This is a genomic window from Providencia sp. PROV114 (assembly GCF_032704305.1).
GTDB classification, from domain to species: domain Bacteria; phylum Pseudomonadota; class Gammaproteobacteria; order Enterobacterales; family Enterobacteriaceae; genus Providencia; species Providencia rettgeri.
In genome coordinates this window covers 2,306,855-2,364,525 of record NZ_CP120528.1, presented here as the reverse complement: position 1 = coordinate 2,364,525, position 57,671 = coordinate 2,306,855, and the positions used below count along the sequence as shown (strand labels likewise).

General features: G+C 37.3%; 50 protein-coding genes and 1 pseudogene (1 of these 51 cut by a window edge). 37 read left to right on the top strand and 14 right to left on the bottom strand.

Translation table 11 applies throughout. The annotated features are described in order from the left end of the window. A protein-coding gene (gene ruvB, locus P3L37_RS10445) for a Holliday junction branch migration DNA helicase RuvB (protein ID WP_004255021.1) crosses the window boundary here: on the top strand, positions 1-193 show its final stretch. 818 nt of this gene lie to the left of the window's left edge; only the last 193 of its 1,011 coding nucleotides appear in the window; its start codon lies off the left edge, out of view; its stop codon occupies positions 191-193. Between the two features lie 105 nt (positions 194-298). On the opposite strand, the gene znuB is transcribed toward ruvB, so the two are convergent. Further along, on the bottom strand, positions 299-1,084 hold the full coding sequence (znuB, locus tag P3L37_RS10440; RefSeq protein WP_109911322.1) for a zinc ABC transporter permease subunit ZnuB: 786 nt from the start codon (positions 1,082-1,084) through the stop codon (positions 299-301). Beyond that, complete coding sequence (gene znuC, locus P3L37_RS10435) at positions 1,077-1,844, bottom strand: zinc ABC transporter ATP-binding protein ZnuC (RefSeq protein ID WP_004910688.1); 768 nt, start codon at positions 1,842-1,844, stop codon at positions 1,077-1,079. The genes znuB and znuC overlap by 8 nt, the downstream gene beginning before the upstream one ends. A 76-nt stretch (positions 1,845-1,920) precedes the next feature. Here znuC and znuA point away from each other — a divergent pair, with 76 nt between their 5' ends. From znuA to P3L37_RS10390, 9 genes are all read left to right on the top strand, one after another. Beyond that, positions 1,921-2,880: a zinc ABC transporter substrate-binding protein ZnuA gene (znuA, locus tag P3L37_RS10430; RefSeq protein WP_004910690.1), complete on the top strand. Its 960-nt coding sequence runs from the start codon at positions 1,921-1,923 to the stop codon at positions 2,878-2,880. Positions 2,881-2,900: 20 nt separating this feature from the next. After that, positions 2,901-4,241, top strand: a complete 1,341-nt coding sequence (mepM, locus tag P3L37_RS10425) for a murein DD-endopeptidase MepM (protein ID WP_004910692.1) — start codon at positions 2,901-2,903, stop codon at positions 4,239-4,241. Between the two features lie 118 nt (positions 4,242-4,359). After that, complete coding sequence (gene lpxM / locus P3L37_RS10420) at positions 4,360-5,334, top strand: lauroyl-Kdo(2)-lipid IV(A) myristoyltransferase (protein WP_004910694.1); 975 nt, start codon at positions 4,360-4,362, stop codon at positions 5,332-5,334. Positions 5,335-6,042: 708 nt separating this feature from the next. Continuing rightward, positions 6,043-6,930 carry a LysR family transcriptional regulator gene (locus P3L37_RS10415; RefSeq protein WP_110731909.1) on the top strand — a complete coding sequence of 296 codons (888 nt, stop codon included), beginning with the start codon at positions 6,043-6,045 and terminating at the stop codon, positions 6,928-6,930. A 158-nt stretch (positions 6,931-7,088) separates the two neighbouring features. After that, positions 7,089-7,610, top strand: coding sequence for a fimbrial protein (locus P3L37_RS10410; RefSeq protein WP_110731910.1), 522 nt, complete (start codon positions 7,089-7,091; stop codon positions 7,608-7,610). A gap of 56 nt (positions 7,611-7,666) precedes the next feature. Then, the gene (locus tag P3L37_RS10405) at positions 7,667-8,338 is read left to right on the top strand and encodes a molecular chaperone (RefSeq protein WP_109913286.1); all 672 of its coding nucleotides are present in this window, start codon (positions 7,667-7,669) and stop codon (positions 8,336-8,338) included. Between the two features lies 1 nt (position 8,339). Next, a complete protein-coding gene (locus P3L37_RS10400; RefSeq protein ID WP_109913285.1) occupies positions 8,340-10,826 on the top strand; it encodes a fimbria/pilus outer membrane usher protein in 2,487 nt (828 codons plus the stop codon). A gap of 8 nt (positions 10,827-10,834) precedes the next feature. Then, a complete protein-coding gene (locus tag P3L37_RS10395) occupies positions 10,835-11,851 on the top strand; it encodes a fimbrial protein (RefSeq protein ID WP_109913284.1) in 1,017 nt (338 codons plus the stop codon). A gap of 156 nt (positions 11,852-12,007) precedes the next feature. Continuing rightward, the gene (locus P3L37_RS10390; protein ID WP_004910701.1) at positions 12,008-12,436 is read left to right on the top strand and encodes a hypothetical protein; all 429 of its coding nucleotides are present in this window, start codon (positions 12,008-12,010) and stop codon (positions 12,434-12,436) included. A gap of 52 nt (positions 12,437-12,488) precedes the next feature. Here the strand turns inward: P3L37_RS10390 and pyk are convergent, their stop codons facing one another. Further along, a complete protein-coding gene (gene pyk, locus P3L37_RS10385; RefSeq protein ID WP_109913282.1) occupies positions 12,489-13,931 on the bottom strand; it encodes a pyruvate kinase in 1,443 nt (480 codons plus the stop codon). 200 nt (positions 13,932-14,131) lie between these two features. Next, positions 14,132-14,977 (bottom strand): MurR/RpiR family transcriptional regulator, encoded by an 846-nt coding sequence (locus P3L37_RS10380; protein ID WP_004910703.1) that lies wholly within the window; start codon positions 14,975-14,977, stop codon positions 14,132-14,134. A 472-nt stretch (positions 14,978-15,449) separates the two neighbouring features. Here P3L37_RS10380 and zwf point away from each other — a divergent pair, with 472 nt between their 5' ends. Continuing rightward, positions 15,450-16,925: a glucose-6-phosphate dehydrogenase gene (gene zwf, locus P3L37_RS10375; RefSeq protein ID WP_004910705.1), complete on the top strand. Its 1,476-nt coding sequence runs from the start codon at positions 15,450-15,452 to the stop codon at positions 16,923-16,925. Between the two features lie 97 nt (positions 16,926-17,022). On the opposite strand, the gene pdxK is transcribed toward zwf, so the two are convergent. After that, positions 17,023-17,871, bottom strand: coding sequence for a pyridoxine/pyridoxal/pyridoxamine kinase (pdxK, locus tag P3L37_RS10370; protein ID WP_004910707.1), 849 nt, complete (start codon positions 17,869-17,871; stop codon positions 17,023-17,025). 634 nt (positions 17,872-18,505) lie between these two features. Between pdxK and mdtJ the strand changes: the two genes are divergently transcribed. Together mdtJ and mdtI are read left to right on the top strand one after the other, a co-directional pair. Beyond that, entirely contained in the window at positions 18,506-18,934 is a 429-nt protein-coding gene (gene mdtJ / locus P3L37_RS10365) for a multidrug/spermidine efflux SMR transporter subunit MdtJ (protein ID WP_004910709.1), read from the top strand. Between the two features lies 1 nt (position 18,935). After that, the gene (gene mdtI, locus P3L37_RS10360; protein WP_004254980.1) at positions 18,936-19,268 is read left to right on the top strand and encodes a multidrug/spermidine efflux SMR transporter subunit MdtI; all 333 of its coding nucleotides are present in this window, start codon (positions 18,936-18,938) and stop codon (positions 19,266-19,268) included. Positions 19,269-19,445: 177 nt separating this feature from the next. Here the strand turns inward: mdtI and P3L37_RS10355 are convergent, their stop codons facing one another. Continuing rightward, positions 19,446-19,793 carry a RidA family protein gene (locus P3L37_RS10355; protein WP_004254978.1) on the bottom strand — a complete coding sequence of 116 codons (348 nt, stop codon included), beginning with the start codon at positions 19,791-19,793 and terminating at the stop codon, positions 19,446-19,448. 149 nt (positions 19,794-19,942) lie between these two features. Here P3L37_RS10355 and P3L37_RS10350 point away from each other — a divergent pair, with 149 nt between their 5' ends. The 9 genes from P3L37_RS10350 to P3L37_RS10310 all read left to right on the top strand — a co-directional run bounded on the left by P3L37_RS10350 (position 19,943) and on the right by P3L37_RS10310 (position 33,382). Continuing rightward, entirely contained in the window at positions 19,943-21,868 is a 1,926-nt protein-coding gene (locus P3L37_RS10350) for an ATP-dependent DNA helicase (RefSeq protein ID WP_109913281.1), read from the top strand. Positions 21,869-21,962: 94 nt separating this feature from the next. After that, positions 21,963-22,661, top strand: a complete 699-nt coding sequence (gene tsaB / locus P3L37_RS10345; RefSeq protein WP_109913280.1) for a tRNA (adenosine(37)-N6)-threonylcarbamoyltransferase complex dimerization subunit type 1 TsaB — start codon at positions 21,963-21,965, stop codon at positions 22,659-22,661. A gap of 244 nt (positions 22,662-22,905) precedes the next feature. After that, entirely contained in the window at positions 22,906-23,508 is a 603-nt protein-coding gene (locus P3L37_RS10340; protein ID WP_004910718.1) for a Slp family lipoprotein, read from the top strand. Between the two features lie 431 nt (positions 23,509-23,939). Next, positions 23,940-25,628 carry a long-chain-fatty-acid--CoA ligase FadD gene (gene fadD, locus P3L37_RS10335; RefSeq protein ID WP_004910720.1) on the top strand — a complete coding sequence of 563 codons (1,689 nt, stop codon included), beginning with the start codon at positions 23,940-23,942 and terminating at the stop codon, positions 25,626-25,628. Positions 25,629-25,712: 84 nt separating this feature from the next. Further along, positions 25,713-26,834, top strand: coding sequence for a ribonuclease D (gene rnd, locus P3L37_RS10330; RefSeq protein WP_004910722.1), 1,122 nt, complete (start codon positions 25,713-25,715; stop codon positions 26,832-26,834). A 436-nt stretch (positions 26,835-27,270) separates the two neighbouring features. Continuing rightward, positions 27,271-28,014 (top strand): Slam-dependent surface lipoprotein, encoded by a 744-nt coding sequence (locus tag P3L37_RS10325; RefSeq protein WP_109913293.1) that lies wholly within the window; start codon positions 27,271-27,273, stop codon positions 28,012-28,014. A gap of 87 nt (positions 28,015-28,101) precedes the next feature. Further along, complete coding sequence (locus tag P3L37_RS10320) at positions 28,102-29,514, top strand: surface lipoprotein assembly modifier (RefSeq protein ID WP_109913292.1); 1,413 nt, start codon at positions 28,102-28,104, stop codon at positions 29,512-29,514. An 18-nt stretch (positions 29,515-29,532) separates the two neighbouring features. After that, positions 29,533-32,544 carry a TonB-dependent receptor domain-containing protein gene (locus P3L37_RS10315; protein ID WP_109913291.1) on the top strand — a complete coding sequence of 1,004 codons (3,012 nt, stop codon included), beginning with the start codon at positions 29,533-29,535 and terminating at the stop codon, positions 32,542-32,544. Between the two features lie 67 nt (positions 32,545-32,611). After that, positions 32,612-33,382: a TonB family protein gene (locus tag P3L37_RS10310; RefSeq protein ID WP_110731912.1), complete on the top strand. Its 771-nt coding sequence runs from the start codon at positions 32,612-32,614 to the stop codon at positions 33,380-33,382. A 153-nt stretch (positions 33,383-33,535) separates the two neighbouring features. On the opposite strand, the gene minE is transcribed toward P3L37_RS10310, so the two are convergent. Genes minE through minC form a run of 3 tightly spaced genes read right to left on the bottom strand, consistent with a single transcriptional unit; the run spans position 33,536 to position 35,364 of the window. After that, positions 33,536-33,820 (bottom strand): cell division topological specificity factor MinE, encoded by a 285-nt coding sequence (gene minE / locus P3L37_RS10305; protein WP_004910733.1) that lies wholly within the window; start codon positions 33,818-33,820, stop codon positions 33,536-33,538. Positions 33,821-33,823: 3 nt separating this feature from the next. Then, complete coding sequence (minD, locus tag P3L37_RS10300) at positions 33,824-34,639, bottom strand: septum site-determining protein MinD (protein ID WP_004910734.1); 816 nt, start codon at positions 34,637-34,639, stop codon at positions 33,824-33,826. Positions 34,640-34,662: 23 nt separating this feature from the next. Next, on the bottom strand, positions 34,663-35,364 hold the full coding sequence (gene minC / locus P3L37_RS10295; protein WP_004910735.1) for a septum site-determining protein MinC: 702 nt from the start codon (positions 35,362-35,364) through the stop codon (positions 34,663-34,665). Positions 35,365-35,493: 129 nt separating this feature from the next. Here minC and P3L37_RS10290 point away from each other — a divergent pair, with 129 nt between their 5' ends. From P3L37_RS10290 to P3L37_RS10245, 10 genes are all read left to right on the top strand, one after another. Further along, entirely contained in the window at positions 35,494-35,763 is a 270-nt protein-coding gene (locus P3L37_RS10290) for a YcgL domain-containing protein (RefSeq protein WP_004910736.1), read from the top strand. Between the two features lie 48 nt (positions 35,764-35,811). Then, positions 35,812-36,900: a lytic transglycosylase domain-containing protein gene (locus P3L37_RS10285; RefSeq protein WP_004910737.1), complete on the top strand. Its 1,089-nt coding sequence runs from the start codon at positions 35,812-35,814 to the stop codon at positions 36,898-36,900. A 19-nt stretch (positions 36,901-36,919) separates the two neighbouring features. After that, positions 36,920-37,576: a fumarylacetoacetate hydrolase family protein gene (locus P3L37_RS10280; protein WP_004910738.1), complete on the top strand. Its 657-nt coding sequence runs from the start codon at positions 36,920-36,922 to the stop codon at positions 37,574-37,576. Positions 37,577-37,596: 20 nt separating this feature from the next. Next, on the top strand, positions 37,597-38,037 hold the full coding sequence (locus P3L37_RS10275; protein ID WP_004910740.1) for a YcgN family cysteine cluster protein: 441 nt from the start codon (positions 37,597-37,599) through the stop codon (positions 38,035-38,037). 467 nt (positions 38,038-38,504) lie between these two features. Beyond that, on the top strand, positions 38,505-38,714 hold the full coding sequence (locus tag P3L37_RS10270; RefSeq protein ID WP_004910742.1) for a hypothetical protein: 210 nt from the start codon (positions 38,505-38,507) through the stop codon (positions 38,712-38,714). Positions 38,715-38,805: 91 nt separating this feature from the next. Beyond that, positions 38,806-39,039 (top strand): DUF333 domain-containing protein, encoded by a 234-nt coding sequence (locus tag P3L37_RS10265; RefSeq protein WP_109913289.1) that lies wholly within the window; start codon positions 38,806-38,808, stop codon positions 39,037-39,039. 1,604 nt (positions 39,040-40,643) lie between these two features. Continuing rightward, positions 40,644-41,222 carry a fimbrial protein gene (locus P3L37_RS10260; protein ID WP_004910744.1) on the top strand — a complete coding sequence of 193 codons (579 nt, stop codon included), beginning with the start codon at positions 40,644-40,646 and terminating at the stop codon, positions 41,220-41,222. Positions 41,223-41,332: 110 nt separating this feature from the next. Then, positions 41,333-42,034, top strand: a complete 702-nt coding sequence (locus tag P3L37_RS10255; RefSeq protein WP_102140365.1) for a molecular chaperone — start codon at positions 41,333-41,335, stop codon at positions 42,032-42,034. Positions 42,035-42,043: 9 nt separating this feature from the next. Continuing rightward, positions 42,044-44,524: a fimbria/pilus outer membrane usher protein gene (locus P3L37_RS10250; protein WP_211888802.1), complete on the top strand. Its 2,481-nt coding sequence runs from the start codon at positions 42,044-42,046 to the stop codon at positions 44,522-44,524. After that, entirely contained in the window at positions 44,515-45,546 is a 1,032-nt protein-coding gene (locus P3L37_RS10245) for a fimbrial protein (RefSeq protein ID WP_164528882.1), read from the top strand. Before P3L37_RS10250 ends, P3L37_RS10245 begins: the two co-directional genes overlap by 10 nt. A gap of 100 nt (positions 45,547-45,646) precedes the next feature. Here the strand turns inward: P3L37_RS10245 and P3L37_RS10240 are convergent, their stop codons facing one another. Both P3L37_RS10240 and P3L37_RS10235 read right to left on the bottom strand, forming a co-directional pair. Further along, positions 45,647-45,949 carry a helix-turn-helix domain-containing protein gene (locus tag P3L37_RS10240; protein ID WP_004910749.1) on the bottom strand — a complete coding sequence of 101 codons (303 nt, stop codon included), beginning with the start codon at positions 45,947-45,949 and terminating at the stop codon, positions 45,647-45,649. A gap of 713 nt (positions 45,950-46,662) precedes the next feature. Beyond that, positions 46,663-47,007, bottom strand: a pseudogene (locus tag P3L37_RS10235) (DJ-1/PfpI family protein); the annotation flags it as partial. Between the two features lie 240 nt (positions 47,008-47,247). On the opposite strand from P3L37_RS10235, the gene grxB reads away from it, so the two are divergent. Beyond that, positions 47,248-47,886 (top strand): glutaredoxin 2, encoded by a 639-nt coding sequence (grxB, locus tag P3L37_RS10230; protein WP_109912176.1) that lies wholly within the window; start codon positions 47,248-47,250, stop codon positions 47,884-47,886. 78 nt (positions 47,887-47,964) lie between these two features. Here the strand turns inward: grxB and P3L37_RS10225 are convergent, their stop codons facing one another. Beyond that, a complete protein-coding gene (locus P3L37_RS10225) occupies positions 47,965-48,402 on the bottom strand; it encodes an META domain-containing protein (RefSeq protein WP_110731913.1) in 438 nt (145 codons plus the stop codon). A gap of 14 nt (positions 48,403-48,416) precedes the next feature. Further along, positions 48,417-49,415: a 2-hydroxyacid dehydrogenase gene (locus P3L37_RS10220; protein ID WP_109912280.1), complete on the bottom strand. Its 999-nt coding sequence runs from the start codon at positions 49,413-49,415 to the stop codon at positions 48,417-48,419. 234 nt (positions 49,416-49,649) lie between these two features. Here P3L37_RS10220 and P3L37_RS10215 point away from each other — a divergent pair, with 234 nt between their 5' ends. From P3L37_RS10215 to P3L37_RS10205, 3 genes are read left to right on the top strand one after another with little or no spacing between them, the layout of a single operon-like run. Further along, the gene (locus P3L37_RS10215; protein WP_231136485.1) at positions 49,650-52,247 is read left to right on the top strand and encodes a YdbH family protein; all 2,598 of its coding nucleotides are present in this window, start codon (positions 49,650-49,652) and stop codon (positions 52,245-52,247) included. 11 nt (positions 52,248-52,258) lie between these two features. Continuing rightward, complete coding sequence (locus tag P3L37_RS10210; RefSeq protein WP_102140371.1) at positions 52,259-52,471, top strand: YnbE family lipoprotein; 213 nt, start codon at positions 52,259-52,261, stop codon at positions 52,469-52,471. After that, positions 52,468-52,797 (top strand): YdbL family protein, encoded by a 330-nt coding sequence (locus tag P3L37_RS10205; protein WP_004910759.1) that lies wholly within the window; start codon positions 52,468-52,470, stop codon positions 52,795-52,797. The genes P3L37_RS10210 and P3L37_RS10205 overlap by 4 nt, the downstream gene beginning before the upstream one ends. 80 nt (positions 52,798-52,877) lie before the next feature. Here P3L37_RS10205 and P3L37_RS10200 read toward each other — a convergent pair whose 3' ends face one another. Continuing rightward, on the bottom strand, positions 52,878-53,477 hold the full coding sequence (locus P3L37_RS10200; RefSeq protein WP_004910760.1) for an FMN-dependent NADH-azoreductase: 600 nt from the start codon (positions 53,475-53,477) through the stop codon (positions 52,878-52,880). Between the two features lie 214 nt (positions 53,478-53,691). Between P3L37_RS10200 and hrpA the strand changes: the two genes are divergently transcribed. After that, on the top strand, positions 53,692-57,591 hold the full coding sequence (gene hrpA / locus P3L37_RS10195) for an ATP-dependent RNA helicase HrpA (protein WP_110731914.1): 3,900 nt from the start codon (positions 53,692-53,694) through the stop codon (positions 57,589-57,591). The last annotated feature ends 80 nt before the right edge of the window (positions 57,592-57,671 follow it).

The window sequence follows — 57,671 nt, the reverse complement described above, 5'->3', positions numbered from 1 at the left end:
CATTGATAAATTTATGGGTGGTCCTGTTGGTGTTGATAACCTCGCAGCAGCCATTGGGGAGGAGCGTGAAACCATAGAGGATGTTTTAGAGCCTTATCTTATCCAGCAAGGTTTTATTCAGCGTACCCCTAGAGGTCGAATGGCGACGGTTCATGCGTATAACCACTTTGGTTTAACGCCTAAAGAAATTTAATTATATTAAATGAATAAATATGGCCCCAACATTGTTTTCAATGTTGGGGCCATTTACATTAAAAATAGTATGTAATGACTGAAATTATGTAGCTTAAAGCTTAAATTAATTTTTCGCTTTTATTGCTAAGCTAAGAACAAATAGTATAGCCGATACCAACACAACTGACGGCCCAGCAGGAGTATCGTAGAAAGCAGAGAAAGTTAGCCCCCCGGTTACAGCAATCATACCAATTAAGACAGCGATGAAAGCCATTTGCTCAGGTGTTCGAGCAAAACGCCGAGCCGTTGCTGCAGGTATAATCAATAAAGACGTAATAATTAACGCCCCAACAAATTTCATAGCGATACCAATTGTTAGTGCGGTAACTAACATCAGTAATAAACGCAGTCTTTGAATATTAATCCCATCAACAAAAGCAAGCTCAGGGCTAACCGTTATGGACAAAAGTGCCCGCCAACGATAAAAAAGCAACCCACAAACGACAATAACGCCAATAAAAATCGTTATAATATCTTCATAGCTTACTGAGAGTAAGTCACCAAATAAGTAAGCCATTAGGTCAACGCGGACATTAGCCATTAAGCTAACAACGACTAAACCTAAAGACAGTGAACTGTGTGCCATAATACCCAGTAAAGTATCAACGGCAAGTTGTGGGCGTTTTTCTAGCCAAACCAAAATTAAGGCTAATAGTAAAGTGACAGCAATAACGGCATAGAATGGGTTGATATTTAATAGAAGCCCAAATGCGACCCCTAACAATGAAGCATGAGCTAGCGTATCGCCAAAATAGGACATTCGGCGCCATACAACAAAAGAGCCTAGAGGACCTGCCGCAATGGCAAGTAGCATGCCTGCTATCCAGCCAGGTAATAGTAACTCAATCATGTTTGCAGTCCTTGCTGTGCTGGTGACCAACAATAATATTGCCTTCTAAATCATGTTGATGATTATGTTGATGGCGGTATACACCAAGTTGTTGTGCACCGCGATAACCAAACATAGCGACAAATTCTGGGTGGTTTGAAACAACATCGGGCGCACCAGAACAGCAAATATGGCCGTTAATGCAAAGTACTTTATCTGTTTTTGCCATCACGAGATGCAAGTCATGGGAAACCATTAATACAGCGCAGTTAAGCTCAGTTCTTAATTGGTTGATTAAGTCATATAGTGCAACTTGACCTGTGATATCAACACCTTGAGCTGGCTCATCAAGTACGAGGAGATCCGGTTTATTGAGTAGGGCACGAGCCAGTAAAACACGTTGTGTTTCACCGCCTGATAACTTTTGCATCGGTTGTTCAAGTAAATGCGTTGCTTTGACTCTTTCGAGCGCAGGTAACAAATGCTCTTTACGAACACCAAGTTTTAATAACATAAAACGTTTAACAGTAAGGGGTAGCGTCGTATCCAAATGAAGTTTTTGTGGAACATAGCCAATAGCGAGAGAAGAAGGACGCGTAATAGTACCTGATGTAGGGGCAAGTAGCCCGAGTACAACACGTACAATTGTTGATTTTCCAGCTCCATTCGGGCCTAAAAGGGTTACGATATCACCTTTATTCAGTTCAAAGGTAACATCATTGAGAACCTGTTTTTCGCCAAATGAAACAGAAATCTTATTTAAAGTCAGTAATGGTTGCATGTGAAAAACATCTTGCAGAATTCATGTTGTGTTATATTATAACATTTCAAAATCAAAATCACGGAAAAAGACTGCTATGATACATAAATCGAAAAACATTGCCTGCAAATTTCTTTTTGGAGCAGTGGCGAGCTCCGTATTAAGTGCAACAATGGTATCAGCTGCGAATGCTGATGTTGTGGCCTCAATACGCCCACTGGCCTTTATTGCCGCGGGAATTGCAGATGGTGTCACTGAGACACAAGTTTTATTACCAGACGGTGCTTCGCCCCATGATTATGCACTTAAACCTTCTGATTTGAAAAAAATTAAACAGGCTGATTTATTCGTATGGGTTGGTCCTGATATGGAGATGTTTTTACAGAAGCCAATCAATACATTACCACAGAATAAACGCCTAGCATTGGCTGAACAGAAAAACATTAAGCCACTTCTTATGGCAGAGTCCCATGAAGATGAACACGACCATGAACATGGAGATGAAGCTAATCATGACAAGGATCACGAACATCATCACCACGGTGAGTATAATATGCACATCTGGTTGTCTCCAGAAATTGCAAATTTTGCTGCGCAAGACATTTATGAGCGTTTAGTAGAGCTTTATCCTGAACAAAAAGATAAGCTAGACGTAAACCTTCGTAAATTCAAAGAAAATATGACGCAAAATGATCAGAAAATTGCTAGTATTTTGCAGCCAGCTAAAAACAAGGGTTATTTTGTTTTTCACGACGCTTATGGCTACTTTGAAAAACACTATCAATTAGCTCCATTGGGGCACTTTACGATAAACCCAGAAATACAACCTGGCGCGCAGAAATTACATCAAATACGAACACAATTGGTTGAGCATAAAGCGCAATGTGTTTTTGCTGAGCCTCAATTCAGGCCTGCTGTGATTGAAAGTGTAGCACGTAATACGGGGGTGAAAATGGGAACTCTCGACCCACTAGGAATTGGGCTGGCGATAGGGCCGGATAGCTACATGCAGTTTTTGACTCAATTATCAGAGCAATACGCCAGCTGCCTGGATTAAAAATAGAAGGAATTGTTTAAGTGCAGCAAATGGCCAAAAGTCTGGCTCAGGTATACGGTAGCCTGTCTAGAACACACAAAATTGTATTAAGTACGCTCACTGTAGCGACTATGGCCGTCGCAATTTGGCGGCCAGTTCATGTACCAACAACAGCTGAATATGATGGTACACCGGATACCATCATTCCGCTTTCATTATTACCTGCAAGTGATGCTACCGACGATATAATTCAAGACAGTAGTGAACAGCTACCAGATGAAGGCCTCGCTGATACTGAAGCAGAAGCCGTAGAGACGGGAGGAGTGGCTGCGCCTCTCGTCCATGAATATGTTGTTGCAAGTGGTGATAACTTAACGACTATTTTAACTCAATTCGGTATTGAAGCTGGTGACGTTGCAACACTATCTAACCAACATAAATCACTGAGAAATCTGAAGATAGGCCAGTCATTAAATTGGTCGTTAACTGATCAGGGTGAGTTAGAGTCATTAACATGGGAAGTTTCTCGCCGTGAGACCCGTGTATTTACCCGTGTTGGGACGACAAACAAATTTGAAGAAGCTAAGCAGATTCGCGAAGGTGAATGGACTAACAGTGTTTTAAACGGTACGGTTGACGGCACATTTGCGCAAAGTACAAATAAAGCGGGCTTAACGCGTAATGAAGGCCGTGAGGTAATTAAAGCTTTACAATGGCAGGTTGATTTCAAAAAATTGAAAAAAGGCGATAAGTTTAGTGTATTAATGAGCAGGGAAATGCTTAATGGTCGCAGTGAACAGAGCCAACTTATTGGTGTTCGCCTACAAACGAATGGAAAAAGCTATTATGCTTTTCGCGCTGAAGATGGGCGCTATTATGACAGTGAAGGGAATGGTTTAGAACGTGGTTTCTTACGTTTTCCAACTGCTAAGCAGTTTAGAGTCTCTTCACAATTCAACCCTCGGCGAGTTAACCCAGTTACTGGGCGCGTAGCACCGCATAAAGGTGTGGATTTCGCAATGCCTGTTGGCACACCAGTACTTGCTGTTGGCGATGGCGAAGTGATTGTTTCAAAATACAGCGGCGCTGCAGGTAACTTTATTGCAATCCGTCATGGCCGCCAATATACAACTCGTTATATGCACTTACGTCAATTATTAGTTAAGCCAGGCCAGAAAGTTAAGCGCGGTGATCGTATTGCGTTATCAGGCAATACAGGGCGTTCGACTGGTCCTCATCTACATTTTGAAATGTGGGTAAATCAACAAGCGGTAAATCCACTCACCGCAAAATTACCGAGTTCTGGTGGTTTAACAGGAAAAGAGCGTAAAGAATATTTAGCGCTTGTGAAAGAAACGAAACCACAACTCAAGCTACAGTAATTTAAGTTTCTATTTTTATCACTGGCAGGTACTTGTATCTGCCAGTTTTCTTTGTAATGCTCCCGTAAACTATTATTATAAGCTATAGAAAGATGGCTATTATTCACTTGAGTACAGCATGAATAAAGATCAAGACACTGATAGTAAAAAAGGCTATGTGCCAACTTTTCACCGTTCTTACCTATTACCTAAATATTGGGGGGTGTGGCTAGGGGCTGGTGTTTTAGCGGGATTGGCTTTCATTCCTGTTAAGATCCGTGACCCTTTACTTGCTAAAATAGGAAAATGGGTTGGGCGGCTTGCTAAAAGTGGCCGTCGTCGTGCCAAAATTAACTTACTTTATTGTTTTCCGGAATTGACCGAACATCAACGAGAAGAGTTAGTTGATCGCATGTTTGAAACCGCACCACAGTCTTTTGTCATGTTGGCAGAGTTATGTCTTCGTGGTGCGAGTAAAACGCTAGCGAGGACACATTGGCATAATCAAGAAATTATAGAGCGCTTAAAACAGCAGCAAAGTAATGTTATTTTTATGGTTCCTCATGGCTGGGCTGTTGATGCGCCAGCCATGTTATTAGCAGCAAAAGGCCAACAAATGGCTGCAATGTTTCATCACCAAAAGAACCCTGTTGCCGATTACTTATGGAATAAAGCGAGATACCATTTTGGGGGGCGTTTGCACTCAAGAGAGGCGGGGATTAAGCCTTTTATCGCTTCTGTTAGGCAAGGTTATTGGGGCTTTTATCTTCCTGACCAAGATCATGGTGAAGAGCATAGTGAATTTGTTGATTTTTTTGGTACATATAAGGCGACATTACCTGCTATTGGTAGGCTAATGAAAGTTTGCAAAGCGAAAGTTGTACCGCTATTTCCCGTTTATGACCATAAAACGCACCAATTGCATATTTATATCCGTGAACCAATGGATGATATCGATGGTAAGGATGATAAGTACATTGCACGAAGAATGAATGAGGAACTGGAATATTTGGTTTCTCCGAATTTAGAACAATACACATGGATATTAAAGCTATTAAAAACGCGTAAAGAGGGGGAGATAGAACCTTATCAACGTAAAGATCTCTACCGTTAGTGTTTAGTTTTACAGAATAGTGTTTAAGCCATTACTTTTTAAGTAATGGCTTTTTTTATTTAAAAGTGTGTATTTATAAAATGAACGAGGGTTCATATTATTACTTGCCTAACATCAGATAAACTAGAACTAATAAATATCAAACCGTATCGTTTTAAGTAATTATTATGCTGATGATATTATCACTAGCAGTAATTAGCCAGTGTAACATTAATCATGAAATTAGATCTTAGTATATATACTGAAGCAGCTTTATTTCAATGTTTATATTGTGATATTCCTTTTTATTTATCTAATGTAAAGCCAACCATGCAGTAGATAACATTACAAAATCATCATTAAATGACTAGCCAGTTATGGTTATTATTTGTATGCTTTACAATAATTATAGTTGAGTATTGGTTTTTTCTTCTAAAATTATTTTTTTTCATCTTTATGAAATTATCATTTTTTTAATTTAAAATTGAAATTATTTATTGGTTATTTATGTTAATTATATGATAAGTGTAAGGCTATATTTAAAATATAAAATCAATCTTTATATTAAAAATTATTCCTTACATACTAAAAAAAAGAGATTAAATAATTTTAAACATATGAGTAAATACTAAGCATTATGTATAATCACTTATTAACGATATATAAAATATATTGCTATATTTTAATTATATAATAAAAATGACTCCCAGATTAATACTTGGAGACTCTATGGAAAAAACTCGAACAACGTTAGATCAATGGATAACTCTACAGGCAGTGGTTGACTACGGTGGTTTTGCTCAAGCAGCTGAAATTTTGCATAGGACACAATCATCAATTAGCTACACCATTAGTAAATTAGAGCAAACATTGGAAATTGAAATATTTTCTTTAGAAAAACGTCGTGCAGTATTAACTAAACAAGGAGAGCAGCTATTAGCGCTATCGAGAGAGGTAACAAATAAAGCAATTTCATTAGAAGAGGTTGCTAAATCATTAAATTATGAAGGAAATAATAAAATTAATATTGTTATTGATTCACTATATCAAAGTGATGAAATACTGAAGAAAATTGGGGGGTTAAGTCGCTCTAGAAAGGATTATGATATTGATTTGAAACGTGTTTTATTAAAAAAAACAGATGTTTTTGAAGTTAAAAATTATGATTTATTAATTACTCACCATTACGTTGAGTCGTTAAACCCTATATTCCTTGAGCAAGTTGAGGCGGTGTTTGTATCCAATCCAAATCATAAGCTTCAACATTGCCAGGCTGATAATGTATTGAAATCAATGGAAAAAACAACATTGATTGCTTTGGGAACTACAGATATGGATAGTATAAAAAGCATCCAAACCATTCATGTTCCTAATGTGGATTTAGCAATTCAATTAACAGAGAATTCGATTGGGTATTTATGGTTACCAAAAAATTTAGTCCAGAAGGAATTGAATAATAATTCATTAAAAGAGCTGAAAACAGCAAATAAAAAATCATTCTATAATTTTTATATGTATCTGAATAAAAATTCAATGGCTAATGAAATTTTAAGATACTACCTAATTGATAATGAAAAAGCTAAATTAATGAGTCAATTAATGAATAACCAAAATTAAACATAAATATTTTAGATGTCATTTTAAAAAATTCAATGTATCCATTAGTTAACTTAACTAAAGGTAAATGGTATATTCCTTTAGAACATCTAATATGAGTAATTTATTTATTCATATAATAGTAATTAATAATTAAAAATTTTATTATAGGAACTATTATGAGTATTCTAAAAAAATCCCTAGCAGTAATAGGGGTTGCTTTAGCTGTAACATCTGCGCCAACTGTTTTTGCTTCAGGTACAATTAATTTTACCGGGGAAATAACTGACATTGCTTGTACAGTTGATAGTAATTCAAAAAATTTAAATGTTGATCTTGGAAAGGTATCAGCTAAAAGTTTAGCTGCACAGGGTGAAGTTGCAGGATTGAAAGACTTCACGATTAAGCTTGTTGATTGTCCAGCAAACTCGAAAGTAACTGTACGCTTTGGTGGTACACGTGATACTGCAGACCGGGATATTCTTGCCATCAACCAAGGTGCAGGTGTTGCAAATAATGTCGGTATTGCTTTATTTGAAAAAGACGCAACAACACAAATCAAATTATTTGATGACTCAAAACAAATTGAATTCGATGGTGCAACTGTAGACTTAGATTACGTAGCTCGTTATAAAGCTACAGGCGCAGCAACTGCAGGTCCTGCTAATAGTAGTGCAGTATATAGCATTCAATATCATTAATTATTTGGAGGGCACAATGGTTGCCCTCTTTCTCACATCAATATCATGGCTGTTTTATGAAAAAAATATTTTTTTCAATCTGTATATGTTTATTTTCTATTTCTAACATCTCTCAAGCGTCAGGTATTAGTGTAGGTGGAACACGTTTTGTCTATGAAGAAAACAAACGTGAAATTGATATCCCGATTTTTAATAGTGATAAAGAAAAACCATTTTTAATCCAAAGTTGGGTTTCTCCATTTAATGGTGAGGGTAAAGCACCATTTATTGCTACGCCACCATTATTCCGAATTGAACCAGATACAAATGGCTCAGCGAGAATTTCATACATAGGTGAACCTATAAATTCAAATGAAGAAAAAATCTATTTGCTTAATATTAAATCAATACCACCGAAAAATAATAGTATTGAAAATGAGCTACAGATAATTATAAACTCACAATTTAAATTATTTTTAAGGTCGAAAGATATTGAACCTTTTGATTTTGAGAAGGTTAATTTAGTTGAAAAATCAGATGGAGTTATGATTGATAACCAAACACCATATCATTTATCAATCAAAAATATTCTTATCAATGACAAGGTTATTGATGGCGCTAGCTTAATATACCCATTTAAAAATGACTACATTCTTAAGAAAAAAATAAATAATGGTGATTCAATAGTTGTTCAGTTTATTAATGATTATGGCGCTATCATAGAGAAAAAACCAAGTAAGAGTATCTAAGATGTCAATTCTCTATACCAAAAATAGACTTATGTATTCTAAAGTTTTTACTACGATCAGCTTGATATTGTATGCCAATAATACAATTGCTGAAGATATATTTGATATCAATGCCATCAACACTGGAATTGAAAGTCAAGTTGCCGATGTGAATAGCTTGGGCTACTTGTCATCCACAGGTGGGCAATTACCAGGTGACTATTTTGTTGATATTTATATTAATGATCAACGGGTGGACAATAAGAATATTACATTTTTATTTGATGATAAAACTAAAAAACTACTCCCTAAAATAACAAAAAAAATGCTACTAGATTGGGGGGTAAAAAACTCAGCAAGCGAAAAATTCTCAGTAATTGAAAGTGATGAATATTTGAACGATATTGCTCAGATTATTCCTAGCGCTAATTATCAATACAAATTCGAAATCCAACAGCTACAAGTTAGTATTCCTCAAATTGGTTTAGAAAATACTAGCCGAGGTTACGTTGAACCGAAAGAATGGGACGATGGAATTAATGTGGCATTTGTTAATTACACTGCAAGATTTAATAAGCATTGGTACCAAAATAGAGATAACAGAGATAATACATTCTTAGGTTTAAGAAGCGGTATTAATATAAATGCTTGGCGTTTGCGTAGCTATAGCACATATAGTAATACAACCAATGAAACAAATTGGAATAACTTACAAACCTATATAGAGCGAGATATCAGAAGTTTAAAAAGTCGATTAACGATTGGTGAAACATCCTCTGATAATGGTGTGATGGAAAGCAACCCTTATCGTGGGATAAGGTTAGCTTCCGATGAAAGTATGTTGCCTCAAAGTGAAAGAGGTTTTGCACCGACAGTCACAGGAATTGCACAATCAAATGCGATTGTTACTATTAGGCAAAATGGTAATGTGATTTATCAAACAACTGTACCCCCCGGTGAGTTTTCAATTAATGATTTATATCCAACTTCATACAGTGGTGACCTTGAGGTCTCCATTGAAGAAGCTAATGGAACAATCCGATCTTTTATTCAGCCGTTTTCAGCGGTACCAATGATGCAAAGGGCAGGTGCATTAAAATATAGTGTAGATATTGGTAAATATAATGTTGATAGTGCACGGCGTAAACCAAATTTTGCGCAAGCATCAGCAATTTATGGGTTACCATATAACTTATCCGCTTATGGAGGTTTTTTAGTTTCCCAAGGCTATCAAGCTTACACAATAGGTACTGGAGTAAACTTAGGTAATATTGGTGCGATATCGACAGATATTACACAAGCATCGGCACGATTGATTGATAAAAAGAAGGCAGAAGGGCAATCATACCGAATTCAGTATTCAAAATATATTCCAGATACAGGCACTTCTTTTTCTTTAGCATCATATCGCTATTCAACAAAGAATTATTATGATTTCTCTGATTCGAATAATTACTTTTATAACATCGATCGGAAAAAACAACAGTTTCAAGCATCAGTATCCCAATCACTTAACGGAATAGGTTATTTATCAGTGAATGGTTACCAGCAATATTATTGGGATAAAAGTGGTTCAGATAAAAATCTAACAATGAGTTTTAGTTCTAATTATAATTCGATGAATTACAGTGTTGCTTATTCTTATACAAAGCAAGATTATTCGAATACCAATGACCAAATGCTGTCATTAAATTTAAGTATTCCTTTTGATTTAGGGTGGAGAAATAATTGGATCAATTATAGCTATAATACCAGTAAAAAAGGCGACTCTATTAGCTCATTGAGTTTTAATGGTACGCAATTAGAAGATAATAATTTGCAGTATGACCTCACACAAAGATACCACCATAGCCATGATGAATATAGTAATTCCATTAGTGCAAACTATATAGTTTCATCAGGGGAATACAGTGCAGGCTATAATTATGATCCTAAATATCATTCTGTCTATCTAGGTGCAACAGGAGCATTATTACTGCATTCTGGAGGGCTAACGACATCACGTACTATTTATGATTCTGCAGTGCTCGTAAAAGCTGAAGATATTGATAATTTAAAAGTGAATAATGCGCAGTCGCTCTATACTAACTCTTCAGGCTTTGCTGTAATTCCTACGGTTACACGCTATGAACGAAATAAAATTAGTGTCGATACTGCAACATTAAGTGGTAATAATGATGTTGCTATTAATACAACAACTGTCGTTCCTACTCAAGGAGCTATTGTATTAGCTAATTTTCAAGCAAAACGCGGCGCTAGAGTATTACTAAAACTGCAGCATGCAGGCAAACCAATTGCATTTGGCACACAAGTTTCTGTTATAGAAAATGAAGAGCAAGTGACTGGAGGTATTGTTGCAAATGATGGGGAAGTGTATTTAAGTGGTGTTCCAGAGCAAAGTATCGTCATTGTAAAATGGGGTAATAGTCATAATCAACAATGTACAGTTCCACTTTCATTATCGTTAGAAAATGAAAAAATTCAGTTTATAGAACGAACTTGTGAATAGGAGTCGTCATGAATAATTTAGGATTAAAAATCGGCATTCCGTTACTTTTATATTCACAATTTGGTGTTGCAGAATTTAGGGCTGAATTTACTAACCAACTTGTTAATTCAAATAAAACACTTTATGTCTCACGCACATTACCGGTAGGTACTTTTATTGGTTCAGTTGATTTAGGTACGCATTCCCCTTGGGTGTGGTGGAATGTAACTGGTAATACAGAAGTTGGTATATATTTACCAAACGTATCTGGGAATTCAAGGTACATTTCTGGTGTAGGCTATGTGAGAGAAGTTAATAGTTCAGGTGTTGGTTATGCTTTACATGGAACAGTGATGAGCCCTTGCTCTGGTTCTGCGTATGTTGATGGAGTAAATACGAAAGATGGAAATATTAGTAATAGGTTAATTTGTGGTTCTAATGCATCATCAGCAAGATATACTGTAAAGTTAAGAGCAGATTTTTATAAAGTTGGTAATAATGTTAAAAACCAAACTTTACCAACCACTTATGCTGCGATGTTAATTTTGTTCAATAATAGTTTTATTGCTTCAGACTCATATGGAAGAATTGAACCAAAAGTGACTATAGGGCCAATTAATATTATTTCGAGTGGTTGCGAAGTTAAAAATAAGTCAATAGATGTGCCGTTCGGTAAAGTCAGCAAATCGTCGTTTACAGGTGTTGGTTCAACAAGCTCCGTGAGTAAAAGAAACTTTCAAATTCAATTAGACTGCGACCCTATATCACCGATAAAAATTACGTTTATTGGATCGCAAGACACAAGCCAAACACCGGGGGCAATTGCACTCAATAATTTAACTGATGAAAATACAGCGAAGGGCTATGCAATCCAAGTAAAATATAACGGAGCACCAATTAAGCTTAATCAGTTAATGCCTATCGTTGAACAAAATAATGTAGGCAAATATAACATTCCGTTGGAAGCTGCTTATATCCAAACTCAATCTATAACAACTGCTGGGGAAGCAAACGGTACGCTACAATTTAATCTACAATATCACTAAGCTCTATTTGCTCTGCACGTAACAGAAGTGAACTGCAGAGTTTTACTGTTTTGTATTACTTATTATTTAGCCATCATTTTGCACTTTATCTTAATTCATCACTAACCTGAAGTAAGTTATAGTTAGCTTTTATTGATGAATAAGTTGAGGACGACTATGGCATTTGATCGTATGGATTGGCATTACGGTGGTGATTATCCATCAGACTTACCAAATGAGAATGGAGGCACCCATATTGGCTTTTATTTAACATGGATTATTCATAATAATTTAGTAGGAGAATTTCATACTGAAGAATCAGGGGAAGAACTCGCATTAGTTAAAGCTCGAAAGTTGGATGGTCGTGAATTTTTGATGACAATGTGTGATGAAAAATTTATAGATGAAGATTTAAGTGATGAAGGTAATGCTTTTACTCAGTTTTACTATGCAGCGGAAGAGAAGGGCTATTTTGAAGATTATGAACGTGTCCTTAAAGGCCATTTACCAACAACTTACCATATAGAAAATTCATGGGAAAATTATGATAAAATTGCCCCTGTAATTAGCGAAGCATATGCCAAATGGAAACAAGCTCAAGGTTAGATAGAGCACTAATATAAAAGACAGCCCCCACCTATAGGCGAGGGCTAAAAGATTATTCGACCTCTAGAATACGACAAGTATTCGTGCTACCTACGGTGCCCATTAAGTCACCCTGAGTGACAAGAACCACGTCACCACTCATTAAATAGCCGTTATCACGTAAACGTGTCACTGCTTCATTAGCAGCCGCAATACCATCTGTGTGGGTGCTACAGAAAACAGGGGTAACACCACGGTATAGAGAACATTGGTTGAGCGTTTTTTCATGACGAGACATTGCAAAAATAGGCAAGCCAGAACTGATACGAGACATCATACGAGCAGTACGACCAGACTCAGTCATTGCAATGATAGCTTTAACCCCTTTAAGGTGGTTAGCTGCATACATTGTTGACATAGCAATTGCTTCTTCTGGGCTGCTAAATTCTGCATCTAAACGGTGTTTAGATACATTCAGGCCAGGCATTTTTTCTGCACCAAAGCAAACTTGTGCCATTGCAGCTACCGTTTCTGCAGGGTACTGGCCTGCGGCAGTTTCAGCGGAAAGCATAACGGCATCGGTACCATCCAACACCGCATTCGCGACGTCCATGACTTCGGCCCGCGTTGGCATTGGGTTAGTGATCATCGATTCCATCATTTGTGTTGCAGTGATAACCACGCGATTTAATTGACGTGAACGACGGATTAATTTTTTCTGAACAGCAACTAACTCAGGATCGCCAATTTCTACACCGAGGTCACCACGAGCAACCATGACGACATCAGAAGCGAGAATAACCTCATCCATGACTTCATCATTGGCAACGGCTTCAGCACGCTCGACTTTAGCAACAATTTGACATTCACAACCCGCATCACGAGCTAATCGGCGCGCATAATCTAAATCTTCACCAGAGCGAGGGAATGAAACGGCTAAATAGTCGACATTAATTTTGGCTGCGGTTTTTATATCTTCTTTGTCTTTGTCTGTTAATGCTTCAGCAGAAAGACCGCCACCGAGTTTATTAATACCTTTATTGTTAGATAATTGACCACCAACAGTAACTTCTGTAAAGACTTGTAATCCTTGGACTTCTCGGACTTTTAATTGAACACGCCCATCATCAAGAAGTAAAATATCGCCTGGAACGACATCGGCAGGTAAGCCTTTATAGTCGATACCCACTTTTTCTTGGCAACCTTCACCTTTACCTAAATTGGCATCAAGAATGAATTTATCACCAATATTGAGGAAAACTTTACCATCTTTAAACGTAGAAACACGAATTTTAGGGCCTTGTAAATCACCGAGGATAGCAACGTGACGTCCTAAACGAGCGGCAATCTCACGTACTTTATTAGCACGCAATAGATGGTCTTCTGGAGTTCCGTGGGAGAAGTTAAGGCGAACAACGTTGGCGCCAGCATTGATAATTTTTTCAAGATTATTATCGCGATCGGTAGCTGGACCAAGAGTTGTAACAATTTTAGTTCTTCTAAGCCGTCTAGACATGTATTACTCCGTTGACCTGTAATGGTGTTGATAAAAGAGTGAAACCATTTCACCCCATTTCGAAACCTGTTTACTGCAAATAGGGATGCTGACACGAGCACAGCTATTATATACAGCCAATTTCTTAATGCTATCAGGTCTGTAAAACTATTAAAGCCTGAAAAGCAAAGAAAAGCATTTATACTGTCAGTTTATTGCCTTTAGATGCTATCAAACCGCGAATCACGTAATGCTTCTTTGACGCGCTTCAAGTTATCTCTAAATTTTTCACCTCTTCTTAACGTAAAACCCGTTGTTAATACGTCAATGACTGCGAGCTGAGCCATTCTTGATACCATCGGCATGTAGATATCTGTATCTTCAGGCACATCAATAATGATAGGTAGGGTAGCGGCTTGGGATAGCGGAGAGTTTTCTGAGGTAATTGCTATGACGGTGGCATCGTTTTCCCTTGCTAAACGAGCCATATCAACTAATGCTTTTGTTCTTCCCGTATGGGAAATGAGCACAATAACGTCTCCTTCAGTACTATTGATACAGCTCATACGCTGCATGACAATATCATCGAAGTATATGACAGGAATATTAAAGCGGAAAAATTTATTCATTGCGTCGTGGGCGACGGCAGCAGAAGCACCAAAGCCAAAAAAACTGATTTTTCGTGCTTGGGTTAATAAATCAACTGCACGGTTAATTGCACTAATATCGAGCGTGTGTTTCACATTATCTAACCCGGCCATAGCCGATTCGAAAATTTTGTGAGTATAGGTATTTACTGTGTCAGTTTCTTCTATATGGCGATTGATGTAAGGGGTTCCATTGGCTAAGTTTTGTGCTAATCGTAATTTAAAATCAGGGAATCCTTTCGTGCCCATTTTCCGACAAAAGCGGTTTACTGTTGGTTCGCTAACATCTGCTAATTGCGCTAGAGTGGCGATACTAAGATGAATGGCATTTTGTGGCATACCTAAAATAACCTCAGCCACCTTTTTTTCTGATTTACTTAAAAAATCGAGACTTGTTTTCATTTGTTCTAAAATATTCATATAGCAAAAGCGCCTATTTCATCGAAAGGAGAAATTTGTGAGTCATCACGTTATCCTATTGTTGATTTTTAATTTCTTGTCGTGATGCTGTAATAGAGAGTGAAAATATACTATGTAAGATATGTAAGCTATCTGAATGCAGGTGATAACTAGCAGCTTTTTGTGAAACTTTGACCCGTATCTAATTTTCAGATTAGTAAACATCCTACATATTTTGTTATTTTTTTACGGAAGCTGTCTCCATTCAGTTAAATCGCATCTTTTTAATACACTAAAAATTATTCAGTGTGTAACATAAGAGCAAACAGGGAATATGTTGTTTTTTTCATCATAAAAACTGTGATCGGTATCATGAAGATTTACTGGGCACTAGCAACAGGGTACATTAGCGGAATTAGGGCTAATTTTAACAAAATTACAATAAGGCCTATCCTAGTTAGGTCTTACATTCCGCAAATTGAGGAGAACCAATATGGCGGTACATAATGCTGCTCAAGCTTGTGACTTAATTATTTTTGGCACCAAGGGAGACCTCGCTCGTCGTAAGCTGTTGCCATCGCTTTATCAGTTAGAGAAAGCAGGTTACATTCATCCAGACACGCGTATTATTGGTGTCGGTCGAGCTGAATGGAGTCAAGATGATTATGTCCACTTTGTCAAAGAAGCGTTAGATAAGTTCTTAAAAGAAGATCTCGATTCAGCATTGTGGGAAAAATTGAGCTCTCGCTTGGATTTTTGTAACTTAGACGTTAACCAGACTGAAAGTTTTGTGCGTTTAGCTGAAATGTTAAAACAAGATGCACAACCGGCTATCCATTACTTTGCCATGCCACCGAGCACCTTTGGTGCAATGTGCCAAGGACTGGGTCATGCTAAATTAAATAAAAAGCCAAATCGTGTTGTCATGGAAAAACCACTGGGAACGGATTTAGCGTCATCACAAGAAATTAATAATGAAGTGGCCAAGTATTTTGATGAAAGCCAAGTTTATCGTATTGACCACTATCTTGGTAAAGAAACAGTTTTAAATTTACTCGCACTGCGTTTTGCAAACTCGTTATTTATCAATAACTGGGACAACCGCACTATCGATCATGTCCAGATCACAGTTGCAGAAGAAGTGGGAATCGAAGGTCGTTGGGGTTATTTCGATCAAGCAGGCCAAATGCGTGATATGGTGCAAAACCACTTATTGCAAATCTTAACGATGATTGCGATGTCACCACCGGCAGATTTAACTACTGACCGTATTCGTGATGAAAAAGTGAAAGTCTTACGTTCTTTACGTCGCATTGACCATACTAATGTGCGTGAAAAGGCTGTACGTGGGCAATATACCTCTGGTTTTGTTCAGGGCAAAAAAGTCCCTGGATATCTAGAGGAAGAGGGGGCGAATAAGCAAAGTATGACTGAGTCATTCGTTGCTTTGCGTGTTGATATTGATGACTGGCGTTGGGCGGGCGTGCCTTTCTATTTACGTACAGGGAAACGCCTACCGGCTAAATGTTCAGAAGTTGTGGTTTATTTTAAAAAGCCCGCGTTAAATATTTTCTCGGAAAGTTATCAAGATCTACCTCAGAATAAATTAACTATTCGTTTGCAGCCAGACGAAGGGATTGATATTGAAATTATGAATAAGGCACCAGGCCTTGATCATAAACACCGTTTACAAACCACTAAATTGGATTTAAGTTTCTCCGAAACTTTCAACCAAACTCACCTTGCTGACGCCTATGAACGTTTATTGCTTGAAGCAATGCGCGGCATTCAAGCACTGTTTGTTCGCCGTGATGAAGTAGAAGAAGCATGGAAATTTGTTGATTCTATTATAGATGCATGGGCAATGGACAATGAAGCGCCTAAACCATACCAGGCAGGGACTTGGGGGCCGATTGCATCTGTAGCGATGATTGCTCGTGATGGTCGTTCGTGGAATGAGTTCGAATAAAATTATCAATACTTGAAATATTAGACGGTGTATTGACTAAAATGGCGGGATAATCCCGCCATTTCTCTATGCTTGTTATATCGTGTTATATCGTGGTTTAAAGAATCAATTCACTACGTCCTGTAGCAGCCATGTGAATAATCGCTTGTTCAATGCGTAAACACGCCATTTTAGCGGCATCAGGAACGGACAGCCCAGCTAATAATTGTGCGGTGAGTTCTGCACCAAATAAATCCCCCGTTCCTTTTGGCGTGACAGGGTAACGTTTGTGGCGGATCACGGCCACGTCATCTTTGGTAACACAGACCACTTCGATATTATCATCATCAGGCTGGAAAGCACTTGTGATGATTACCCACTGTGTATTTCCTTTCAATAAGCTGCGGGCTGCAGTTGTTGCATCATCCAAATTATTAACTTGTTTGCCACTTAAGGTCATGAGCTCGAATTTGTTTGGAATAATTCCTGTTGCTAAAGGTATGACTTTATCACGGTAGACCTCGGCAATTTCAGGGGGAATATAAAAACCACTGTCCTCATCCCCCATGACTGGGTCAACAATAACCGGCAGTGCGGCTCGTTCTTTGCGGACGAGGGTTAACCAGTCAGCTAAGTCTTGAGCTTTTTCTGGGGAGCCTAGATAACCAGTCAAAATAGCTCTTACAGAATCTAAACTACCACGTTCAACAAAACCGTTTAAATAACCACGAAACCACTCTCCAGGTAACTCCCCACCATAGCAAGTGGTATAATGAGGAGTATTACTCAGTACTACGGTAGGGACTGCAGCTACTCGTAAACCTTGTTTTGTCAACGCTGGAACGGCAATGCTATTCCCAACGCTGCCATAAATAACTTGCGACTGAATTGATACGACATCATAAGGTAATGGTGTTGCATCTGCGGCATTTTGGAAACTATTGGAGGTAAGGCTAAAGGTATTCATGGCACTCTCTTCGGCATATTACAATCATATGGCTACTATAAGAAGCTTGTTCAATCAGGTTGTCAATGTTAAAAATCGAATAGTATATTTTAGGTGTGATGAGAGTATAAAAAGTGGAATAAAGAGATTTTTTTATAAAATAATTCCAATGAAAAATTTATCGTTGCCGCTTGTTTATTCGTATAATTGTTGATAGTTCAAGGGTTGATTAGCATATTAATGAATAGTTATGCATATTTTTATTCAATGCAAAAAATGTTTATATTCATTGACTTAATAAAGTTGGCATGCTAAAAATAAGCTGAAATTAACTATCAACATGAGGGTTCGGAGTAAATTGGGTAGATGTCTACCTGATGAAAAGAATAAGATATCATGCTTAGCTCAACTAGCGGCAAGATCAGCAAGTCCCAAAAAAGAACGACACACAGGCTTTTCCTTTCAGCTATCCTTTCCAGTGAACACTACTGGTGTGGTGCATTATAGCGTCTCTCTCGATTATTCATTTCGCTGAATAAACTCAGCAACACCTTGTTATTTATTTGAATTTTCAACAATCGCGCAATAGTAATTTGTCTATTTGTTCTGTACAAAAAACAGGCTATTACGTGGCTGTACATAGAGAGATATTATAATGATTTACTGGATATTTTTAGTATTAGCTATCGTTGCCGAGGTTATCGGTACATTATCAATGAAACATGCCAGCGTTAGTGGTGATTTCACCGGTATGGTGGTGATGTATGTCATGATAGCAACATCATACATTTTGCTTGCCATTGCAGTTAAAAAAGTGGCATTAGGTGTCGCCTATGCACTCTGGGAAGGTATTGGCATTCTTTTTATCACAACATTTAGTGTCATGTGGTTTGGAGAATCACTATCACCGATGAAAATAGGTGGATTAGTATTACTGATCACCGGTATTGGGTTGATTAAATCAGGCACCAAAAAAGCCACCGTTCGTCAATCTGCACAGAAAGTAAAACAAGTTACACAAAACGCGGTCAATGCTGCCAAAACAAATGCTTTAGTTGGACGCGAAGCTAAGTCGGAGGCGTAATATGGCGAGTCATTTTGAATGGTGGCATGCTGCGTTTTTGATCCTAGCCGTAATATTAGAAATCGCAGCTAACATTTTGTTAAAAATGTCGAATGGATTTAAACGATATTGGATAGGTATTCTCTCCCTAATTGCGGTACTCGGAGCCTTCAGTGCACTAGCGCAAGCTGTAAAAGGAATCGAACTTTCAATTGCTTATGCATTATGGGGAGCATTCGGTATTATCGCGACAGTAGCAGCAGGTTGGATTCTTTTCAATCAACGGCTAAATTATAAAGGCTGGGGGGGAATTGTGTTGCTGTTGCTGGGGATGGTACTTATTAAGATGTCATAATGCTCATCATATTTTGCGTTGTCGCGTTGTTGGCTGCATTCGTTAACCCTAGTCACATACTTTTGTATGCCCCAAGGGATTAACTCACTTGCCGCCTAGCGACATCACAAACTATTTAGAGCATGGATGGGCGCTAATAATTGGCGCCCATTTTTATGCAAAGCAAAACCTGTCTAATCAATCAATTGCTGCAACAATCTTAATTTCAACTTTATATTCTGGCTTCATCAACAATGCTTGGACAGTACAGCGGACAGGCGCACTTCCAGCAACAACCCAAGCATCCCATGCTTGGTTCATACCAGCAAAATCGGCTTTATCAGCAAGAAAAATGGTGGCATCAAGAATTTTACTTTTGTCTGAACCAACACGTTCAAGCATGACATCAATTGCCGCGAGCGTGTTTGCTGTTTGAGCAACAATATCAGCGTCAAGGTTTTCAGGCACACTGGTGTAGTAAATTACATTATTGTGAATAACAGCTTCAGACCAACGATTATCCGGGTCAATACGTTTGATAGTCATAATTATTCCCTATTATACATGTGGCTCAAGAATAACAGTTTGTAGGCTGGATGAAAATCAGTTGTTCAAGGGGATAATAATTACCTCAGCAGGGTTAATAAACTCATGGTAAAGTGTGTCCTCATTATTACTAATAAATAGGTCTTGTAGTGCACGACGATTTTTCTGCGGATGGCTTTTTAGCCAGAACAATTCCCGGTTTTCAGCCTCGAGAAGCACAAGTTACGATGTCGAACGCAGTAACTGGGTCGATTGAGCAGCAGCATGTGCTGGTGGCGGAAGCCGGTACTGGAACAGGAAAAACTTATGCTTATTTAGTTCCTGCATTGCGTAGTGGAAAAAAAGTCATTGTTTCTACGGGGTCAAAAGCCTTACAAGATCAACTGTATCACCGGGACTTACCGACAATTATTGATGCCATGGGTTACACTGGGCGTACAGCCTTGTTAAAGGGGCGATCAAATTATTTATGCTTAGAGCGATTAGACCAACAGTCCCTCGGTGGTGGTAGTCTTGAACCTGAAATATTGTCAGCGGTAGTGAGGCTACGCAGTTGGTCAATTGAATCTGAGTTAGGTGATACGAGTACCTGCCATGATATCGCTGAAGACAGCCCAGTTTGGCCGTTAGTGACGAGTACCAATGATAATTGTCTCGGCAGCGACTGCCCACGTTACCAAGACTGTTTTGTCTTAAAAGCACGTCGTAAAGCCTTAGAAGCGGATATTGTTGTTGTAAATCACCATTTATTTATGGCTGATAGAATCGTGAAAGACACGGGTTTTGGTGAGCTAATTCCCCAAGCAGAAGTCATGATTTTTGATGAAGCGCACCAAATTCCAGATATCGCCAGCCAATATTTTGGTCAGCAACTTAGCAGTCGTCAACTACTTGATCTTGCACGCGATATGATTATGGCCTATCGAACTGAGTTAAAAGACCAAGTGCAACTACAAAAAAGTGCAGATAGGCTCACGCAAAGTACACTGGATTTCCGGCTCAATTTGGGGGAAAACAGTTTTCGTGGTAATTTACGTGATTTACTAAAACGCCCTGAAGTGCAAAGAGCATTGACATTACTTGATGATTCTCTTGAACTTTGTTACGAAGTGATTAAAACCACTTTAGGCCGATCACAGAGCTTAGACTCAATTTTTGAGCGCGTCACTATTTACCGAAATCGTTTGAATCGTTTAAAAGATGTGACGATTGCGGGTTACAGTTATTGGTTTGAAAGTTATGGTCGCCATTTTTTACTGGCGCTAACCCCCTTAACGGTTGCAGATAAATTCAGCGAAATGATTGCAAGTACGCCAGGCAGTTGGGTTTTCACATCAGCAACTTTGTCGGTAAATGAAAAATTAAGTCACTTCACTGACCGTTTAGGTTTAGTCAGTGCAAAAACGTTATTATTAGCCAGCCCATTTGATTATCAAAGCCAAACCTTATTATGTGTTCCCCGTTTTTTACCCGAGCTCAATCAACGAGGTCTAGCACAAAAATTAGCAACAATGCTACGACCTATGATTGAAAAAAATCAGGGGCGCTGTTTCTTTTTATGTACATCGCACCTGATGATGCGTGAATTGGCCGAAGAGTTTAAATCCTCATTGACATTACCCGTCTTAATGCAAGGGGAAAGCAGTAAAAATAAACTGTTATCCCAATTCATTTCAGCAGGGAATGCCGTTTTAGTTGCTACCAGTAGTTTTTGGGAAGGGGTTGATGTGCGAGGTGATGAACTGACTTGTGTCATTATCGATAAACTCCCATTTACTGCGCCGGATGACCCATTATTAAGAGCGCGTATCGAAGATTGTGAATTACGAGGCGGAGACCCTTTTTCTGATGTTCAATTACCAGATGCCGTGATTACTTTAAAACAAGGTGTCGGGCGGTTAATTCGTGATACCAGTGACTATGGTGTCATCGTTATTTGTGATAACCGCTTAGTGACACGTCCTTATGGTGAGGTTTTTTTACGTAGCCTTCCGCCATCACCGCGAACAAGAAGTATACAAAAAGCAATTGCATTTCTTGAAGAGAAAAGACAAGAAGTTAATAGAACGAGGTAAATCCCACCTTGTTTTTCTGCTATTCCTACGGCCGTTTATGTTAATATAATCGGCATCTTTCAATTAGAAACTATTAATTTGCCGGAGTTTAGGCATGTCGAGTCGTATTCTTGCTGTTGATACAGCAACAGAAGCCTGTTCAGTCGCACTTTGGTGTGAAGGTGATATTATTTCTCGTTTTGCGGTTTCTCCCCGTGAGCACACGCAAAAAATCTTACCCATGGTTGAGGACGTTCTTGCGGAAGCCGGAATGGGGTTAAATCAGTTAGATGCATTAGCTTTCGGGCGAGGCCCAGGAAGTTTCACTGGGGTTCGTATTGGTGTTGGTATCGCACAAGGGTTAGCATTAGGAGCTAATTTACCCATGATTGGCGTTTCCTCTTTAATGACACTTGCTGAAGGCGCCTTTCGTATAGCGGGGCATAAACAGGTATTAGTGGCTATTGATGCACGGATGTCAGAAATTTATTGTGCCCAATATCAGCGAACATCTGAAGGTCACTGGTTAGGTGAAGAAACCGAAGCTGTTCTACTTCCCGATGATTTTAAAAATAAATTTACTGGGCTTTCAGGGGTTTGGAGTTATGCAGGAACTGGATGGGAAGCGTATCCTTCATTGCTGAATGACTCAGCTTCATTGTCCAATAGCCATATTACGCTGCCTGATGCGCAAGATATGTTACCCATTGCTGCGCAATTATGGCAACAGGGAAAAGTGGTTGCCGTTGAAAACGTCGAACCTACTTACCTACGTAATGAAGTTACATGGAAAAAATTGCCTGGTCGTGAATAATACATGGGAAATTAATTGATTTGAATTGGCTATATCACGTGATATAGCCAATTTTTTATATTAAACAGAAAATAAATCCAATATTGAATAATAAAAATACGAATCGAATCATTCAATAATTTAGGATATTATTAGGGTGTAATAGAATTCTTATGGCTACTTTTAACATATCGTGTTTTGTTTGCTAAATGCTATTTAAAACTGTATTACCTGAATTTATAATGTCGCTAATCGGAGGTGGTCTATGAACATTGAATTAAACTGCCGTAATGCACTTAAAGGCCTTTTTGTTGCAAGCATATTAGCACTGACAGGGTGTGTTTCGATACCTGCTTCAATTCAAGGTTCGGTGCAAAACCCAACAGATAACTTAACATCCGTACAAAATGCTCCTGAAATGTATATTGGGCAGGAGGCACGTTTTGGCGGGAAAGTGCTTGCAGTTAAAAATGAAACAGCAAGAACACGTTTAGAAATTGCGGTGATGGCATTAAATAAATATGATGCTGCGCCAGAACTCAATTCCCCTTCTATTGGGCGTATTTATGCGTACCTAAATGGTTTTCGTGAACCAAGTGATTTTACTAACCGTTATATTACTGTGGTGGGGAAAATCACTGGGGAGCAACAAGGAAAAGTAGGGCAAGTTCCTTATAAGTATGTCACGTTAGATGTAACAGGTTTCCAACGCTGGAATGTTGCACAAAGTGTCATGCTTCCGCCATCTGGCCCGTGGGGTTATGGTTATTATGGTGACCCGTATTTTTATAACCACCCGTGGGGCTATGGTTATGGATACGGTTATCCTGGAGGCCCAGTACCCGTACAAACGTATCTAACAGAATAATGATTATCTTTCTTTATTTAAAAGCCCTGCTTATAGCGGGGCTTTTTTGTTGATATAGAAAAGATTATCTAAATAAGCGCTAACAGATGAAAGTGCGTAATAAAAACATTAACTAAAATTTAGTTTCAATAAAAATGACTTTAGTTAACGTAATAGGTTAAATCCTTTCTTAAGTGACTAGATAAGCTCTCCAAAAACAACGTAACATCATGTATAATTACGCAATCTTGTACAGATTTATATCTGTTTAACTAATTTAAGACAAACAAGGCGGCTTAGTCCGCCTTGTTTTTTCTTGAAGGAACAAAATTTATTTAGTGATAGACCTCTCAACCTTGACATTGTCTGTTTTTCAAACTGGTACGCTGAGTTAATAATTTGTTAAAAGAGATGTTGAGTATAATAACTTCACTAAATTCAGGAGTAACATTTTGGAAAAAATCTGGCTAAAAAATTACCCTGCTGATGTGCCGGAAGAAATCAATCCTGATAGCTTCGCTTCTCTAGCAGAGTTACTTGAAAATGCGGTTTCTCAATTTGCCGACCAACCTGCTTTCATTAACATGGGGGCGGTGATGACTTATCGGAAACTTGAAGAGAGAAGTCGCGCTTTTGCTGCCTACTTACAAAATGGACTTGGCCTTAAAAAAGGGGATCGTGTCGCATTAATGATGCCAAACCTATTACAATATCCGATTGCTTTATTTGGGATATTACGAGCAGGGATGGTTGTAGTAAATGTTAATCCACTCTATACCCCAAGAGAGTTAGAGCATCAATTGAATGATAGCGGTGCAACAGCGATTGTTATTGTATCGAATTTTGCGCATACACTGGAAAAAATTGTTTTCAATACCAAAGTGAAACACGTCATTTTAACGCGTATGGGTGACCAACTTTCACGTCCTAAAGCCACAATCGTTGATTTTGTAGTTAAGTATGTCAAACGCTTAGTCCCTAAATATAATTTACCAGACGCCATTTCCTTTCGCCGCGCTATGCATTATGGCTATCGTATGCAGTACATTAAGCCTAACATTACCGGTGATGACTTGGCCTTTTTGCAATATACCGGTGGAACAACCGGTGTTGCTAAAGGGGCGATGTTAACTCATCGCAACATGTTAGCAAATATTGAGCAAGCAAGAGCGGCTTACGGGCCTGTACTGAAATTTGGGGCTGAATTTGTTGTCACTGCTTTACCGCTGTATCACGTTTTCGCTTTGACAGTTAACTGCTTACTATTTATTACGGTGGGGGGAGTTAACTTATTGATTACCAACCCTAGAGATGTACCTGACACCGTAAAACAACTAGGACGTTATCCCGTTACGTCAATTACTGGTGTTAACACGTTATTTAATGCGTGGCTGCATAATGAAGAGTTCAAAAAGTTGGATTTTTCACGTTTACGCCTTTCAGTTGGAGGCGGAATGCCCGTTCAAAAAGCCGTTGCAGAAAAATGGCAGAAGCTGACAGGGAAACATTTACTCGAGGGGTATGGGTTAACAGAATGTGCACCACTAGTAACGGGTAATCCTTATAATTTAACCAGTTATAGTGGAAGCATTGGTTTACCTGTTCCGTCAACAGATGTTAAATTCCTTGATGACGACGGCAACGAAGTCGCTATTGGTGAGCCTGGCGAAATGTGGGTAAAAGGTCCACAAGTCATGAAAGGGTATTGGAACCGGCCTGATTCTACCGCGGACACGATAGTGGATGGTTGGTTAGCGACGGGGGATATCGCAGAAATAGATAGCGAAGGTTATATTCGTATTGTTGATCGCAAAAAAGATATGATCATCGTTTCAGGTTTTAACGTTTATCCAAATGAAATTGAAGATGTTATTTCGGCACATCCAGACGTTATAGAATGTGCCGCAATTGGCGTACCAAGTGAAAGTACGGGTGAAGCGGTTAAAGTTTTCGTTGTAACGAAAAATGCGAATTTAACGGGTGATGAGCTAAAAACCTTTTGCCGTCGTTCATTAACCGCGTATAAAGTACCTAAGATATTTGAATTTCGTGATGAATTACCAAAATCTAATGTGGGTAAAATTTTGCGTAAAGACCTACGTGATGAAGAAAAATTGCAAAGAGAAAAATCACCAGTATGATTGTGGTTTAGTCTTAAACAAAGAATAGATGACGCCGGTTTTAACCGGCGTCATTGTGATGAAAATAAAAAAGAGAAACTTGTTTTGAATTATCGTTTAGTAACTACAGATAGTGAATTAGCCCAAGTATGCCAAGAGGCTAGTAATGCACCATGGCTCGCTTTGGATACCGAGTTTGTTCGTACCCGAACATATTACCCACAACTAGGTTTGCTACAGCTATATGATGGAAAGCAAGTTTCGTTAATTGACCCATTATTAATCACGGATTTTAGCCCATTTAAAGCACTTTTAACCAACCCAGAGCAACTAAAATTTTTACATGCGGGGAGTGAAGACCTTGAAGTGTTTATGCATGATTTCGATTGTGTACCTGAGCCGATGATCGACACACAAGTTGTGGCTGCATTTTTAGGTTACCCAATTTCTTGTGGTTTTGCGTCATTGGTTGCTGAACATTTAGGCATTGAGCTCGACAAAAGTGAATCACGGACAGACTGGCTCGCGCGTCCGTTAAGCGAAAAACAATGTGATTATGCAGCCGCAGATGTACTGTATTTGCTGCCATTAGCTGAAATTTTAATGGGAAAAGTGACTGAAGCTGGCTATTTGGAAGATGCAAAAGATGAGTGCCAACGTGTTGTCGCTCGTCGGCAAAAAACACTAAAGCCAGAAAAAGCCTACATGAATATCCATAATGCGTGGCAACTACGTGATGAACAGCTGGCTTGCCTACAGTTATTAGCACAATGGCGTTTAAACCAAGCTAAAGCACGTGATATGGCGGTCAACTTTGTGGTGAAAGAAGAGCACCTGTGGAAAGTAGCCCGCTATTTACCAGGCTCTCTTGGTGAACTCGATGCACTTGGTTTAACGGGGCAAGAAATTCGTTGCCATGGTAAGCGTTTATTAGCGATTGTCGAACAAGCAAAACAACTTGATGAAAGCCAATACCCAACACCGGTGGCGAATATTACTGAACAGAGCCAATACAAAAGTGTGTTTAAAGAAATTAAAGCGGTAGTTAAAGATATTGCTGAAAACGAAAAATTTAATGCAGAATTATTGGCCTCTAGACGGCAAATTAACCAATTACTGTCTATTCATTGGGGGTTAAAGTCTTCGGCTACACCTCCTGAGCTATTGGCTGGCTGGCGAGGGCGATTACTCGCTGAACCCATAGCAAAGCTCTTAGCAAGCGTATAGCATATTATGAGGTACAAGAAGAGTACTTCTTGTATCTCATTTAAATAACTTAGTCTACTTTCTCCACCTGTATTTCATTTATATTTATTGTTTGTCAATATATTTATAAAAATATACGTTTTATTTATTAATCAATATATTTATTTTACTTTTATCCAATAATTGTAATTACTCTTAAAAATAGAATTAATTCTTAATGAAAACCCTAATAAATAAAATTAGATATTATAGGGTTTTTAATTAACTGTTTAAAAAATAAAAGATTATTTTTTCTTATTGCCTAATAATAAAAAATTGAATTATATTTCCCTTATTTGTAAATAAAAATCATTTGCATATACTCAATCTCGAACATTAAAGGAAAGCATAAACTTTTATTTAATGTGTCTTTTTAAAAAACTACCTAATTCAAACTTCTATTGAAAAGGACGTGCAAATGAAGAAATTATCATTAATTACAGTTGCAGTATCTTTCTCTATATTTTCTGTTGGTGTTATGGCAGAAACGGTATCAAATCAGAGTTTAAATTATAATGATGGCCTAACAAATATTATTGTCGATAAAACTCAATCAACTATGGGGCCACATGGGGGGAGTATCGGGGCACCGGGAATTGGTTCTCGCTTTATGAAGGAAGGCAAAACCATATCATTTTCTGGCTTAAAATATATGGTAACACAAAAGCCAGACAACGTGTATGTTTTGGAAAGTGGCGGTAGCCCGCACGGTGGCATGGGCAAGTTCCAATTTAGTCAAGTTGCAGATGCCGAGGTATATTTCGGTGATTGGTCACAAACTGGCTTAGCCGATGATGCAATGCACACGGTTTATTTCTCCGGTGCAAATGCAACAACAGAAGTCCCAACCAGTGGCCAAGCGACTTATACTATAGCAGGCATTAACCAATTCGCAGGTGAAGCAAAACAGACGGGTTGGTTTAATGCTGATTTTACGGATAAATCATATACAGGTGCATTAGAAGGAACGAATAGCCACTCCATGATGGGCTCCATTGAAGAAGATGGTAAATTTATCGGTGCTGCCATTGCTAATGGAACAGATCATGGTGAGAGTATGGGACAACTCTTTGGGGAGAATGCTGAACAAGTGGCAGGTATTCTTTTCTATGAGAGTAATCGTGAGCTAGACACGGCATTTGGTGGGCAGAAAGACGAATAATTACTGAAAATATAATTGGATAAAAAAAGTAGGCAAAAGGAAATTTGTCTACTTTTTTATTTGTATCATTAAAATGGTAATCTTAATATGTTTATTTTTAATAAAAAAACAAATTTAATATATATAATTTTATTATTATTTTTTTCTCCACGCTCAGCACAGGCAGTTCAAGATATAAAAGAGGAGATTACTAATGGTCTAAATGGTTATAGTAACAAAAAATATCAGTCAGAAATAAATAATATAAAATATAGTAAAAAAAATATCGACGAACTTGGCTTTATTCTTTATGATCTAATTCAGAAGAGGCATTTTGATGCAATAAATAAAATTATTGATAATTATGTTAGTCATAAAGACCATGATAAAGAGTTGGTTAAATATATTCACTCTGAAAAGGCGATATTAAATGATGAATATGATTTGGCAATTAGGTTATATAATGAAATTTTAATTCACAAGCCTAATATGCTTTTGGTTGAGTTAAAACTTGCACGAGCACTAACTTATGTTAAACATTATGAGGCAGCATTGTCGATATATCAGAATATAAAAACAAAACATAGCGGGGGAATATCAAGTAAGTTAGCTGAATATATTGAAAATAAAATAATATATTTAGAGAATAAAAATCGCTGGCAAGGAATGGTTAAGCTAGGTTCAAGTTATGATTTTAATTTAAATGAAGCATCAAATAGCCGTGAAATGTACTGTTTTCGTAGTAAATGTATGAATAGCAGCAATCAGTCTATCGCAGGTGGAAAATGGCATTATTATATTAAATCAACAAAGCGGTTTCCTCTCGTGGGTAACCATTCAGGGCTATTATCATTCGGTGCGTTTGGGTTAGAACCGATGAAAACAGTCACGGCTAGAAAAATAAATATATTTGTTAGCGGGGGTTATCAATTTGAGAATGCGAATACAAAAATCGGCATATTGCCCATATTTGAAGCCAAATGGCATGATAACCAATATTATAATTTAAGCCTAGGAGGAAAAATAGCAACAGAATATACGTTAAATCATCGAGTAACTATTTTAGGTGATTTTGAATATAAAAATAAAACGTATCCTCATGAGTATAGTTTTAATGATGGTGATAAATGGATCTATTCACTATTTGGGACCTATTTAGTTGATTCTCAGTTAGTCGCTTTTGGGGGAATACATGGAGCCAATCGGGAAAAACAACGCAATAGTGATAGTTATTCACAGTATGGGATTAGAGCCGGTTTTTTAAAGGTCACCGAACTGTGTGATTTACTTGTTGCGGTAGGTTACAAGCAAACAAATTTCGAACAGTTTGATGTGTATTTAAATGTAAAAAGAAAAGATCAAAATAGATATTTAAATGCCCAAGTAACATTTGATAAAAATAAAATATTAACTTTTACACCTTCTATTTATTTTAATAGCCAAGTGAATAAAAGCACGGCAGATATTATTTATTCTTTTAAGCAAAGTGAAGTCGGTGTCAATTTCACCAAGAAATTTTAATTTTCACCGGAACAGATAATGAAAATCAAAACAGTGATAGCCATTAATATCGTGACAGGGTTATCTATTAGCAGTATTGCAAGTTTAGTCTACGCCCAACAAAGCGAAAACATCGGCTCTATTGTGGTAAATGATAAAGCGACCACTATCAAAGAGCGTGATAGAAAAGGGGCGGACGACCAATATGATAAAGACGAATCAAACATTTATATTAGTAAAGAAGAAATTGATCGTTATAAAGGCACTAACCCCGCAGACACCATTAACCATGCAGTAGGGGTATATAGTGGTGACGCCCGTAATAGCGGGGCGATAGACCCCAATGTACGAGGGATACAGGGGCAAGGGCGTGTTCCGGTGACTGTGGATGGCACAGAACAGGCTATCACTGTGTGGCGTGGCTATAACGGGGCGAATAACCGCAATTATATCGACCCGAATATGATTAGCAGTATTAAAGTAATGAAAAGCGCAACGCTAGACCGTAATGTGCGTACATCGACAGGCGGTGGAGTGGCGATAACCACCATTGGTATTGACGATGTTATGGATAAAAATGACAAATTTGGTTTTGATATTAAATTAGAAACATCGAGTAACTCTACAAAGCCGCGGATTAACCATTTAAACCACGGTATAGATTATCGTGATGATAAGCGCCTATTGAGTACGTTAGACATGCAGAAGTTTCGTGGAATTTATTTTCAAGATCACGAAATGCTTGTTGATGCTCGTAGTAAAGGTAACGCCAATTTCTTTAATCTGCAAGATAACGCAGCACGCATTGCCGTTGGAACACGGCAAGAAAAGTTTGATTTGATGCTGGCATACAGCTACCGCAACCAAGGCAACTATTTTGCAGGGCGCCGTGGGGTGGATAAATTTTATGATGATATTATTACCTATGACCCTAATAACACAAATAAGGCGATAGACCCCTATATACCCTTTGTAGCCAGAATTTACGGGCCAAATACAGAGGTGGCGAATACCTCGAATGAAATGTCAACGTTGTTGACTAAATTAAATTTGATGTTACCGAATGCGCAAGATTTATCTCTGGGTTATATGCGTACAGTGAGCCATTATGGCGAAATTATGCCATCACAAATTCGTTATCATGATCTTGAGGGGAAAATTCCGCAATGGCCTTTGGCTTACTTGGCGCTAAATACTTTTTACGCCAATTATTCGTTCAAACCTGAGTCCATTGGTTGGATTGATTTTCGCTTAGGTTATTGGTTGACAAAAACTAATTTAAACTCAAATACCGCAGGTGGCCAGCCTAGGGAACCAATGGAAAGAGATTGGAATTATGAATTTGGTCGAGATAAAAATGTGGCTAAAAACCCTGCCATTAATGGCACCTTAGTTGATGGCATTAAATTAAACCAACTTAACGATCGCTATGGTGTTTCATTATCCAATAAGTTTCAAATTACACCTGAATTTAAAGTGACTTTAATGGGAAGCTTAATTGATGAAACCATTGGTAGTCGTGAAGATATTTTTAATTCGGATTCTAGCCCCAAGGGGAACATGTTCCGTGCTATCCCAAGGGAAGGTAAGCGTCGGGAATATAATGGTACTATTCGGTTTGATTGGCAGCCTACTGATTGGTTAAGCCTGAATGCGGGGGTTCAATATATTAGCTATTGGTCAAGGGATTTATTAAAAGAGAGACGCATTGCGGCCAAAGATGTAAATTATGCGCCCTATAGCCATATAACCGCTCGAAACTATAGGTTATCCCGTTTATTAAGTGCAGAAGAATACCAAACAATACAGCAGTATGTTGATGATAAAGGGAATACATACGAAGATATAAAAGAAAAACTTTATAATCAGAGAATTTTTATCGAAAAAGCACTAAAAATGAAAGCTAATTCATTAAGTGATGCTAGCTATCGAGAGGATATAAATAGAAAAAAATTTGAGTTTAGAATTACAGAAAGAAACAATATAGTGAAATGGAAGGTCGATGAAAATAACCGGTTTATACGCAAAAATAACCCATTCTATAATGGCGAGATTGATTTAAAAGAAGAAATAATAGATCCCGTAACAGGTTTAAAAGCGAAAAAATATCGATTGGGATCGCTTAGTAATAAAAAAACAGATGAAGTTATGTTCACAGATGACCAAAAATTTAAAGCGCCAAAAAGAAATGAAGAATCGGCTTGGGCGCCAGCGTTAGGAGCAACTATTTACCTAACAGAGAACGACCGAATATTTGGGCGTTATTTAGAGACCGTTAGAATGCCAAGTATCTTTGAAGACACTATTGGTTTTTCAGGGGGACGTGAAGCAAACTATGTGCCGCCGGTTTATTTGCCAGAACGTAGCCATACAATAGAACTGGGATATGTGCGTAATTTCCAAGAACTGGTTGCGGCAGAAAATCATGCTGACTTACGTATAAATTACTACAACACCGTAGTCACAAATGCCTTTGATAGGAACGACAGGTTAGTCTTTACGCAGGTTGATAAACATAACACAGCTGGTTTGGAACTATTGGCACGTTATGATAATGGCTGGGTATTTGGTGACTTAGGGGTAGATTACCGCTTAAAAAATGAAGTTTGTGATGAAGTCTCATTGATGGTGATGGACCCCTATAATAAATTTGGGGGCTCAGAGTGTACAACAGCTGGGTTCCCCGGCGGCTATTTACGTACTCAATTGCAACCCAAATACAGTATTCATGCCAACCTAGGTTTACGTTTTTTAGATGAAAGCTTGGAAGTGGGTAGCCGTATGCGTTATCACAGTAAAGCAAAAAATGAGGATGAGGCGGAAATGATAGATAAATATCCATTCTCATATGCACCATTAAATAATAGCCCAATGAGCTGGAATGCGGTTTTTACTGCTGATGCTTATGTTAATTACCAGTTTAATAAAGACCTATCGTTTGAATTATTAGCTACAAATTTATTTGATGAATATTATATTGATCCTCTAACCCGCAGTATGATGCCGGCACCGGGTAGAACTATACGCTTCAATGTAACAAGTCGCTTCTAAAAGGGATTCCCCTTCGTTGATGTAGTTATGTTTTGGCATTAGCGAAGGGGCTATTAGGGATATTAAAATGCTTACTCTACGTTTTAATTTTGCTGTTATGGTTTCGCTATTATTTCATTTTGGTATCGTTTTTTATTGCTTAAGTGCTGAAAAAACACGTCACGCACAAATTTATACGCCAATAAAGGCGGCGATTATCTCTATTGCATTGACGCAAAATGTAATTGAAAAGCAAATAAGTGATGTCACATTAAATAATAAACTAACTGGCGGTTTACTTTCTGAACCGCAACAAAATGAAAATGCGGTAATCAAAGTTGCTAATAAAAAAAGTACGCATAGTGATGAAAATAAAGTTTCGGATGTACAGAAAAAAGTTATCGAGAAAAAAGAACAAAAACAACCAAATAAAAAAGTGATTAAGCGGAAAGAACAACAACAAAATAAAAAAAACGATGATGTAAAACAAGAACAGCAAGCTGGCCAAAATAGTACTTTATCAAATGCCGCAGGGGAACAGGGTGCGCAAAATACGAGGGCAGTAGGGGATAATATAAGTGCGAATTATCAATCTTATATTGATAAATTACGTAGAGAAATAGAGCGCCATAAACGTTACCCAAGAAAAGCGAGAAATACCCATATTCAAGGAAAGGTTCTGGTGAATTTTACGCTTACGTCATCGGGAGAGATAACAAGGGTGAGTATTGCTAAGTCTTCTATGCATACACAACTCGACCAAGCTGCGTTGACGGCTATAGCAAAGAGTCGCCCTGTTGGCATACCACCAGAGGGTTTAAAAAAACAGATAACATTGTCAATTGAATTCGAGTTATAAATTGCCTAATAGCGGTGGGCTTTCAACCTGAATAGCTGTTTGAAATTAGCGCCCGAGGGTAGTTCTTAATTTATTGTTTTATATTAATAAGATAAAAGCAAGCCGCGACCTATTGAATTAATCCTAAAATTAGACAGCGGCTTTCTTTGCAAATTACTTTTCTTCTGTTGTTGTTTTTATTTCGTCACCTTCAGGTAGCGTAACGTTTAGTTCAAGAACAGAAATATCATCCCCTTTTTGCTCAAATTGCACTGATAACATCTCAGGGTCAACTTGGACATACTTACAGATAACCTGCAAAATATCTCTTTTCATATCTGCAAGATATGGGGGCTCGCTATCACCACGGCGGCGTTCTGCAACGATGATTTGTAATCGCTCTTTTGCGATATTCGCTGTCGTTTTTTTTCTCGACAGAAAGAAATCCAATAAAGCCATTATTTATCCCCCAAATAGGCGTTTTAAGAAACCTTTTTTCTCTTCTTCAATGAAACGGATAGGGCGATCTTCACCTAAAATACGAGCAACACAATCATCATAGGCTTGGCCTGCATCAGATTCTGTATCCAAAATGACCGGTTCACCTTGGTTAGAAGAGCGCAGTACAGATTGGTCTTCCGGAATAACACCAATCAAAGGAATACATAAGATTTCCAGAACATCTTCCATGCTTAGCATATCGCCACGGGTTACACGGCCAGGGTTATAGCGTGTTAACAATAAGTGTTCCTTAATCGGTTCTTCACCTTTTTCTGCACGACGTGATTTTGACGCTAAAATACCTAAAATACGGTCAGAGTCACGGACAGATGAAACTTCCGGGTTGGTAGTTATAATGGCTTCATCAGCAAAATAGAGCGCCATTAAAGCGCCACTTTCGATACCTGCGGGGGAGTCACAAACAATAAAATCAAAACCAAGGTCGTCGCTCAATTCGTCAAGAATTTTGCCTACTCCTTCACGCGTTAATGCGTCTTTATCGCGTGTTTGCGAAGCAGGTAAAATGAATAAATTTTCGGTGCGCTTATCTTTGATTAAAGCCTGATTCAGGGTTGCATCACCTTGGATAACGTTTACGAAGTCATAGACTACTCGACGTTCACACCCCATGATGAGGTCAAGGTTACGTAGGCCGATATCAAAATCGATCACCACCGTTTTATTCCCTTTTTGTGCCAGGCCAGTAGCTATGGCCGCGCTTGAAGTGGTTTTACCAACGCCACCTTTACCTGAAGTCACTACAATTATGCGTGCCATGAATAATTCCTTGTAAATAAGGTCTAATTTAAATATTCGATATTAAGTTTGTTATCAACTAAACAAAGTTTAGCTGCTTTGGCGAGAAATTCAGCAGGGATTTGATCGCTCAGCCAATATTCACCTGCAATGGAGACCAGCTCAGCTTGCAAATGAGTACAATAAATCTGACTTTCAATATCGCCGGAGGCTCCTGCTAATGCACGGCCTCGCATCACGCCATAAATATGGATATTACCATCTGCTAATAGTTCTGCACCTGCACTAACATTACTTGTGACGATCAGATCACTATTTGGTGCATAAATACGTTGTCCAGAGCGAACAGGGGTATTGATAATACGAGTTTTACGATATAAAGGCTCAGTTTGAACTGTAGCAGCCTGAGGCTCAGGCTGAATCTCAACAGGTTTTTGACTTTTACCTTCGCTTAATATCGGTAAACCAGCATCGTTTGCTTTTTGTCGCATTTGCGGGTTAGTACACCCACTAACCCCAACAATACGTAATCCCGCAGATATAACAGAACGATGAATGCTCTGTAAATCTACATTTGGGGATAATTCAGCAATGTTAATCACGACAGGAGCATTTTTAAAGAAATCAGGAGCTTGATTTACTTTATCTTGCAGCGCTTTTTTGATGAGTTTAGGCTCTTCACTGTATAAGTGAATAACTGAAAGAGTAAAACTGCTGCCTTTAAGTTCTATTGGCGATTGTGGCATCTATCCAGACTCAGCAAATTAAAATTTCCGAAACAATCCTCGGGTGAAGATATTCTGTAAAACAATAGCATGTTATAGTTACTATATACTTCAAGCAAGCTAATGAACTAAGAAAAAGAGTTAAATATAATGATTTGTGCAATTTATAGAAGCCCTAAACGTGACCAAACTTATCTTTATATTGAGAAGAAAGATGATTTTTCACGTGTTCCTGATGAATTATTAGCCCAATTTGGTACACCTCAATTTGCTATGCTTGTCTCATTAGATAAGCGTGAAAAGCTCGCCAATGCTGACTTGGCAAAGGTTAAATCTGACCTCTTAGAAGTTGGTTATTACTTACAATTCCCACCTCCGGTGGAAAATTTGCTTTCAGAACACAAAGAACTGAATAACTAGAGCAAATTAAGAAAATCCTGAAAAGCAATGACAGTCTGGAGGAGACAAATGAAACCAACGTTATTATATACATTAGTCGCTGGTTTGTTTTTAACAAGTTGCTCTGCAACTCATAACGAATCAATTGTTACTCAACCGATTACAGCAGAACAAAATGCGGCTATAGCGCAAGAAGTCGTTGCTTTAGATAAAGCATTTCCTATTGAACAACGTGAACCATCACAATTTCCTGCTTATGTGGAATTACTGAAAGAACATGCTATTGAACAGGGGATTAAGCCTGCCACCATTGAACGTGCTTTTGCTAATATCCATTTTATTGAGCGTGTAGTGAAAGCAGATAAAGGCCAACCAGAGAAAAGGGCGACGGTTACGTTAGCAAGCTATTTAAAAAACGTATTACCACAATCGCGTATCAATGCAGGCTATGACAAATATTTAGAAAACAGATCCACTCTAGATGCTATAAGTGATAAATATGGCGTTCCACCTCAGTTTATTGTTTCATTATGGGGATTAGAAAGTGGTTTTGGGCGCTCACAGGGTAAAGAAGATGTTATCTCGGCACTCGCGACATTATCTTTTGAAGGACGAAGAGAAGCGCTTTTTAGCAAACAACTTTTAGCTGCGCTTGAGATAATGGATAAAGGTTATATCCCAGAAGATCAACAGCTCAAAGGTTCATGGGCTGGAGCGATGGGCCAGAGTCAATTTATGCCAACCTCTTATTTGTCTTATGCAGCAGATGGTGATGGTGATGGTAAAATGGACATTTGGAATAATAAATCTGATGTTTTTGCATCCATCGCTAATTATTTATCAACAGAAGGTTGGCAAGCTAAATTACCATGGGGTTACCAAGTTAACTTACCTGTAGATTTTAATAAAACGTTGGAAGGTGTAAAAGCAGAACAAGGAAGATCTGTTAGTGAATGGCAAGAACTAGGTGTTACATTACCTGCATTCGCTCAGTTACCTTCAGGCGTAAAAACGTGGGTGGTTATTCCGGATGACCCTGAAGGCAGGACATTTTTAGTGACCGAAAATTTTCGAACCATTATGCATTGGAACCGCTCGTATTATTTTGCATTGAGTGTATGCATGATGGCAGATGGTATCGCTAATAAAATACAATAACGATAATAGGAGTACTATTATGTATCAACATCGTGACTGGCAAGGTGCGTTACTGGATTTCCCTGCAAATAAAGTTGTTTGTGTTGGTAGTAATTATGCAAAGCATATAAAAGAAATGGGGTCTGCTATACCGGAAGAACCTGTTATTTTTATTAAACCAGAAACTGCCTTGTGTGATATTACTCAATCAATTGTTATTCCAAAAGATTTTGGTGCTGTTCATCATGAAATTGAAATGGCAATCTTAATTGGTATGCCATTAAAAAATGCAGATGAAGATCGTGTATCACGTTCTATCGCCGGTTATGCAGTTGCATTAGATTTAACCTTACGTGATTTGCAGGCTAAATTTAAAAAAGCAGGTCAGCCATGGGAAAAAAGCAAATCATTTGATGGTTCATGTCCAATTTCTGGCTTTATTCCTATTAGTAACCCAAATGACTTACAAAATGTTCAGCTTTCTCTGGAAATAAATGGTGAAGTTCGCCAAGAGGGCTCAACGCGTGATATGATCACGCCAATTTTACCTCTGATTAGCTATATGTCCCGCTTTTTCACATTACGTGCAGGGGATGTCATCTTAACGGGTACACCTGAAGGTGTTGGCCCATTAGCTTCTGGTGATATGCTAAAATTATCAATTAATGATCACTCGCTGACTACACGGGTTATTTAAGTATAGGATTAAAAAGTATTATGTCGCAGTTCTGGCAATTTAAAACTTTAGATGAAATGACGGATGAAGAATGGGAATCTCTCTGTGATGGTTGCGGGCAATGCTGCTTACACAAATTAATGGATGAAGATACAGATGAAATCTATTTTACTAATGTCGCTTGCAATCAGCTAAATCTAAAAACTTGCCAGTGTAAGCATTATGAAGACCGCTTCAGTTATGAAACGGATTGTATAAAACTTAATCGCTATAACTTAGAAACATTTGGATGGCTGCCAAGCACTTGTGCTTACCGTTTGTTATTAGAAGGGAAGCCTCTCCCGGCCTGGCACCCATTAAAAACCGGCTCTAAAGCGGCAATGCATAATGAAGGCGTGTCTGTTCGCCATATCGCGGTCAGAGAAATTGATGTGGTGGATTGGGAAGAACACATTATGAATAGGCCGATGGGTAGGGGGTAGTAGTAACCCTCTATGATACAGTAAGTTATTATGGAAATATCACTTTCAACTGTAGGCTTATTTGCCATTCTAAATATTGCTATTTTACCGGCAATAATTTCTTTTTTTGAAAAATTTAGCCAAGTTGCATCGATGATGATTTATTCATTTTAATTGATGCATTATAGTGTGTTAAATGAAAGTAAATAATAATCACACTACTACAAGGTGTGATTATTTATTCTATTAGTTATAGAAGTTTTCAATAAATATTCAATATTGCCTTCTAGTTATTAGCCTTATCAGTCTTAAAATTTTAACTGCATGAAAATCTATCTTTAAAACCAACCTCTCACAATTTTTTATGTTATATCTTAAAACCATAATATTTTTATTTGAGGAAAAATGATGATTTGTGACCTCTCATTTTGCTTTTCTCAAGATACTTAGCTAATCTATTTCTTGTAAGAGTAACATGGAGGATGGAAATGAAAACATTTGGTGTGGTACTCACAATTATAGGTCTCATTACCGCGATTATTTCTTACAATATGGATGTAAGTATTCCTATCGTTTATGGTGAGAGTGTGAAGGATTCAGGGCTGGCATTTGATAGGCAGAATTATATTATTGGCAGTTTGCTAATTGCCTTTTTTGGCATTTTGATTGTCCTTTTTGACAACAAAAGGCGTAAGTAAAATGGCTTTTATTTATTAATAAAATCAGTTTATATTCGTCTCATTCCATAATAATAAATGAACGTTCCAAATTAACTAAAGAATATTTCTTATGAAGAAAACACTTATGTTAGTGAGTTTTGCTGCTATTTCCGGATGTGTTTCCAATACAACCGCAATTGAGTCAAAAGCGGTAGGCATGGCCAACCCTGCTTCGGTGTATTGTGAACAAATTGGTGGGAAATTAGAAATTAAGAGAACAGAGCAAGGGCAACTCGGGTACTGTATCTTGCCCTCAGGTGAGAAAATAGAAGAGTGGGCTCTATACCGTCAGAACGAACATTAACCAATTATTCACTTCTTGATTACTGCTACAGCGAAAACTTAGTGAAGATTTTGCTGTAGTTCCAATCTAACAGTTCCAATCCAATAATATTTCTATTTTGCATTAATTATTTCTTGAAATTAGCCGATATTACTACTAGTTGTCAGCGTATTTTTGTCATTTGATCAACTAAATAGCGATGTAATAACAGGACTAATACTTATTAAGCTCATCATAAGGGGGGAGGCAATATTTTGATAGCTTCATATAGATTTAGTAAGGATGACCTCATCTGTTTATGGCAAATTATTGATATAAAATATTTTTATCCACTAATGTCTCATAACCGGTAATTTGTTGTACTAAAATAGAAACAGCTACCTTATGTTATGTAATTGCTAAATAAATTAGTCTTATTAGAGTGATTGATTTACCAAAAAGACGTTAAACTGTCTGCTAGTGGATAAGTAATAGAGTAAAACATCATCTTTTAGCGATGGCTTTTTGGATTTGATCACACTTTAACACACGCAATGAGTTATTTAGGAATATTCTTAATGTTAAAAATTGATGCATAGATCACATTTCCATGGGGTGTTCGTTTTAAGAAAACATCATTATTTTCATTAGGTTATAAAGCAAGAAAATTGATATAACACAGTTTATAGTTTGTACAATTAATCGGGGTTTCTTATCCTATATCAAAAATAATGATAATTTTTTTTAACATAGCTTCGGCTAAATAATTTGGTATTCTGGTTTTTACTACAAGATCAAGTTGAATGAATAAAGGATTATATTGCGATTTTATCGCTATTTCCTTTATCATTTTTATTTCCCTCATTCCATTTATTTTTTAATTTTGATTAAAATCGACATTTACCTCGTAAAAATTCACATTTTTAAACTTTAATAACGACCAAAGCAGACTGTTAATATAAAAGAACGCCTATACACCCATAGTGTGTTAATTTGATATTCAAGCATAATAATTCGAAATTTAATATTTGTAATTGACGGGTATTACATATCTTCACAGATCAATAAATATTAATTATATTAATGTTTGAGCCTTTATGTGATATTCATTATTAGATTAATATTGTGGATATTTTGCGACAGAAAGTATCAAAATGTGAATTAAAATATGTATTCAATCCAATTATAACGATTTTTGTATTTTATAATAATTTTCATTTTTTAGTTTGGTTGAATTAAAATAAGATAATACAAAATTAATAGATATTAAAATCTAAATATTAAGCTTTGTACGAGTAAATTAGTGGAATCAGCACATCAAAATGCTCAATCAATAGGTTTGTTTTAATAGTCTTTACCTATCAAAAAATTAATAAGTGATGAAAAAAACGATTTAATAAAATTTAAGTTATTATGTATCCTCTCTTCGAAATCATATAGAGCATATGATTATAAATTCTAAATAGGACTAATTAAGAAAGATATTTATTTGCATTAGTAAAAATGGTTTAAAAATGAAACATAAATGACTAACTGTATTCAATATGCGGTGGAGTTTTTATTTTTCTTTATTTACCAATAAATTAAATAAAAACTTAATAAGTTCTTTAAATGTAAGAATAAAAATCTCATATTAGGAAATGAAAATGAAGAAAGTACTACTGACCGCTGTTGCTACAACAATCATCGGCTTATCAACAGCTAATGCAGCAAATAAAGTTGGCGGTGGCCAAGTTAACTTTAACGGTAAAGTAACTGATGTTTCTTGTACTGTTTCTGTTGACGGTCAAGGTAGCGATGCAAGCGTATACTTAGCACCAATTTCATTGGAAGAAATTCAAGCAGGTGGTAAAGGTACATTATTAAAACCAAAAACATTTGCAATTGATGTGACTAACTGTTCAGCAACATCAGTTGGCGGCAACGCTAAAACGATCGGTGTGGTGTGGACTGGTGGTAACTTATTAAGTGGTAGCGAAAAATTAGGTTATTTAGCGAATACTGATTCTACTGGTGCGAAGAATATCCAATTTGTCTTATCGGCTGATGATGCTAAAAAATTCATCGTACCAGGCGGCGACAATCAACAACCATCCGAACTTATTACCCAAATTGACCAAGGTTCACGTTTCCAATATTACGTAGGTTATATCACCGATAAACCAACAGAAGTTACTGCAGGTGAAGTTAAAAGCTACGCAACTTACGAAATCACTTATCAATAAGAATAGGTTGGTTGTTTTAAGTTAGTGTTATTAGACGTTGTAGTAAAACACTAATGGATATTATTGCAATAAGCGGTAGAACACTGCCGCTTTTATGTTTTGAGGTTTAAATGAAAGCTATCGTATTAGCATGTTGCTTTATCTTCAGTATTAATTCGTTTGCTAACAATATAATTGTTAATGGTACGAGGTTTATTTACCCTGGAGATGAGAAAGAGATCACCGTACAACTTTCAAATACAGCAGAACGTCCTGCGGTTGCTCAAGCTTGGCTTGATACAGGTAATGCATCAGAAACACCTGATACGATAAAAACCCCATTTCAAATTACTCCTCCTGTTTCTCGAGTAGAAGCAAAGGGTGGTCAAAATTTACGCATAAAGTTAATGGATAAAGGGCAAATTCCCCAAGATAGGGAAAGTTTATGGTGGCTTAATATTCTAGATATTCCGCCTACTGTAAAAGGCAAAGATGGGGAAATGCAGAATGTTTTACAGCTAGCAATTCGTTCTCGTTTTAAGTTTTTTTACCGGCCTGTTGGGCTAGGTAGCCGAGAATTAGCTCCTGAACAGTTAGTTATCAAAACAAATGGTAAGAATATTGTTATTGAAAATCCAACACCTTTTTATATTACGGTCACAAAAATATCCACCGATGGAAAGGTTGGCCTTACAGATAAAACTGTTTTAATAGAACCCAAAAATCAAACATTAGTTGAATTAAAGCAGGCAATTAAGTCTGGCAGTAAGGTTGTTGTTAACAATATTAATGACTATGGTTCAGATGTTGCGGTGACTCTAACTGCAAAATAGGAATATATAATGAAACAGCGAGAGTTAAACAATAAATATAGCAATACACTCTCTGTAGTCTGCTTTATTACGTCATGGATTGTTCCCGTATTCCATGCCTCAGCTGAAGAAGAAACCTATGAATTCAATAGTGGCTTTATTATGGGAAGTAAAGACAACGTTGATTTAGACCGTTTTAATGCGACAGGGATTAGTCCAGGAAAGTATTCAGTTGATGTATATACGAATAATGATTGGAAAGGGCGTTACGAACTTAATTTTGAAGAACAAAAAAATAAACAATTAGGGGTTTGTTATACCCGAGAGTTACTTTCAAACTTAGGTATTGATACTGAAAAATTTAATCCATCAATTGATAAAAACAGTGCTACTTGTCTGCCGTTGGATGAGTGGAACAGCGACAAAGAAGTTAAAGATATATTTCATACGTCGACACTACGTTTAGATATTTCTGTACCGCAAATTTACGAACAAAAAATTTCTCGGGGTTATGTTTCTTCGCAATTTTGGGAAACAGGAATTCCTGCATTAAATATTGGCTATATGGCTAATTACTATGATAGCCATATCAGTGGAAACCAAGGTTCAAATAGCTCTAGCGCCTATTTAGGCGTTAATGCTGGCTTAAGTTATGATGGTTGGCTATTGAAACATATAGGGAATTTGGGTTGGCAACGTTCTACAGGTTCTGAATGGAATAGCAATCAAACTTATCTGCAAAGGCCCATTGCCGCACTAAAATCAAAAGCGACTATTGGGCAGTTTTATACGGATGGTAATTTATTCGATAGTATTGGCTTAAGAGGGGCTAAGCTAACAACGGATGACAATATGTATCCAGATGGGATGACAACTTATGCGCCTGAAATTCGGGGGATCGCTCAAAGTAATGCCTTAGTGACGATTCGGCAAAATGGCAATATTATTTATCAAACAACCGTGTCTCCTGGGCCATTTAGTTTGAATGATGTTTACCCATCGGGTTATGGTAATGATTTGAATGTTACAGTAAAAGAGGCTGATGGTAGCGAGACTAATTTTAGTGTGCCGTATTCTTCGTTAGCACAATTATTACGTCCAGGGTTTACGCGTTACCAAATAGCGGGCGGTAAATCTGATTCTGAAAATTTAAGAAATCGTCCTTTTGTTATGCAAGCGACTCTTCAGCATGGGATTAATAATACATTTACCCTTTATGGTGGGGTCACTGCTTTTGATGATTACCAAGCTTATTTGTTAGGAAGTGGTATTAATACTGGGATTGGTGCGGTTGCAATTGATGTAACGCAATCTCGCATTGTATTTAATCATCGTACAGATTATGGGCAAAGTTATCGTTTTACATTTAATAAGTTATTCACTGAAACAGACACTAATCTTGTGTTAGCAGCATATCGATATTCAACGAAAGATTATTACAATATTAATAATGCACTTTATGCTATTGATAACGATAAACGTGGCGTTGTCGATACATTAGGGCGTGAAAAAAATGGTTTCAGTTACACTATTAACCAAAATTTACCTGAAGGTTACGGTGGAATTTATTTCATGGGGCGTATTTCAAGTTATTGGGATAAGTCAGGAACAGAAAAACAATATCAACTAAGTTACAACAATAGCATCAATCGCCTTTCATATGGTTTGTCATTTATGAGGGTATATACACAAAATAGCCATGATAAAAAAGATGACAGGCTCGGTGTGAACTTGAGCATTCCTCTTTATTGGGGAGAGAATCAGGTGTCCACCTTAACGTCTAATACTACATTTAATAATGAAAAGTTCGGAAGTAGCCAAATAGGTACCAGTGGTACGTTTGACCGTGATAATAATTGGACATACGGAATCAATACCTCAGTTGCAAATGGTGGTGCGAAAAATATCGGTCTTAATACTAGCTACCGTACATCGTCGGTCAATACAAATGCGAATTACAGCCAAGGTGAAGGTTATCGCCAATATGGTGTAGGCGCAAATGGGTCATTAGTTTTGCACTCCGGTGGAATAACGCTAACGCCGAATAATGCAACCACAATTGCATTGATTGAGGCGAAAGACGCAGAAGGTGCATCAGTGGTAGGGGCGATGGGGACGACAATTGATAGTCATGGTTATGCTATTGCGCCTTATGTAAGAGCTTATCGCACTAATAAAATCGAAATTGACCCGAAAGGCAGTTCTGAAGGTATTATTTTTGAAAATATGTCATCACAGATAGTTCCTTATGAAGGTAGTGTCGTTAAGGTTAAATTTGGTACTAAGATTGAAAAAAATGTGGTTTATAACGTTAAAAGATCTAATAACAAACCACTACCATTTGGCGCTAATGTGACAGACCAAAAAGGTGAGGCAATCGGTATTGTTGGGCAAGGTGGTATGGTGTTCATTAGCAGTGAAATTGCAACTAATGCCATTATTACGTGGGATAAAGGTCAATGTACATTCTCATTAGCTGCAGGAAATAGTAAGGAAGTTCTATGTCAATAAAAAATCAATGGTTTTGGTATATTGGGGTAGGGTTACTATTTACCGCAAATGGCGTATCTGCAAATAATGGGCGCCCTGGATACATCTATATGAATAGTTGCGAAAGAACAAGTCAGCCGGCATATAGAGTAGATATGAGACTTGGAAAAATTGTTGTAGATCCTAACCTTCCGGTTGGGAGTGTAATTAAAACACAAGATTATTCAATGAATACTAACCAAACCTACCTCTGGTGTCGTGGAAAGGTGAATATTGAGGCTGAAGTGGTCATGCCTGATTTACGCGATATTGGTGGGAAAGTTTACCAAACGAATGTTGAAGGTATTGGTTTAAAATTCCACCGTTCATCGGGTCGGCAGCATTCTATGACTTACCCAAGTACTTTTCCTACAAATGTGGGATATTATAGTACCCCAATGTCATTAAATGATTCTACTTTTACGCTAAGTATAATAAAAACGGCTAAATATACAGGAACCGGAACACTAGCAAGTGGTATTTATACCACTTATGGATATAAACCTAATAACAGTCCAATCTTAGTTAGTTATTTAGATGCAAATGCTATTACTATCGTTTCTCCATCCTGCCAAGTGACAAGTGGTGAAAATCAAAATGTAATGTTAGACCCTATAAAACGAGTTCAATTAACAGCGAGAGACCAGCCTGCTGGTGAAAAAGATTTTACTATAAAGTTGAAATGTAGTGGCGGTACTAGTTTTACGGGTAAGACTAATATTGATGTTACTTTTAGCGGGATAAAAGCGACAGGGACTCAAGTAAACGGTGTTTTAGCAAACCAAAGTACCTATAGCCCAGCAAAAGGAATTGGTGTTCAAGTTATAGAACGAAAAGATAAAAGCCCAATCAATTTTGGCCGCCCATATCGTGTAGCATCATTAAATAATAATGATACAAAAGATATCGATATAGAACTTACCGCTCGTTATTTTCAATATGAAGACAGAACTTCACCCGGTGAAGTTTATGCTCAAATGCGCTTTGATATTACATATGATTAATTATTAAAAGTATTTTATTTAATAATAAAGGCTGATTTTATATTTAGAGTCAGCCTTTATTTTATATTAAAAATGATAATTCGTAGTTATTATAGAAGACTTATTTCAAATCAACAATTATGCTTTCAGCAACATACTGTCGTTCTTTATTGATATGTTCGGATGCATCATTTTTTTCATTTTTTAATCCACTAGTATAACCTTGGAAAAACCATTCAATGGGGCAATTTAGCGCTTCAGCGATATCAACTAAATGATTGATAGGTATTTTATTAATTCCATTTTCATAACGTGAGATTTGCTGTTGACTTAAATTTAATTTATTAGCTAAATTAGCTCCAGATAGACCGAGTTCTTTTCTCCGGTTTTTTATTTTAATACCAATTATAGTATGAATGTCCATATGACATCCTCAATTTATATGAAGGGTTATTATTTAATGCACTAAATTAAAATTACATTTGATAGTATATTAAAAACTAAAGTGTTTTAAAAGATTTAATGAACATAAATATGATGAAAATCGCGATTTAGAGCTTTAAACATTAATAAATAATAACATTGTTTATAGTAAGGGATTATAACGAAAATAAGTAAAATAGCTAATGCAAGAATTCATCAAACTAAGATTGTTAAAATAAGAATTAATATTAACAAATTTAAATTGATACTTAAAATTTAATGGTTATAAAAAATGGTTAATTATTTTCTTTGTTTTCAGTTAGTTGCTTTCTTTTTGGGATGTGTAAGATTGAAAGTGTAAAGTTAAATCATGAGAATAAATGTTAATTTTTTGTTTTTATGGGTTGGCGGAGTTATTATTTGAATAATTAAAGATGACTAATAAATCAATAATATTTATTAGCTATCAAATAAGTTGATTTAAATAAAGCTATAAACATCTTAAATGATTACTTTTGAAAAAGGATCATGATTAGCATCTTTATTCCATATATACTCCATTTTAAGCGCAATATTATTTGCAATGTCTCGGTTATAAAAATCGCAGATAATCTGTAATGACATATCAATACCTGCGCTAATGCCAGATGAGGTATAAAACTTATTATCATGAACCCATCTTGCTTTAGATTGCCATAATACTCGGTCATTGAGTTAAGTTACCCACTGATAAGCGAGCTTATTTGTTGTAGCCTTAAAGCCGTTTAAAAGGGACGTTTGAGCAAGAAGTGCGGAACCAGTACAAACTGAAATGACAGTTTCCGCATACTCGACCTGTTTTTTCAGCCACTGAATATAATCATCATTCTGCGATAATGAGCGAGTACCTTGCCCTCCAGGTATCAAAATATATTGATAGAATGGGGTAAGTATAGGGCGTGTATTGACTGTAACCCCTTGAGAGCTAGTCATTGCCTTTCCTGAAGGTGATATAAATTCAATTTGGCAATGTTCTAAGCGGCCAAATACTTCAACAGGCCCCATAACATCAAGGGTTTCAAAATTATCAAAAGGATAATTGCGATGGAATTTAGCTGCATATTTTTTTCAGGAGTAGCCATTATTAAACGTATTTTGCCATGATCTGTATTTCATTATTGGGATTTTGTGCACTCTATTACATTTATTTTTCCTTGCGCTAAACAAAATTTTACAAGCGTGATAAGACATAAATGTAAGCACTCAAGTATACTGTATAAACCTATTGTAACTTTTATTATCAAATTAGTGAGGTTAACAATGAAATTATATATTTATGACCACTGTCCGTTTTGTGTCAGAGCAAGAATGATTTTTGGTTTAAAAAAGTTAGCAGTAGAGCAAATCGTTTTATTCGATGATGATATAGAAACACCGACAAAAATGATTGGTCGAAAAATGTTACCTATTTTACAAAAAGATGATGGAAGCTATTTACCTGAAAGTTTAGATATTGTTCATTATGTTGATAGTATTAATGAACCTAAATATGCAAAAGGGAGTATTGCTCCTGAAATAGAGACTTGGTCTAAAACGGTTTCGGCGGTGGTATATAAGCTTGTAACACCACGCTTTACTCAAACGGATTTTCCCGAAATCAGTACAGCGGAAGCTAGAGCAGCATATATAAGCAGAACATCAAAATCTTACGGCGACTTAAATGAGCTTAAAAAAGAAACACATACGTTGCTAGTTGAATTAGAGCCGCAATTATCTTTATTAGATGCGTGGTTAGAAACACGGAGCGAAGATATTGATATTAATGATTTTATTATTTTTCCAACCTTACGCAGTTTGAGTATTGTTGAGCACTTATCATTTAGCACAAACATTCGGAATTATATGGAGCGAATTGCAAAATCTACGAATATTAACTTGCTATTTGATAAGGTTAAATAGCTTACTTGGTTGCCAGTTTAGTGGGTTTTGTTAAATGCCAACCGCCTCTAAAAGAGGCAGGTTGTGCAGGATAATCCATTAATGGACGTAGTCACGTAGTGTATAAACTAATTTGTAATGACCTTGAATTAAGGTTAATTGATTGTTTTTTAAAGTAATAACAGCGCCATCAGACAGTACTCGGTTTATCATTGAATCCCATTTAGATAAATCTTCATCAACACATTCGAGTTCCGTTCTAGTTAAGTTTTTTACAGTAATTTTTGCGTTTTTGATATCGCCAAACCCGTTAAAATCATTACACATTGATGCAGAAACAAACATTTTCTCGCCAAAAGAAAGGGAAGGAGCTGTTTGCTTACTGTTAATGGCCTTACCATTCACTTCAGTGAGAATAAAACGATGATGCATTAATTTATTTTCAAGTGCTTGGTCATCATTTTTCGCATTGACTTGATGAGTTTGGCAAGCAGCTAGCAATAAACCCAAAATTGTAAGTGGAATTAGGCGTTTCATGGTTCCAGACCCAACTATGCGTCAACAACATTAGGGCAAATTTCCCCACAACTTATTTGACGGATATTATTAAGCGTAGTTTGACTGATGCTTGTTAATGCTTCCTCCGTTAAAAAAGCTTGATGCCCTGTAAACAATACGTTGTGGCAAGAGGAAAGTCGACGAAAAACATCATCTTGTATGACATCATTAGATTTATCTTCGAAAAATAAATCGCGTTCGTTTTCATATACATCCATACCTAAAGCGCCAATTTTCTGCGATTTTAGTGCATTAATTGCCGCAACAGAATCGACTAATGCGCCTCGGCTTGTATTGATGATCATGACGCCATTTTTCATCTTCTTAAAGGCGTCTTCATCGAGTAAGTGATGATTTTCTGGTGTTAATGGACAATGAAGAGAAATAATATCTGATTGCTCATATAAAGTATCTAAGTCAACATATTCAGCACCCAAATCTAAAACAGCTTGGTTCGGGTAGGGGTCATGTGCGAGTAAACGCATTCCGAATCCCTTTAAAATACGTAGTGTTGCTTGACCAATTTTTCCTGTGCCGATAATACCCGCAGTGCGGTTATGCATATTAAAGCCTGTTAATCCCTCGAGAGAGAAATTTGCATCTCGAGTACGCTGGTACGCACGGTGGATCCTGCGATTAAGACATAGCATCATACCAACAGCATGTTCGGCGACAGCTTCAGGAGAATAAGCGGGCACGCGGACAACCTGAATACCTAATTCTTTAGCTGCTTGTAAATCAACGTTGTTAAAGCCAGCACAACGTAAAGCTAAAATTCGAATATTTAGTGCGGCAAGCTCTTCCAAAACAGCGCGATTAGCTTCATCGTTAACGAAAATACAGATGGCATCGGCACCAACCGCATTTTTAGCGGTCTGAACCGTCAATGGAAAATCAAAATATTCAATACTAAAATTAAATCCAGAATTTTGATTTACTTGTTCCATGTGCTTGCGGTCATACTGTTTGGTACTATAAGAAACAATTTTCATCATAAAGACTCCAATTTTTAGGAACCAATTAGAAAAGAGTAGGTAAAAAGGTGTACCTACAAAATATAAACTCAGAATAAGGCAATTAAGTTTGTAAATCACCTATAAATTAAGAAAATAGGTATCTGTTTACGATTGAATGTGGTTTATCTTTGTTAGTATCACGTTTAATAAGAAAATTTTGCTGAAAATTATCACGTGCGCTATAGAACAATTCGAACAAGGGACGCAGTAATGCAGTTAATAAAAAGAGCATTCAGAACATTACTCTACTTTTTGGGTGGAAGCGCTGCTCTCTTAATACTCTTATGGATAACGATATCCCACTGGGTGCCAGTTGTCGCATCGCACTATCTTCCTAAGCCACTTAAACTTTCATTTTCAGAACCAAGAATTAGTTATGGTCAATTGGATATAGCAAGTATCAGTATAACAGCAAACAATTGCACTTTGGTTCAATTGAATAGCACAAGGTTTTCTGTCTTTCCCTTGCATGCTATTGTGGATGGTCTTGATGTTAAAACTGAATGTTTAAGTGCTCTTGAGCCAACTAATGAAACAGTTAATGAACCGATTAATATTGCAGAGTTTATCGATAATCTCCCTGTTTTTTCATTAGTTATAAATAATACCAATATACAACCATGGAGTGATTACCAAGGTAGTATCTGGTTGCGTAAAAATCAGGTTAACTCTCTACAGTTTGATTTTAGAGGGGATAATTTAAGATTATCATCTTTAATTACGGCTGAGCATCAATTGGTTATTAAAGATTTCTCTGCGTACCTACCAGAACAAAAGCAAACAATAGAGTTATTTGGTGATGTTCAATTGCCATTAATGGCTAATCAATTTCCCGAAAAGGGGGAATTGAATGCTTACTTTAAGTTAATCAACCCAGAAAAATTTTTACTGGCTGAATTTGGTTGGGTGAATGGCCAAGGGGTATTAACGGTCAAGGATACAGAAACACAAGAAGAATTACTTTATCTACCATGGGCGCTATCACCATCTAACATACAGATATCTCAAGGAAAATGGCAATGGAAAGAAGCAGATATTCCTTTGCAGGGGGGAGTTAATTTTCAAGTCGATAACTGGGATAAAACGTTAAGTGAAATGGTTTTCTCAGGGCGTGTCAATATGCTTACACAAGCGAAGAAAGGTAAAGCTAATATTGTTTTAACACTGCCAGCCACTCAAATAGACTTACTCGATACGAATATTAATTTTAGTTTAAATGGCCAAGTTAAATATGATGACATGGTGCTGGATATTAATTTACCCGCTAAGCTTTCAGGTCAGCTAGCAGCCCCAAAAATTTCTTTTTTATCCAGTTCATTATTAAGAGCTTATGGCCGCCTTTCTGAAACACTTGTTCTGAATGAAGTTAGATTACCACTCGCGGGAACATCATTAAGTGAAGATGGTATTTCAGGGCGTTTACAAGCTATCCTTAAGGTTAAAGAACAGTACTGGGGAGATTTCGACATTCATTTGGATGGTAAAGCCAATAAGTTTGCTTTAGATAAGGGAAAATGGTTTTGGAATTATTGGGGAAATGCCAATTTGCCTTCATTATCAGCTAATTGGGATATTAAGGGTAATGGGAGTTGGCAGGACACTTTAATCACATTAAATAGCTTAAATACAGGGTTTGACCAAATACAATATGGGCTCTTATCGATGAGAGCTCCACGCTTACAGCTAAGTAAGCCATTGGTTTGGCAGCGTGATCAGAATAAAGCCAATTTTAATGGAAAATTACAGCTTACCAGTGAACGGATGCAATTCGGTACTGAAAGTTATCTGCCAAGGATCACATTAAACGCAGATCTTAGTGGAAAATCTCCTGCTGAATTTCAACTTAAAGGCGATTTAAGTACTAAAGATGTAGGGCCAATAGTCATTTTTGGGCGCTGGGACGGTGAAAGATTAAGAGGGGAAGCTCGTTGGCCTGAACAGTCGGTCACGGCTTTTCAAACGTTAATTCCTGCTGACCTTGGTATTGAATTAAAACAAGGAAAATTATTTTCTCAAGCCGCTTTTTCAATAACGCCGGAAGATGGTTTTATTGCAGGAGGACACTGGCGCGTAGAGAATACTAGTCTTTGGTTAAAAGATGGCGAATTATCAGGATTAGATTTTGTTTTACCGTGGCGTTTAAAACAAAGTACTTGGACTTTGGGCGCTAAAGCACCTGTTGAGTTGCGTATTAAGCAGCTCAATAATTTATTCGAATTAACTGATATTAAAGCAGATCTCTCTGGTTCTTATCCGCCAACGGAAAATTCGCCATTAAAACTGACTAATGTAGGCTTTAAAACATTAGGGGGTGAAATATCGATGGATTTACTGCGTTGGCCACAAACTCAAGCCGCTACGATAAAATTAAGGCAGATTGAACTTAGCCAGTTATTTACCATACTAAGAGTGTCGCAATTTGCTGTTTCCGGTAAAGTTAATGGTGAATTACCTTTTTATTTAAATAACCCAGAATGGATAGTTAAAGATGGATGGTTAGAAAATAGTGGGCCATTAACATTACGATTAGATCCCCAATTTGTTGATTCTATCCGAGAAGATAATATATCTGCAGGTTCCGCAATGGGGTGGTTACAATATTTGGAAATAAAACGCAGCCGTACAGATGTTAATGTTACAAATTTAGGGATGTTAAAGATGACAACAATCCTTGAAGGGTATAACACGCAAGAAAAGAAAAAACGTGAAGTTCATTTGCATTATCAACATGAAGAAAATATCTTTCAATTATGGCGTAGTTTACGATTTGGTAGCTCTTTAGAAGAGTGGTTGGAAAAAAATTTATAATGAGCATAAGAATGAACGTGAAAATATTAAAATTCACTACAGCTATATCGATCGCATTGTTGTTATCAGCTTGCTTGCGAGTTGAGGTCGCAACACCGGATAAGCCCATCAATATTAATATGAATGTAAAAATTGAACATGAAATCCAAATAAAAGCGGATAGGCAAGTAGAAGAATTATTGAAAGAAAATAGTGATTTGTTCGGTGAGGTAAATCCTAAATGAGTCGAATTATCAAGGTACTAGCACTATGTTCATTATTGACTGCTTTTCAGACGATAGCAATTACGGTTGATGAAGCCAAAGAAACAGGCCTATTAGGGGAAACACTGTCGGGCTATTTAGCTCCGATTAATACGAGTAACCAGGAGGCAACTAAGCTAGCAGCACAAATTAACCAAGAACGAGAAAAAAGATACAGCGAAATTGCTGCAAAAAATAACCTAAAAACAAATGAGGTCGCTAGGATAGCAGGGCAAAAACTCGTAGAACGGGCAAGTCCTGGGGAGTTTGTGCGTGGCATTAATGGCCAATGGTTACAAAAGAAATAAAAAGCGCACTCAGAAAGTGCGCAAAATATAACAATGGTAGCTTTGGGTTTTAATAATATATGACTTAAAAAGACTATATCTTAAGCGATAATAGTATTTATATGGTTTTGTGCTTGTTGATGTGCTCGTTCAACGGACTCTTGGCCTAACGATGTTCCTTCAGCAAAAACGAACTCAACGTCTGTAATGCCAATGAAATCTAAAAATAATGTTAAATAAGGCACCATGGTATCTGTTGGTGTACCTTTATAGATACCACCTCGACTCGTTAATACATAGGCACGCTTGTCTTTTAATAAGCCAACAGAACCTTGTTCTGTATATTTAAACGTGTGCCCTGAGCGAGCGATAAAGTCGAAGTAATGTTTTAAATGAGAAGAAATCGTAAAGTTATACATTGGAGCTGCAATAACAATCACATCGTGAGCTTTAATTTCATCAATCAACGTATTTGACAGGTCCAAATGTGCTTGTTGTTGTTCTGTTTTCGTGTCACTCGGGCTAAAAGCTGCTAAAATTTCACCGTCAATCGCTGGAATTGGCTCTTTGACTAAATCTCGTACAGTTACTGTATCTGCTGAGTGTTTTTCCTGCCATTGTTGAATAAAGTAATCTGCCATTTTATTGCTTTGTGAATAGTCAGCCAGAATACTTGATTTCAATAGTAATACTTTACTCATGTGTTCCTCTATTTTTAGGTAAAACTTTATTGGTAATGATACGTAAGGTGTAACTGATTGATAGGAAAAAAATTAGATAGCCTTCTTCAAAAAAATTGATGGTATTTTTATGTGATAATAACAATTAAAAATAAAAACGAAATTTAGCCCTTACAAATTGCGAAGTGGATTGGCTAGCGTGTATTGAAATTTATTAAAGATAAGGATTTAACAGGTGAAATCCATTCTGACAGCATTAACCGCTGATATTGGACAAACTTCATTACGTGACCAATGGTTACTAAAGAAAAGAGTGCAAGGTATTGCAAAGATCCAGAACGAAAAATCGCGCTCTGCGGTACTTGACGCTATTAAAATAGATATTGAAAAGGCCAAACAAAAAGTTGAAATTAAACGATTAAATGTGCCTAAAATTGTGTATCCGGATAATTTACCCGTCAGCCAGAAAAAAGAGGTTATTTTAGATGCCATTAAAAAGCATCAAGTAGTTATTGTTGCAGGTGAAACGGGCTCTGGAAAGACCACCCAAATTCCAAAAATTTGTCTAGAACTTGGCAGAGGGGTCCTAGGATTTATAGGCCACACTCAGCCAAGACGTTTAGCCGCACGCTCAGTCGCGACACGTCTTGCTCAAGAACTTGAATGTGAATTAGGTTCAAATGTTGGCTATAAAGTGCGATTTAGTGACCAAGTGAGTGAAACAACTCAAGTCAAATTGATGACTGATGGTATCTTGCTTGCGGAGCTACAAAATGACAAATTGCTGTTGCAGTATGACACTATTATCATCGATGAAGCTCACGAAAGAAGCCTCAATATCGACTTTATTTTAGGTTATTTACGTCAATTATTACCAAGACGCCCTGATTTAAAAGTTATTATTACATCAGCAACTATTGACCCAGAACGTTTTTCGAAACACTTTAATCATGCTCCGATTGTTGAAGTGTCTGGCCGTACCTATCCGGTTGAAGTCCGTTATCGTCCTATTATGGGAGATCAGAACGATAGCGACCGTGACCAAATAGATGGGATTATAGATGCAGTAAATGAGCTATCTGTTGAAGGTAATGGCGATATATTGATTTTTATGAGTGGTGAGCGGGAAATTCGTGATACCGCAGATGCGTTATCAAAACTTTCTTTACGTCATACTGAAATCTTACCATTATTCGCAAGGCTTTCTAATAGTGAGCAAAATTGCATCTTTCATCCTCATGGAGGACGTCGGATCATTCTTGCAACAAACGTAGCAGAAACATCATTAACTGTACCTGGTATCAAATATGTCATTGATACCGGTTATGCACGTATTAGTCGTTATAGTTACCGTACAAAAGTACAGCGTCTCCCTGTTGAAGCTATCTCTCAGGCTTCCGCTAATCAACGTAAAGGGCGCTGTGGCCGTGTTTCCGATGGGATTTGTATTCGTTTATATTCAGAAGATGACTTTCTATCACGCCCAGAGTTTACAGACCCTGAAATTTTACGGACGAATTTAGCATCAGTTATATTACAAATGACTTCTATTGGTCTTGGTGATATTTCTGCATTTCCATTTGTAGAGGCTCCAGATAAACGTAATATCCAAGATGGTGTGAAATTACTGGAAGAGCTAGGTGCAATTAAGTCCCACAAACAGGCAGATAAAGGCTATCAATTGACAGATACAGGTCGGCAGCTAGCTCAGCTTCCTGTTGACCCAAGACTTGCTCGGATGGTGATTGAAGCACGTAAACATGGTGCAGTACGTGAGACAATGGTGATTGTTTCTGCATTATCAATTCAAGATCCGCGGGAGAGACCGTTAGATAAACAGCAAGCTGCTGATGAAAAACATCGCCGTTTCCATGATAAGCAATCAGATTTCTTAGCCTTTTTAAATCTTTGGGATTACTTAAAAGAACAACAAACGCAGCTTTCTAACGCCCAATTTAGAAAAATGTGCCGCCAAGATTTTCTCAATTATTTACGTATTCGAGAGTGGCAAGATTTATATACTCAGCTGAGGCAAGTGGTAAAAGAGCAAGGTTTTGCAATTAATAGTTCTGAGGCTGATTTTCGAAGTATTCACGTTTCGCTATTGGCTGGGTTACTTTCACATATTGGTCAAAAAGATGCCGATAAACACGAATTCACTGGGGCTAGGAATGCACGTTTTACTATTTTCCCAGGTTCGGGGTTGTTTAAAAAACCACCAAAATGGACAATGGTTGCGGAACTTGTTGAAACATCGAAATTATGGGGAAGAATTGCCGCATCCATCGATGTTGAGTGGGTTGAACCCTTAGCTGAACATTTAACTAAACATAGTTATAGTGAGCCTCATTGGTCAAAATCTGAAGGCGCGGTAATGGCATCCGAAAAAGTGACTCTATATGGGCTACCTATTGTTGCGTCAAGGCAGGTTAACTATGGGAATATTGACCCATTACTATGCCGTGAGTTATTCATTCGTCACGCTTTGGTTGAAGGGGATTGGGTCACTCGCCACGCATTCTTTAAAGAAAATCTGAAATTATTATCAGAAGTAGAGGATTTGGAGCATAAATCACGTCGACGTGACATTTTAGTTGATGATGAAACATTATTTGCATTTTATGACCAACGTATCCCGAATGATGTGATTTCTTCCCGTCATTTTGATAATTGGTGGAAAACAGCATCTAAGCAACAATCTGACCTGTTAAGCTTTGAAAAAAGTATGCTGATTAAAGAGGATGCCAGCAATGTTTCGGCACTTGATTACCCTAACTATTGGCATCAAGGAGATTTAAAATTTCGGTTGAGTTACCAATTTGAACCTGGAACTGATGCTGATGGTGTGACGGTACATATACCTCTTGCTGTATTAAATCAGGTTCAGAATATTGGCTTTGATTGGCAAGTTCCTGGGCTGCGTCATGAGCTAATCGTTGCTTTAATTAAATCACTACCTAAACCTATTAGACGAAATTTTGTCCCTGCACCTAATTATGCTTCTGCATTTTTAGAACGAGTGCCAGAGCCTGAAGGCAGCGTATTGGATAAACTTGAACGTGAATTACGCCGTATGACAGGTGTCACTGTTGAACGTGAATCATGGCAATTAGCGCAGCTTCCAGCCCATTTAAAAATGACGTATCGTGTTGTGGGTGACAAAAATAAAACCGTTGCGGAAGGGCAAAATCTTGATGAGCTAAAAAATAGCTTAAAAGAAAAAGTGCAAGAAACGTTATCTGAAGTTGTGGATGACGGTATTGAGCAACACGGGTTACATATTTGGAGTTTTGGCGAATTACCTCAACGTTATGAGCAAAAAAGAGGCGGATATTCCGTTAAAGCTTATCCTGCGTTAGTCGATGAGAAAAATAGCGTTGGTATCAAGGTATTTGAAACCGAATTGGAACAACAGCAAGCAATGTGGGCCGGAGTGCGTCGGTTATTGCTGTTAAACATTCCATCGCCAATTAAATATCTACATGAAAAATTACCAAATAAATCAAAATTAGGTCTGTATTTTAACCCTTATGGTAAGGTATTAGAGTTAATTGATGACTGTATTGCTTGTGGAGTCGACCAAATAATTGCTGATTTTGGTGGTGCGGTATGGGATGAAGTGCAGTTTGAAAAACTGAAAGAGTTTGCACGTGCAGAATTAAATGATGTGGTTGTTAATATTGCTAAGCAAGTTGAACAAATATTAACAGCGGTGTTTGCTATCAATAAACGTCTAAAAGGGCGGGTTGATTTTTCGATGGCGATAGCGTTATCGGATATAAAAACACAAATGTCGAATTTGGTATTTAAAGGCTTTGTGACCACTCATGGTTGGAAGCGCTTACCTGATATTCTTCGTTATTTAAATGGAATAGAGCGGAGATTAGAAAAATTAGCGATTGACCCTAACCGAGATCGTGCTCAAATGAGTAAGGTAGAGCATGTTCAGAATATGTGGCAACAATGGCTAGCTAAATTATCTCCAATTCAGAGAAATATGCCAGAAGTTCAAGAAATTCGTTGGATGATTGAAGAATTGCGAGTTAGCTTGTTTGCCCAACAGCTTGGAACACCATACCCAATTTCGGATAAACGCATTATGCAGTTGATGGAACACTTATCACAACAGCTGTAAGAACTATTATTTTTTACTCATTGGCGCTTCACATATTGTTTATGTGAAGCGTTTTTTATTTTAGTTAATCTTGGCTTACT

What these genes read in the sequence shown, in the direction of transcription:
- znuB (WP_109911322.1), bottom strand. Translation starts at nt 1,084, where the DNA reads ATGATTGAGTTACTATTACCTGGCTGGATAGCAGGCATGCTACTTGCC.
- znuC (WP_004910688.1), bottom strand. Translation starts at nt 1,844, where the DNA reads ATGCAACCATTACTGACTTTAAATAAGATTTCTGTTTCATTTGGCGAA.
- znuA (WP_004910690.1), top strand. Translation starts at nt 1,921, where the DNA reads ATGATACATAAATCGAAAAACATTGCCTGCAAATTTCTTTTTGGAGCA.
- lpxM (WP_004910694.1), top strand. Translation starts at nt 4,360, where the DNA reads ATGAATAAAGATCAAGACACTGATAGTAAAAAAGGCTATGTGCCAACT.
- P3L37_RS10415 (WP_110731909.1), top strand. Translation starts at nt 6,043, where the DNA reads ATGGAAAAAACTCGAACAACGTTAGATCAATGGATAACTCTACAGGCA.
- P3L37_RS10410 (WP_110731910.1), top strand. Translation starts at nt 7,089, where the DNA reads ATGAGTATTCTAAAAAAATCCCTAGCAGTAATAGGGGTTGCTTTAGCT.
- P3L37_RS10405 (WP_109913286.1), top strand. Translation starts at nt 7,667, where the DNA reads ATGAAAAAAATATTTTTTTCAATCTGTATATGTTTATTTTCTATTTCT.
- P3L37_RS10400 (WP_109913285.1), top strand. Translation starts at nt 8,340, where the DNA reads ATGTCAATTCTCTATACCAAAAATAGACTTATGTATTCTAAAGTTTTT.
- P3L37_RS10395 (WP_109913284.1), top strand. Translation starts at nt 10,835, where the DNA reads ATGAATAATTTAGGATTAAAAATCGGCATTCCGTTACTTTTATATTCA.
- P3L37_RS10390 (WP_004910701.1), top strand. Translation starts at nt 12,008, where the DNA reads ATGGCATTTGATCGTATGGATTGGCATTACGGTGGTGATTATCCATCA.
- pyk (WP_109913282.1), bottom strand. Translation starts at nt 13,931, where the DNA reads ATGTCTAGACGGCTTAGAAGAACTAAAATTGTTACAACTCTTGGTCCA.
- P3L37_RS10380 (WP_004910703.1), bottom strand. Translation starts at nt 14,977, where the DNA reads ATGAATATTTTAGAACAAATGAAAACAAGTCTCGATTTTTTAAGTAAA.
- zwf (WP_004910705.1), top strand. Translation starts at nt 15,450, where the DNA reads ATGGCGGTACATAATGCTGCTCAAGCTTGTGACTTAATTATTTTTGGC.
- pdxK (WP_004910707.1), bottom strand. Translation starts at nt 17,871, where the DNA reads ATGAATACCTTTAGCCTTACCTCCAATAGTTTCCAAAATGCCGCAGAT.
- mdtJ (WP_004910709.1), top strand. Translation starts at nt 18,506, where the DNA reads ATGATTTACTGGATATTTTTAGTATTAGCTATCGTTGCCGAGGTTATC.
- mdtI (WP_004254980.1), top strand. Translation starts at nt 18,936, where the DNA reads ATGGCGAGTCATTTTGAATGGTGGCATGCTGCGTTTTTGATCCTAGCC.
- P3L37_RS10355 (WP_004254978.1), bottom strand. Translation starts at nt 19,793, where the DNA reads ATGACTATCAAACGTATTGACCCGGATAATCGTTGGTCTGAAGCTGTT.
- tsaB (WP_109913280.1), top strand. Translation starts at nt 21,963, where the DNA reads ATGTCGAGTCGTATTCTTGCTGTTGATACAGCAACAGAAGCCTGTTCA.
- P3L37_RS10340 (WP_004910718.1), top strand. Translation starts at nt 22,906, where the DNA reads ATGAACATTGAATTAAACTGCCGTAATGCACTTAAAGGCCTTTTTGTT.
- P3L37_RS10325 (WP_109913293.1), top strand. Translation starts at nt 27,271, where the DNA reads ATGAAGAAATTATCATTAATTACAGTTGCAGTATCTTTCTCTATATTT.
- P3L37_RS10320 (WP_109913292.1), top strand. Translation starts at nt 28,102, where the DNA reads ATGTTTATTTTTAATAAAAAAACAAATTTAATATATATAATTTTATTA.
- P3L37_RS10315 (WP_109913291.1), top strand. Translation starts at nt 29,533, where the DNA reads ATGAAAATCAAAACAGTGATAGCCATTAATATCGTGACAGGGTTATCT.
- P3L37_RS10310 (WP_110731912.1), top strand. Translation starts at nt 32,612, where the DNA reads ATGCTTACTCTACGTTTTAATTTTGCTGTTATGGTTTCGCTATTATTT.
- minE (WP_004910733.1), bottom strand. Translation starts at nt 33,820, where the DNA reads ATGGCTTTATTGGATTTCTTTCTGTCGAGAAAAAAAACGACAGCGAAT.
- minD (WP_004910734.1), bottom strand. Translation starts at nt 34,639, where the DNA reads ATGGCACGCATAATTGTAGTGACTTCAGGTAAAGGTGGCGTTGGTAAA.
- minC (WP_004910735.1), bottom strand. Translation starts at nt 35,364, where the DNA reads ATGCCACAATCGCCAATAGAACTTAAAGGCAGCAGTTTTACTCTTTCA.
- P3L37_RS10290 (WP_004910736.1), top strand. Translation starts at nt 35,494, where the DNA reads ATGATTTGTGCAATTTATAGAAGCCCTAAACGTGACCAAACTTATCTT.
- P3L37_RS10285 (WP_004910737.1), top strand. Translation starts at nt 35,812, where the DNA reads ATGAAACCAACGTTATTATATACATTAGTCGCTGGTTTGTTTTTAACA.
- P3L37_RS10280 (WP_004910738.1), top strand. Translation starts at nt 36,920, where the DNA reads ATGTATCAACATCGTGACTGGCAAGGTGCGTTACTGGATTTCCCTGCA.
- P3L37_RS10275 (WP_004910740.1), top strand. Translation starts at nt 37,597, where the DNA reads ATGTCGCAGTTCTGGCAATTTAAAACTTTAGATGAAATGACGGATGAA.
- P3L37_RS10270 (WP_004910742.1), top strand. Translation starts at nt 38,505, where the DNA reads ATGAAAACATTTGGTGTGGTACTCACAATTATAGGTCTCATTACCGCG.
- P3L37_RS10265 (WP_109913289.1), top strand. Translation starts at nt 38,806, where the DNA reads ATGAAGAAAACACTTATGTTAGTGAGTTTTGCTGCTATTTCCGGATGT.
- P3L37_RS10260 (WP_004910744.1), top strand. Translation starts at nt 40,644, where the DNA reads ATGAAGAAAGTACTACTGACCGCTGTTGCTACAACAATCATCGGCTTA.
- P3L37_RS10255 (WP_102140365.1), top strand. Translation starts at nt 41,333, where the DNA reads ATGAAAGCTATCGTATTAGCATGTTGCTTTATCTTCAGTATTAATTCG.
- P3L37_RS10250 (WP_211888802.1), top strand. Translation starts at nt 42,044, where the DNA reads ATGAAACAGCGAGAGTTAAACAATAAATATAGCAATACACTCTCTGTA.
- P3L37_RS10245 (WP_164528882.1), top strand. Translation starts at nt 44,515, where the DNA reads ATGTCAATAAAAAATCAATGGTTTTGGTATATTGGGGTAGGGTTACTA.
- P3L37_RS10240 (WP_004910749.1), bottom strand. Translation starts at nt 45,949, where the DNA reads ATGGACATTCATACTATAATTGGTATTAAAATAAAAAACCGGAGAAAA.
- grxB (WP_109912176.1), top strand. Translation starts at nt 47,248, where the DNA reads ATGAAATTATATATTTATGACCACTGTCCGTTTTGTGTCAGAGCAAGA.
- P3L37_RS10225 (WP_110731913.1), bottom strand. Translation starts at nt 48,402, where the DNA reads ATGAAACGCCTAATTCCACTTACAATTTTGGGTTTATTGCTAGCTGCT.
- P3L37_RS10220 (WP_109912280.1), bottom strand. Translation starts at nt 49,415, where the DNA reads ATGAAAATTGTTTCTTATAGTACCAAACAGTATGACCGCAAGCACATG.
- P3L37_RS10215 (WP_231136485.1), top strand. Translation starts at nt 49,650, where the DNA reads ATGCAGTTAATAAAAAGAGCATTCAGAACATTACTCTACTTTTTGGGT.
- P3L37_RS10210 (WP_102140371.1), top strand. Translation starts at nt 52,259, where the DNA reads ATGAACGTGAAAATATTAAAATTCACTACAGCTATATCGATCGCATTG.
- P3L37_RS10205 (WP_004910759.1), top strand. Translation starts at nt 52,468, where the DNA reads ATGAGTCGAATTATCAAGGTACTAGCACTATGTTCATTATTGACTGCT.
- P3L37_RS10200 (WP_004910760.1), bottom strand. Translation starts at nt 53,477, where the DNA reads ATGAGTAAAGTATTACTATTGAAATCAAGTATTCTGGCTGACTATTCA.